This is a genomic window from Pseudomonas sp. MWU15-20650, from assembly GCF_023242475.1.
GTDB lineage: Bacteria > Pseudomonadota > Gammaproteobacteria > Pseudomonadales > Pseudomonadaceae > Aquipseudomonas.
Genome location: NZ_JALJFG010000039.1, coordinates 1 through 56,959, shown reverse-complemented (window position 1 = coordinate 56,959; position 56,959 = coordinate 1). Strand labels below are relative to the sequence as shown.

Annotated in this window: 53 protein-coding genes and 1 pseudogene (1 of these 54 cut by a window edge); 19 read left to right on the top strand and 35 right to left on the bottom strand. The window is 59.5% G+C overall.

Features of this window, described 5'->3' with window-relative positions; all coding sequences use genetic code 11:
* The 5 genes and pseudogenes from M5B43_RS23400 to M5B43_RS23380 all read left to right on the top strand — a co-directional run.
* On the top strand, positions 1–317 hold the 3' end of the coding sequence (locus tag M5B43_RS23400) for an ABC transporter permease (protein ID WP_248752288.1). Its footprint begins 412 nt before the window's first position; 317 of the gene's 729 nt are visible here — the last part of the coding sequence; the start codon falls outside the window, past its left edge; the stop codon is at positions 315–317.
* A complete protein-coding gene (locus M5B43_RS23395) occupies positions 314–1,024 on the top strand; it encodes an ABC transporter permease (RefSeq protein ID WP_248752287.1) in 711 nt (236 codons plus the stop codon). The genes M5B43_RS23400 and M5B43_RS23395 overlap by 4 nt, the downstream gene beginning before the upstream one ends.
* Before the next feature lie 9 nt (positions 1,025–1,033).
* Positions 1,034–2,152 (top strand): succinylglutamate desuccinylase/aspartoacylase family protein, encoded by a 1,119-nt coding sequence (locus M5B43_RS23390; RefSeq protein WP_248752286.1) that lies wholly within the window; start codon positions 1,034–1,036, stop codon positions 2,150–2,152.
* Positions 2,153–2,165: 13 nt separating this feature from the next.
* Positions 2,166–2,930 (top strand): ATP-binding cassette domain-containing protein, encoded by a 765-nt coding sequence (locus tag M5B43_RS23385; RefSeq protein WP_060754065.1) that lies wholly within the window; start codon positions 2,166–2,168, stop codon positions 2,928–2,930.
* 217 nt (positions 2,931–3,147) lie between these two features.
* Positions 3,148–3,516 (top strand): annotated as a pseudogene (locus M5B43_RS23380) (DEAD/DEAH box helicase); the annotation flags it as partial.
* Positions 3,517–3,539: 23 nt separating this feature from the next.
* Here M5B43_RS23380 and M5B43_RS23375 read toward each other — a convergent pair.
* Positions 3,540–3,740 (bottom strand): hypothetical protein, encoded by a 201-nt coding sequence (locus M5B43_RS23375; RefSeq protein ID WP_248752285.1) that lies wholly within the window; start codon positions 3,738–3,740, stop codon positions 3,540–3,542.
* Between the two features lie 107 nt (positions 3,741–3,847).
* A complete protein-coding gene (gene dcd / locus M5B43_RS23370) occupies positions 3,848–4,414 on the bottom strand; it encodes a dCTP deaminase (protein WP_003189215.1) in 567 nt (188 codons plus the stop codon).
* A 390-nt stretch (positions 4,415–4,804) separates the two neighbouring features.
* Between dcd and M5B43_RS23365 the strand changes: the two genes are divergently transcribed.
* Positions 4,805–5,014, top strand: coding sequence for a cold-shock protein (locus tag M5B43_RS23365; protein WP_002554837.1), 210 nt, complete (start codon positions 4,805–4,807; stop codon positions 5,012–5,014).
* Positions 5,015–5,223: 209 nt separating this feature from the next.
* Here M5B43_RS23365 and rpoS read toward each other — a convergent pair whose 3' ends face one another.
* The 8 genes from rpoS to M5B43_RS23325 form a co-directional block, all read right to left on the bottom strand.
* Positions 5,224–6,234 carry an RNA polymerase sigma factor RpoS gene (gene rpoS / locus M5B43_RS23360; protein WP_016974430.1) on the bottom strand — a complete coding sequence of 337 codons (1,011 nt, stop codon included), beginning with the start codon at positions 6,232–6,234 and terminating at the stop codon, positions 5,224–5,226.
* Positions 6,235–6,339: 105 nt separating this feature from the next.
* Positions 6,340–7,176 (bottom strand): peptidoglycan DD-metalloendopeptidase family protein, encoded by an 837-nt coding sequence (locus M5B43_RS23355; protein WP_248752293.1) that lies wholly within the window; start codon positions 7,174–7,176, stop codon positions 6,340–6,342.
* 210 nt (positions 7,177–7,386) lie between these two features.
* Positions 7,387–8,022 carry a protein-L-isoaspartate(D-aspartate) O-methyltransferase gene (locus M5B43_RS23350; RefSeq protein ID WP_010176736.1) on the bottom strand — a complete coding sequence of 212 codons (636 nt, stop codon included), beginning with the start codon at positions 8,020–8,022 and terminating at the stop codon, positions 7,387–7,389.
* Between the two features lie 41 nt (positions 8,023–8,063).
* Positions 8,064–8,813, bottom strand: a complete 750-nt coding sequence (surE, locus tag M5B43_RS23345; RefSeq protein WP_248752284.1) for a 5'/3'-nucleotidase SurE — start codon at positions 8,811–8,813, stop codon at positions 8,064–8,066.
* Positions 8,801–9,859 carry a tRNA pseudouridine(13) synthase TruD gene (gene truD, locus M5B43_RS23340; RefSeq protein ID WP_248752283.1) on the bottom strand — a complete coding sequence of 353 codons (1,059 nt, stop codon included), beginning with the start codon at positions 9,857–9,859 and terminating at the stop codon, positions 8,801–8,803. Before truD ends, surE begins: the two co-directional genes overlap by 13 nt.
* A complete protein-coding gene (gene ispF, locus M5B43_RS23335) occupies positions 9,856–10,329 on the bottom strand; it encodes a 2-C-methyl-D-erythritol 2,4-cyclodiphosphate synthase (RefSeq protein WP_122719380.1) in 474 nt (157 codons plus the stop codon). Before ispF ends, truD begins: the two co-directional genes overlap by 4 nt.
* Positions 10,330–10,383: 54 nt before the next feature.
* Entirely contained in the window at positions 10,384–11,229 is an 846-nt protein-coding gene (fghA, locus tag M5B43_RS23330; protein WP_248752282.1) for an S-formylglutathione hydrolase, read from the bottom strand.
* 8 nt (positions 11,230–11,237) lie between these two features.
* A complete protein-coding gene (locus M5B43_RS23325; protein ID WP_078741110.1) occupies positions 11,238–12,350 on the bottom strand; it encodes an S-(hydroxymethyl)glutathione dehydrogenase/class III alcohol dehydrogenase in 1,113 nt (370 codons plus the stop codon).
* Between the two features lie 109 nt (positions 12,351–12,459).
* On the opposite strand from M5B43_RS23325, the gene M5B43_RS23320 reads away from it, so the two are divergent.
* On the top strand, positions 12,460–13,356 hold the full coding sequence (locus tag M5B43_RS23320; protein WP_248752281.1) for a LysR substrate-binding domain-containing protein: 897 nt from the start codon (positions 12,460–12,462) through the stop codon (positions 13,354–13,356).
* A gap of 17 nt (positions 13,357–13,373) precedes the next feature.
* Here M5B43_RS23320 and ispD read toward each other — a convergent pair whose 3' ends face one another.
* The 23 genes from ispD to rpsB all read right to left on the bottom strand — a co-directional run bounded on the left by ispD (position 13,374) and on the right by rpsB (position 39,551).
* Positions 13,374–14,081, bottom strand: a complete 708-nt coding sequence (ispD, locus tag M5B43_RS23315; protein ID WP_248752280.1) for a 2-C-methyl-D-erythritol 4-phosphate cytidylyltransferase — start codon at positions 14,079–14,081, stop codon at positions 13,374–13,376.
* A complete protein-coding gene (gene ftsB / locus M5B43_RS23310) occupies positions 14,078–14,356 on the bottom strand; it encodes a cell division protein FtsB (protein ID WP_057723188.1) in 279 nt (92 codons plus the stop codon). Before ftsB ends, ispD begins: the two co-directional genes overlap by 4 nt.
* Before the next feature lie 171 nt (positions 14,357–14,527).
* Complete coding sequence (gene eno / locus M5B43_RS23305) at positions 14,528–15,817, bottom strand: phosphopyruvate hydratase (protein ID WP_248752279.1); 1,290 nt, start codon at positions 15,815–15,817, stop codon at positions 14,528–14,530.
* 157 nt (positions 15,818–15,974) lie between these two features.
* Positions 15,975–16,820: a 3-deoxy-8-phosphooctulonate synthase gene (gene kdsA / locus M5B43_RS23300; protein ID WP_003189190.1), complete on the bottom strand. Its 846-nt coding sequence runs from the start codon at positions 16,818–16,820 to the stop codon at positions 15,975–15,977.
* Positions 16,821–16,825: 5 nt separating this feature from the next.
* Positions 16,826–18,457 carry a CTP synthase gene (locus M5B43_RS23295; RefSeq protein WP_057723190.1) on the bottom strand — a complete coding sequence of 544 codons (1,632 nt, stop codon included), beginning with the start codon at positions 18,455–18,457 and terminating at the stop codon, positions 16,826–16,828.
* A 270-nt stretch (positions 18,458–18,727) separates the two neighbouring features.
* Positions 18,728–20,050, bottom strand: coding sequence for a tRNA lysidine(34) synthetase TilS (gene tilS, locus M5B43_RS23290; RefSeq protein WP_248752278.1), 1,323 nt, complete (start codon positions 20,048–20,050; stop codon positions 18,728–18,730).
* A 163-nt stretch (positions 20,051–20,213) separates the two neighbouring features.
* Positions 20,214–21,161 (bottom strand): acetyl-CoA carboxylase carboxyltransferase subunit alpha, encoded by a 948-nt coding sequence (locus tag M5B43_RS23285; protein ID WP_099312707.1) that lies wholly within the window; start codon positions 21,159–21,161, stop codon positions 20,214–20,216.
* Positions 21,162–21,313: 152 nt separating this feature from the next.
* Positions 21,314–24,835 (bottom strand): DNA polymerase III subunit alpha, encoded by a 3,522-nt coding sequence (dnaE, locus tag M5B43_RS23280; RefSeq protein ID WP_248752277.1) that lies wholly within the window; start codon positions 24,833–24,835, stop codon positions 21,314–21,316.
* Between the two features lie 76 nt (positions 24,836–24,911).
* Positions 24,912–25,544, bottom strand: a complete 633-nt coding sequence (gene rnhB, locus M5B43_RS23275) for a ribonuclease HII (RefSeq protein WP_248752276.1) — start codon at positions 25,542–25,544, stop codon at positions 24,912–24,914.
* Positions 25,541–26,680, bottom strand: coding sequence for a lipid-A-disaccharide synthase (lpxB, locus tag M5B43_RS23270; RefSeq protein ID WP_248752275.1), 1,140 nt, complete (start codon positions 26,678–26,680; stop codon positions 25,541–25,543). Before lpxB ends, rnhB begins: the two co-directional genes overlap by 4 nt.
* 2 nt (positions 26,681–26,682) lie before the next feature.
* Positions 26,683–27,459, bottom strand: coding sequence for an acyl-ACP--UDP-N-acetylglucosamine O-acyltransferase (lpxA, locus tag M5B43_RS23265; protein ID WP_248752274.1), 777 nt, complete (start codon positions 27,457–27,459; stop codon positions 26,683–26,685).
* Complete coding sequence (gene fabZ / locus M5B43_RS23260; RefSeq protein ID WP_016976866.1) at positions 27,456–27,896, bottom strand: 3-hydroxyacyl-ACP dehydratase FabZ; 441 nt, start codon at positions 27,894–27,896, stop codon at positions 27,456–27,458. Before fabZ ends, lpxA begins: the two co-directional genes overlap by 4 nt.
* A 111-nt stretch (positions 27,897–28,007) precedes the next feature.
* Positions 28,008–29,063, bottom strand: coding sequence for a UDP-3-O-(3-hydroxymyristoyl)glucosamine N-acyltransferase (lpxD, locus tag M5B43_RS23255; protein ID WP_248752273.1), 1,056 nt, complete (start codon positions 29,061–29,063; stop codon positions 28,008–28,010).
* Positions 29,064–29,066: 3 nt separating this feature from the next.
* Complete coding sequence (locus M5B43_RS23250) at positions 29,067–29,570, bottom strand: OmpH family outer membrane protein (protein ID WP_003172279.1); 504 nt, start codon at positions 29,568–29,570, stop codon at positions 29,067–29,069.
* 45 nt (positions 29,571–29,615) lie between these two features.
* Positions 29,616–32,003, bottom strand: coding sequence for an outer membrane protein assembly factor BamA (gene bamA / locus M5B43_RS23245; RefSeq protein WP_248752272.1), 2,388 nt, complete (start codon positions 32,001–32,003; stop codon positions 29,616–29,618).
* Positions 32,004–32,077: 74 nt separating this feature from the next.
* Positions 32,078–33,430, bottom strand: coding sequence for a sigma E protease regulator RseP (gene rseP, locus M5B43_RS23240; protein ID WP_248752271.1), 1,353 nt, complete (start codon positions 33,428–33,430; stop codon positions 32,078–32,080).
* Positions 33,431–33,482: 52 nt separating this feature from the next.
* Positions 33,483–34,673 carry a 1-deoxy-D-xylulose-5-phosphate reductoisomerase gene (gene ispC / locus M5B43_RS23235; protein WP_248752270.1) on the bottom strand — a complete coding sequence of 397 codons (1,191 nt, stop codon included), beginning with the start codon at positions 34,671–34,673 and terminating at the stop codon, positions 33,483–33,485.
* The gene (locus tag M5B43_RS23230; RefSeq protein WP_248752269.1) at positions 34,670–35,476 is read right to left on the bottom strand and encodes a phosphatidate cytidylyltransferase; all 807 of its coding nucleotides are present in this window, start codon (positions 35,474–35,476) and stop codon (positions 34,670–34,672) included. The genes ispC and M5B43_RS23230 overlap by 4 nt, the downstream gene beginning before the upstream one ends.
* Positions 35,477–36,232: a polyprenyl diphosphate synthase gene (uppS, locus tag M5B43_RS23225; RefSeq protein WP_248752268.1), complete on the bottom strand. Its 756-nt coding sequence runs from the start codon at positions 36,230–36,232 to the stop codon at positions 35,477–35,479. It abuts the gene before it with no gap.
* A 17-nt stretch (positions 36,233–36,249) separates the two neighbouring features.
* Positions 36,250–36,807 carry a ribosome recycling factor gene (gene frr / locus M5B43_RS23220; RefSeq protein ID WP_248752267.1) on the bottom strand — a complete coding sequence of 186 codons (558 nt, stop codon included), beginning with the start codon at positions 36,805–36,807 and terminating at the stop codon, positions 36,250–36,252.
* Complete coding sequence (gene pyrH / locus M5B43_RS23215) at positions 36,804–37,547, bottom strand: UMP kinase (RefSeq protein ID WP_248752266.1); 744 nt, start codon at positions 37,545–37,547, stop codon at positions 36,804–36,806. The genes frr and pyrH overlap by 4 nt, the downstream gene beginning before the upstream one ends.
* Positions 37,548–37,758: 211 nt before the next feature.
* A complete protein-coding gene (tsf, locus tag M5B43_RS23210; protein ID WP_058412423.1) occupies positions 37,759–38,622 on the bottom strand; it encodes a translation elongation factor Ts in 864 nt (287 codons plus the stop codon).
* Positions 38,623–38,813: 191 nt separating this feature from the next.
* Entirely contained in the window at positions 38,814–39,551 is a 738-nt protein-coding gene (gene rpsB, locus M5B43_RS23205; RefSeq protein ID WP_003189158.1) for a 30S ribosomal protein S2, read from the bottom strand.
* Between the two features lie 387 nt (positions 39,552–39,938).
* On the opposite strand from rpsB, the gene map reads away from it, so the two are divergent.
* The 4 genes from map to M5B43_RS23185 all read left to right on the top strand — a co-directional run bounded on the left by map (position 39,939) and on the right by M5B43_RS23185 (position 45,700).
* Positions 39,939–40,721: a type I methionyl aminopeptidase gene (map, locus tag M5B43_RS23200; protein ID WP_073522657.1), complete on the top strand. Its 783-nt coding sequence runs from the start codon at positions 39,939–39,941 to the stop codon at positions 40,719–40,721.
* 64 nt (positions 40,722–40,785) lie between these two features.
* On the top strand, positions 40,786–43,488 hold the full coding sequence (locus M5B43_RS23195) for a [protein-PII] uridylyltransferase (protein ID WP_248752265.1): 2,703 nt from the start codon (positions 40,786–40,788) through the stop codon (positions 43,486–43,488).
* A gap of 154 nt (positions 43,489–43,642) precedes the next feature.
* Positions 43,643–44,842 carry a succinyldiaminopimelate transaminase gene (gene dapC / locus M5B43_RS23190; RefSeq protein ID WP_248752264.1) on the top strand — a complete coding sequence of 400 codons (1,200 nt, stop codon included), beginning with the start codon at positions 43,643–43,645 and terminating at the stop codon, positions 44,840–44,842.
* A gap of 123 nt (positions 44,843–44,965) precedes the next feature.
* On the top strand, positions 44,966–45,700 hold the full coding sequence (locus M5B43_RS23185; protein WP_248752263.1) for a M12 family metallopeptidase: 735 nt from the start codon (positions 44,966–44,968) through the stop codon (positions 45,698–45,700).
* A gap of 1 nt (position 45,701) precedes the next feature.
* Here M5B43_RS23185 and M5B43_RS23180 read toward each other — a convergent pair whose 3' ends face one another.
* Positions 45,702–47,345 (bottom strand): Na+/H+ antiporter, encoded by a 1,644-nt coding sequence (locus M5B43_RS23180; protein ID WP_248752262.1) that lies wholly within the window; start codon positions 47,343–47,345, stop codon positions 45,702–45,704.
* A gap of 213 nt (positions 47,346–47,558) precedes the next feature.
* On the opposite strand from M5B43_RS23180, the gene M5B43_RS23175 reads away from it, so the two are divergent.
* From M5B43_RS23175 to M5B43_RS23160, 4 genes are all read left to right on the top strand, one after another.
* A complete protein-coding gene (locus M5B43_RS23175) occupies positions 47,559–47,921 on the top strand; it encodes an ArsC family reductase (RefSeq protein ID WP_283099591.1) in 363 nt (120 codons plus the stop codon).
* 32 nt (positions 47,922–47,953) lie between these two features.
* Positions 47,954–48,988 carry a 2,3,4,5-tetrahydropyridine-2,6-dicarboxylate N-succinyltransferase gene (dapD, locus tag M5B43_RS23170; RefSeq protein WP_248752261.1) on the top strand — a complete coding sequence of 345 codons (1,035 nt, stop codon included), beginning with the start codon at positions 47,954–47,956 and terminating at the stop codon, positions 48,986–48,988.
* Between the two features lie 69 nt (positions 48,989–49,057).
* A complete protein-coding gene (locus M5B43_RS23165) occupies positions 49,058–50,263 on the top strand; it encodes a cysteine desulfurase (RefSeq protein WP_248752260.1) in 1,206 nt (401 codons plus the stop codon).
* Complete coding sequence (locus M5B43_RS23160) at positions 50,260–50,685, top strand: SufE family protein (protein ID WP_248752259.1); 426 nt, start codon at positions 50,260–50,262, stop codon at positions 50,683–50,685. The genes M5B43_RS23165 and M5B43_RS23160 overlap by 4 nt, the downstream gene beginning before the upstream one ends.
* Positions 50,686–50,768: 83 nt before the next feature.
* Here M5B43_RS23160 and tcdA read toward each other — a convergent pair whose 3' ends face one another.
* Positions 50,769–51,584, bottom strand: a complete 816-nt coding sequence (tcdA, locus tag M5B43_RS23155; RefSeq protein WP_248752258.1) for a tRNA cyclic N6-threonylcarbamoyladenosine(37) synthase TcdA — start codon at positions 51,582–51,584, stop codon at positions 50,769–50,771.
* Between the two features lie 211 nt (positions 51,585–51,795).
* Between tcdA and M5B43_RS23150 the strand changes: the two genes are divergently transcribed.
* The 4 genes from M5B43_RS23150 to M5B43_RS23135 all read left to right on the top strand — a co-directional run bounded on the left by M5B43_RS23150 (position 51,796) and on the right by M5B43_RS23135 (position 56,908).
* Positions 51,796–54,387, top strand: coding sequence for a glycosyltransferase (locus M5B43_RS23150; RefSeq protein WP_248752257.1), 2,592 nt, complete (start codon positions 51,796–51,798; stop codon positions 54,385–54,387).
* Between the two features lie 111 nt (positions 54,388–54,498).
* Positions 54,499–55,650, top strand: coding sequence for a succinyl-diaminopimelate desuccinylase (gene dapE / locus M5B43_RS23145; RefSeq protein WP_248752256.1), 1,152 nt, complete (start codon positions 54,499–54,501; stop codon positions 55,648–55,650).
* Positions 55,650–56,459 (top strand): putative RNA methyltransferase, encoded by an 810-nt coding sequence (locus tag M5B43_RS23140; protein ID WP_248752255.1) that lies wholly within the window; start codon positions 55,650–55,652, stop codon positions 56,457–56,459. Before dapE ends, M5B43_RS23140 begins: the two co-directional genes overlap by 1 nt.
* A gap of 71 nt (positions 56,460–56,530) precedes the next feature.
* Positions 56,531–56,908, top strand: coding sequence for a hypothetical protein (locus M5B43_RS23135; RefSeq protein WP_248752254.1), 378 nt, complete (start codon positions 56,531–56,533; stop codon positions 56,906–56,908).
* The last annotated feature ends 51 nt before the right edge of the window (positions 56,909–56,959 follow it).

Genomic DNA, 56,959 nt, shown 5'->3' with positions numbered 1-56,959 from the left:
TGGAAGCTGCAACCGCCTACGGGCTCAAGCGCGGGCAGCGGTTTCGCTACGTGACCTTCCCGCAGATGATGCGCTTTGCCCTGCCGGGCATTAACAACAACTGGTGCGTGATGCTCAAAGCCACGGCGCTGGTGTCGATCATCGGCCTGGCCGACTTGGTGAAGGCCGCCCAGGATGCGGGCAAGAGCACCTATCAACTGTTCTACTTCCTGGTGCTGGCCGCGTTGATCTACTTGCTGATAACCAGCGCATCCAATGTCGTCCTGCGCTGGCTTGAGCGCCGCTACTCCGCTGGGTCTAGGGAGGCCGTGCGATGATCGAACTTCTGCAGCAATACTGGCGGCCCTTCCTGTACAGCGACGGCCAGCACATCACCGGGCTGGCCATGACCATGTGGCTGCTCAGCGCGGCACTGGTCATCGGCTTTGTGGTGTCGATCCCCCTGTCTATCGCCCGCGTCTCGCGCAAGCGTTGGGTACGCTGGCCGGTGCAGTTCTACACCTACCTGTTTCGTGGCACGCCGCTCTATATCCAGCTGCTGATCTGCTACACCGGGATCTACAGTATCGCGGCCGTGCGTGCGCAGCCGGTGCTGGATGCGTTCTTTCGCGATGCGATGAACTGCACCATCCTCGCTTTCGCCCTCAACACCTGCGCCTACACCACGGAGATCTTCGCCGGGGCGATCCGCAGCATGGCCCATGGCGAAGTCGAAGCGGCCAAAGCCTACGGTTTGAGCGGCTGGAAGCTGTATGCCTATGTGATCATGCCATCGGCGCTACGCCGCTCGTTGCCGTATTACAGCAATGAAGTGATCCTGATGCTGCACTCGACCACCGTGGCCTTCACCGCGACGGTTCCGGACATTCTCAAGGTGGCCCGGGACGCGAACTCAGCCACTTACATGACCTTTCAATCATTCGGCATCGCTGCGTTGATCTACCTGACCGTGACCTTTGCCCTGGTCGGTCTGTTTCGCCTGGCGGAGCGCCGCTGGCTGGCCTTCCTCGGGCCGAGCCATTAAGGAGCCTTCATGCGTCATCAGCGACATGACCTGATCGCGCCCGTGCCAGGCACCGCGCGGCAGATCCACAGCTTCCACTTCGGCCTCGAGCAGGCCGAAGGCAAAATCTACATCCAGTCATCGCTGCATGCCGACGAACTGCCCGGCATGCTGGTGGCCTGGCACCTCAAGGTGCGCCTGGCTGAGCTGGAGGCGGCCGGGCATTTGCGCAGCGAGATCGTATTGGTACCCGTCGCCAACCCAGTGGGCCTGGAGCAGGTGTTGATGGACATTCCGCTGGGCCGCTATGAGCTGGAAAGCGGGCAGAACTTCAATCGCCTGTTTGTCGACCTCGGCGACGAAGTGGGCAATCAGGTCGAAGAACTGCTGGGTGATGATCCACAGCACAACGTCGAACTGATTCGCGACGCCCTGAGCCTGGCCCTTGCGGCGCAAACACCTGCGACTCAGCTGCAATCCCAACGCCTGGTGCTGCAACGCCTGGCGTGCGACGCCGACATGGTGCTGGACCTGCATTGCGACTTTGAAGCCGTGGCCCACCTGTACACCACGCCCGAAGCCTGGCCGCAGGTGGAACCGTTGGCGCGCTACATCGGCTCGGAAGCCAACTTGCTGGCCACCGACTCCGGCGGGCAATCCTTCGATGAGTGTTTCACCCTGGTGTGGTGGCAGTTGCAACAACGCTTCGGCGAGCGCTTCCCGATTCCCATGGGCAGCTTTTCGGTAACCGTCGAGCTGCGCGGCCAGGGCGACGTCAACCATGGCCTGGCCGCCCTCGACTGCCAGGCAATCATCGACTATCTGATTCACTTTGGTGCGATTGCCGGTGACGTGGCGACACTGCCCGACCTGCCCTACCCAGCCACCCCGCTGGCGGGCGTCGAACCTGTGACCACGCCGGTGGGCGGCTTATTGGTATTCAGCGCCTTGCCGGGCGAATACCTGGAGGCCGGCCAATTGATCGCCGAAATCATCGACCCTATTACTGACCGCGTAACGCCCGTGCATTGCCAAAGCGCCGGCCTGCTTTACGCCCGTTCGCTACGGCGCATGGCCACTGCCGGGATGGTGATCAGCCATGTCGCCGGTACTGAAGCCTACCGTAGCGGTTACCTACTTTCGCCTTGAGGATGCACGCCCCATGTACAAACTGACCGTTGAAGGCTTGCACAAAAGCTATGGCGACAATGAGGTGCTTAAAGGTGTTTCCCTCAAGGCCAAGACCGGTGACGTGATCAGCCTGATCGGCGCCAGCGGCTCGGGCAAAAGCACCTTTCTACGCTGCATCAACTTTCTGGAAACCCCCAACGACGGCGCCATGACCCTCGACGGCCAACAGATCCGCATGGTCAGCGACCGCCACGGCATGCGCGTGGCCGACGACGCCGAGCTGCAACGCCTGCGTACACGGCTGGCGATGGTGTTCCAGCACTTCAACCTGTGGAGCCACATGAGCGTGCTGGAAAACATCACCATGGCCCCGCGCCGCGTGCTGGGTTGCAGCAAGAAGGACGCCGAAGACCGTGCCCGTCGCTACCTGGACAAGGTCGGGTTACCCGCGCGTGTAGCCGATCAGTACCCCGCCTTCCTGTCCGGAGGCCAGCAACAACGAGTCGCCATCGCCCGTGCCCTGGCCATGGAGCCCGAGGTGATGCTGTTCGATGAGCCGACCTCGGCGCTGGACCCTGAACTGGTCGGCGAAGTCTTGAAGGTGATCCAGGGCCTGGCGGAGGAAGGCCGCACCATGATTATGGTGACCCACGAGATGAGCTTTGCGCGCAAGGTGTCGAGCCAGGTGCTATTCCTGCACAAAGGCCTGGTAGAAGAGCAAGGCGCCCCGGAGGATGTGCTGGGCAACCCGAAGAGTGAGCGCTTGCAGCAATTTCTGAGCGGCAATTTGAAGTAAACCTTTGCGACGCCTGGAGGGTCTTTGACATAGAGCCTCCAGCCGAACCGCCGACCGTGTTGTGGATCGCGCCCATGCGCGCGTTGGCCGCCGAAGTGGATGCCTGCAAGCGGAGATTTGGTACCAGGGGTTGCTGGAGGCGCGCCCTGATTGGGCAGGGTTGATCACCCTGCACCACGGCGCGCTGTCCCGGGAGACGGGCCTGGACCTGAGAGTCGACTTCCTGCATGGCCCCGGCTCACACGCCAGTGGCCCCCTGAGTGCCTTGAGGGCCAGGCGTGAGCGTAACCTTGATCTGAGCATGGTCTTGATTCGCGGCAAGCACGACAAACGCGCGGGCGATCCACCTGTCGACTTGAATATCGAGGTAGTACCCGACTGTGCTGATGGGGCCGTTTGCCCTGCTGCATGAACCCGACCCGCATGCCAGCCATCATGGGCTGGCGGGGCATGTGCACCCGGTGTATCACTTGCGGGGACGGGGTTGCCGGCGTTCGGTGCCTTTACCGGGGGTTACGCAGTACAGCCAGCGGCTGATCAGCGACTTTTTGTCATCGGAGATCAAGAGGTCTGGGCTATCCGCTGAAACGCCGACGGACTTGCCAGCGGTCAGGCGACAGGTGCGGGAGGTGGCTCATCGGGGACCGTAGGCGAACCCGGCTCCTCAATGGGTTGTGGAGAGTCTGGATCAGGTTGGCCAGGGATGCCGCCGGCATAGGCAGGATCGGCCATCAGGGACCAGGCCAGAACACCAATCTGGTTGGGTTCAAGCCGGGCAAGTTCGGCGCTGATTCGCGGGTCGATCTTCATAAAGTACTCCTCAAGCGTGGCTCGGTGCGTTTTGCACGCACCGAGGCAGTACACCCAATAGAGTCACTTCCCGCAGACTAATTCCCTTTACGTGTAAGACGGTTCGATCAAGCGCGTGGGAGAGTGACGCCCCGCTGGCCCTGGTATTTGCCCGCACGGTCTTTGTAGGAGACTTCACAAGCCTCGTCGGACTGCAGGAACAGCATTTGTGCTACGCCTTCGTTGGCATAGATTTTCGCCGGCAAGGTCGTGGTGTTGGAGAACTCCAGGGTCACGTGCCCTTCCCACTCAGGCTCCAGCGGGGTCACGTTGACGATAATGCCGCAGCGCGCGTAGGTGCTTTTACCCAGGCAGATGGTCAGCACATCACGGGGAATACGGAAGAATTCCACGGTGCGCGCCAGCGCAAAGGAGTTTGGCGGGATGATGCACACGTCGCTCTTGACGTCGACGAAGCTCTTTTCGTCGAAGTTCTTCGGATCGACGATCGCCGAATTGATGTTGGTGAACACCTTGAATTCATCGGCGCAGCGCACGTCGTAACCGTAGCTGGAAACCCCGTACGAAATCACGCGCTCGTCGCCTTCGCCACGAATCTGGCGCTCGACAAACGGTTCGATCATGCCGTGCTCTTGCGCCATGCGGCGAATCCACTTGTCCGATTTGATGCTCATGGCGGGTGTCCTGAAATTGCGAGGTGGAAAAATTCTGTGGGCCATCTTACCGGGGCCGGCCTTGGGGTTCAAAGGCCACGGGGCTTTTCTTGATGAATGCACTACCGGCTATATGCGCTAGCCAGTGGGGACGGGACCCGTGCTGGCTACCTTAGAGACTGTAAATACCACCGCCAGTCACGAAAATAGAGAAACCTTCGGAAATACCATTGGCACGTTCCGGAAAAAGGGTTAAGGTGGCGCCACTGTGCTGCTTGTGTCACTGAGAATCTCTACACGATATGTTGAATTTCGATCCAACCATCTCCAAGAATTTTTCCTGCTCTTTGCACTCAGTCTCGGCCAGGGCTTTTCCTGAGTCGCAGTTAACTTTGTCCAAGGAGATACACCATGTCTAATCGCCAAACTGGTACCGTTAAGTGGTTCAACGATGAAAAAGGCTTCGGCTTCATCACTCCACAATCCGGTGACGACCTGTTCGTTCACTTCAAAGCTATCCAATCCGACGGCTTCAAAAGCCTGAAAGAAGGCCAACAGGTTTCTTTCATCGCTACCCGCGGTCAGAAAGGCATGCAAGCTGAAGAAGTTCAAGTTATCTAACTTGTACTGACTTAGTCGAAAGAACCCCGCCCTTAAAAGCGGGGTTTTTTTATGTCTGGATTCGGGAAAAACCTGAACAAAAGCCAGGCATAAAAATGTGGGAAGGGGCTTGCCCCCGATTGCAGTGGTTCAGTCGATACATCTGGCGACTGTCACACCGCTATCGGGGGCACCCCCCCTCCCACACTCAAGCATTCATACTGCGTCTGTTACTGAAACAACGACTCACTCGACAAGCCATTCTTCTCCAGGATCTCACGCAAGCGCTTGAGGCCCTCTACCTGGATCTGCCGCACCCGCTCACGGGTCAGGCCGATCTCCAGGCCTACGTCCTCCAGGGTGCTGCTCTCATGGCCGCGCAGGCCAAAGCGGCGGATCACCACTTCACGCTGCTTGTCCGTAAGCTCTGACAGCCACTGGTCAATGCTTTGGGAAAGATCATCGTCCTGCAACAGTTCGCAAGGATCAGTCGGACGATCATCCGTCAGGGTGTCCAGCAGGGTTTTATCCGAATCCGGACCCAGCGAGACATCGACCGAAGAGACGCGCTCGTTCAGGCCAAGCATGCGCTTGACCTCCCCTACCGGTTTTTCCAGCAGGTTGGCGATCTCTTCAGGCGAGGGTTCATGATCGAGTTTTTGTGTCAGCTCGCGCGCTGCCCGCAGGTAGACGTTGAGCTCCTTGACCACATGGATTGGCAACCGGATCGTACGGGTTTGATTCATGATCGCCCGTTCGATGGTCTGGCGAATCCACCAGGTGGCATACGTCGAAAAGCGGAAGCCCCGCTCAGGATCAAACTTCTCCACAGCCCGGATCAAGCCCAGGTTGCCCTCCTCGATCAGGTCCAGCAGTGAAAGCCCACGATTGACGTAGCGTCGGGCGATCTTCACCACCAGGCGCAGGTTGCTTTCAATCATGCGCTTACGCCCAGCCGGATCGCCTTTTTGCGACAGGCGCGCAAAATGGACTTCTTCTTCGGGAGTCAGCAGAGGGGAAAAGCCGATTTCATTGAGATACAACTGCGTGGCGTCGAGCGCCCGCGTGTAATCAATGTACTTGTGTTGCTTTAACGCAGTGGAGTTCTTGGATTTGGTGCGAACTGAAGGTGTAGCAGACCCTTCATCATTCGACATCGATTCCTTTTCGGTGAGAATCTCCATTTCAAGGAGAACCTCATCGTCGATGTCAAACTCCGGCGCTTCTTTACTGAGAGCCATTGTTATAGTCCTTTGGTGAGTTCGACCTCAAGCTCAAGCGACGCCTTTATCCTTGGCAACGCTGGAGCCTGTTCCTTCTACGTGAGGAACAGGCTGTGCAACACATCAACGACGGGGCAGGAATTGCAGCGGATCTACAGGTTTCCCTTGGCGGCGAATCTCAAAGTGCAGTTTCACCCGGTCTGTACCAGTTGACCCCATTTCGGCAATTGTCTGTCCGACTTTGACCTGCTGCCCCTCCCGAACCAACAGCCTACGGTTGTGACCGTAAGCACTGACGTAGGTATCGCTGTGTTTGATGATGACCAGTTCGCCGTAGCCCCGTAAACCACTCCCGGCGTAAACCACTGTCCCATCAGACGCAGCTAAAACAGGCTGTCCCAAATCCCCGGCGATATCAATGCCTTTATTCAAACTACCGTTTGAAGAGAATTTTCCAATCAAAACACCGTTTGACGGCCATCCCCAACCCGTCGGAGCGGGCCCGGCAGGAGGCAACGGCGCGGGTGCCGGTTTGTTCGCAACCGTAGGCGCGGCGCTGCCTGCAGGCCGAGTGATGATCGTGGTTTTGCTCGAAGACGACGGCGTAGATCCGGAATATTTCACGACTGTCGTAGGCGCAGAACCGGTGCGACCATCGAAACGAATGGTTTGCCCCGGATGTATCGTATATGGCACAGGAATGTTGTTCCGGGCGGCCAGCGCCTTGTAATCCCAGCCATAACGGAAGGCAATCGAGAACAGTGTGTCGCCCTTGCGCACCACGTATTGACCGGTGGTCACCGTCGGCTTTTGCGGCACGGCATTATTGCGGTCAACCACCCGCGCACCGCCGGATGGCGTGCTCGAGCAAGCTGCCAATAAGGAACTCAAGACAAGGCCAAGCACCAGTCGCTGAAAGCTTGTTTTACTCATTCGCTGCGCAGGACCTGTGAGACTCACCCGCCGCTCCCTTTGTGGTGGCTGAACGTTAACGCCTGTATCAGGCTTGAAATATGACGCAAGTATAACTGGGCATTGGGTTTTTACCGGCACACGCCTGAAACGAAAAAATTTCTCGTGTTTAAAACCGGTTCCCAATTATGTTGACTCTATAGACCCCGCTGTAAGACACATCCTCGCCAACAGAATTCACTGTGTGCGAACAAATGATCAGGCCAGCGGACCATTAAGCAGTGGCACAAACCGCACGGCCCCCAGCACATGCCGGGAAAAGCCCTCTTCCTCACGGATAATGAGCATCAATTGTTGCACCTCTCCGGAGCCCACCGGGATGACCAAGCGCCCTCCAGGGGCCAATTGATCCAACAACGCTTGCGGTACATCGGTGGCTACGGCAGTGACGATGATCCCGTTATAAGGCGCCAATGCCGGCCAGCCCTCCCAGCCATCGCCCCAGCGGAACACGACGTTGCGCAGGTTGAGCTCTACCAGGCGTTCCTTGGCACGATCCTGCAGCACCTTGATGCGCTCCACGGAGAATACCCGCTCCACCAGCTGCGACAGCACGGCCGTCTGGTAGCCGGAGCCGGTACCGATCTCCAGCACCTTATCCAACGGCCCCGCCGCCAGCAGCAGTTCGCTCATGCGCGCGACCATATAAGGCTGGGAGATAGTCTGGTTGTGGCCGATCGGCAGCGCCGTATCTTCATACGCACGGTGCGCAAGGGCCTCATCGACAAACAGGTGCCGTGGTGTACGCCGGATCACTTCCAGCACCTGGGCGTTGGACAACCCCTCTTCATAAAGGCGCTGGATCAAACGCTCGCGGGTCCGTTGGGAGGTCATCCCGATGCCACGGCGCAACAGGTCGTCTTGTTCACGCGCCATTAACGCAGCCCCTCCAGCCAGCCATCGAGGCTACCGAAGGCATCACTGAAGGTGCGATCAAGTTGCAACGGGGTAATCGAAACATAACCTTGCATCACCGCATGAAAATCTGTCCCAGGGCCACCGTCTTCGGCATCGCCCGCAGCGGCAATCCAATAGCCTTCCTTGCCACGCGGGTCGACCACCTTCAAGGGCGCCGCCGCGCGGGCACGATGGCCCAGACGCGTCAGCTGGATACCGCGAATGTGGTCGAGGGGCAGGTTAGGCACATTGACGTTGAGGACGGTGCGCGGGGGTAATTCCAGCGAACCATGGGCCTGCACCAGCTTGCGCGCGAAATACGCCGCAGTCGCCAGGTTATCCAGTTGCCGGGAAGCGAAGGAAAAGGCAAACGAGGTTCGGCCGAGGAAGCGCCCTTCAAGGGCGGCCGCTACAGTGCCGGAATACAGCACATCATCTCCCAGGTTGGCGCCGAGGTTGATACCCGAGACCACCAGGTCCGGCTCATGCTCCAACAAGCTGTTGATTGCCAAGTGCACGCAGTCAGTGGGAGTGCCATTCACGCTGATAAAGCCATTGGCCAGGACTTGCGGGTGCAGCGGACGGTCGAGCGTCAGCGAACTGCTGGCGCCGCTCTTGTCCTGGTCGGGGGCGACCACCACGCACTCGGCGTAATCTTCCAGCGCAGCATAGAGCGCGGCAAGACCGGGTGCGGTGGCACCGTCATCGTTTGATATCAGAATACGCATGGGCTGTCCGTCTGCCCCACCGGCACCAGATCAACAAGCTCGCGCACCAAGACAGTGGCGAAGCATCCGGCCGGCAGGACGAATTCCAATTGCAGAATGTCAGGCCCGGGATAATGCCACGTCAACCCGCCAATGGGCAGTCGAAGAATGCGACGTTCCTGGCTCATGCCCGCATTCACCAGCCAATCACGCAGGTCGGCTTCGCCGGCGGCGACGGCTTGTTCCAGTTCATGGGTTGCGCCTGCAGCCGGCGAATCACCCTCACCCCACTGCGGACCGGTCGGGTGCAGGTCGAGAATTGCCAGGCGCGGATCGCTGCATTCAGCCTCCCCGGCCGGGAAAAAACTACGGCTGTCGGTAAAGGCCAGCAGGTCCCCCACTTGGGCGCGCTGCCAGGAACCGTCGGCCACACGTGCCGCCAGCACCTTGTTGAACAGGAAACTGCGGGCCGTGGACAGCAACCGCGAACGCACATTGCGCTGCTCCGGCAGGGCCTTGCGTGCAGCCCATTCACGGGCATCCACGACGTTGCCACCGTTGTGGCCAAAACGCTGGGCACCGAAATAATTCGGAATGCCGTGCTGGGCAATCAATTGCAAACGCGCGTCGATGGCCGCGGTATCACCGGCCAGTTGGGTCAGGCGCAAGGTGAAACCGTTGGCCGAATGCGCGCCACGCTGCAACTTGCGCTTATGACGGGCGGTTTTAAGGATCTTGAGCGTGTCGTTTTCCGCGCCGCTCATGTCCGGGTCGGCCTTGCCCGGCAGTTGCACGCTGAACCACTGGCGGGTCAACGCCTGGCGATCCTTGAGGCCCGCATAGCTGACGGTACGCAACGGCACACCGGCAGCCTTGGCGATCCGCCGCGCGGCTTCTTCGGTGTTCAGGCCGCGCTTTTCCACCCACAACCACAGGTGCTCACCCTCGCCGGTCAGCGGGATGTCCAGCACTTCGTCGACCTGGAAATCTTCAGCCGTGGCCTTCAGTACCGCGCTGCCCAGCGCCTCGCCATAGGCCCGCGGGCCCAACAGTTGCAGGTCGTTCATGCGCGCAGCAACAAGGCGACGGAGTGCACCGCAATGCCCTCTTCACGACCGGTAAACCCGAGCTTTTCGGTGGTGGTGGCTTTCACGTTGACTTGATCCAATTCAATTTGCAGGTCCGCGGCAATCAGCGCGCGCATCGTTTCGATATGCGGGGCCATTTTCGGCGCCTGGGCCACGATGGTGTTATCGACGTTGCCGACCTTCCAGCCCTTGGCATGGATCAAGCCGACGACATGGCGCAGCAAGACACGGCTGTCCGCCCCCTTGAAGGTGGGATCGGTATCCGGAAAGTGCTTGCCGATATCGCCCAACGCCGCTGCGCCAAGCAAAGCATCGCTCAAGGCATGCAATACAACGTCGCCGTCGGAATGAGCCAGCAACCCATGGTGGTGCGCAATCCGCACGCCACCCAGGGTGATGAAATCGCCTTCAGCGAAACGGTGCACATCGTAGCCGTGGCCAATACGCATAAAAAAACGCCCCGATTTAATTCAGGGCGTGATTCTACCTACTTTTGCCTCACATTAACCGAGCAAAGCACGACCGTGATGCCGCAAGTGGTCTTCGATGAAGCTGGCGATAAAGAAGTAGCTGTGGTCGTAGCCAGGCTGCAGGCGTAGTTCGAGCGGATGATTGGCCGCTTTCGCCGCTTGCTGCAAGGCTTCGGGCTTGAGCTGTACCGCGAGAAAGTCGTCGCGGTCGCCCTGGTCCACCAGCAATGGCAGTTTTTCCGAGGCTTCGCTGATCAGTACGCACGCATCCCATTCGCGCCACTTGGCGCGTTCGTCGCCAAGGTAGCGAGAAAAGGCTTTCTGGCCCCATGGGCAGTCCATCGGATTGTTGATCGGCGAAAATGCCGATACCGATTGGTAACGCCCGGGATTGCGCAGCGCGCACACCAGCGCACCGTGACCGCCCATGGAGTGCCCGCTGATGCCGCGTTTATCCGATGCCGGAAAATGCGCTTCAACCAACGCCGGCAATTCCCGCACGACGTAGTCATGCATCCGATAGTGCTTGGCCCACGGTTCCTGGGTGGCATTCAGGTAGAAGCCTGCGCCCAGGCCGAAGTCCCAGGCGTTGTCCGGGTCGCCCGGCACGCCGGGGCCACGAGGGCTGGTGTCCGGCGCGACGATGATCAACCCCAACTCGGCGGCCATGCGCTGGGCGCCGGCTTTGTGCATGAAGTTTTCGTCGGTGCAGGTCAAGCCGGACAGCCAGTACAGCACTGGCAACTTGCCGCCTTGCTCTGCCTGAGGCGGCAGGTAGACGGCGAAGGTCATGTCGCAACCGAGCACATCGGAATGATGTTTGTAGCGTTTATGCCAGCCGCCGAAGCTCTTCTGGCACGACAGGTTTTCCAGGCTCATGGTCGACCTCAGAAGTGGATGACAGTACGAATACTCTTACCTTCATGCATCAGGTCAAACGCTTTGTTGATGTCTTCCAGGCCCATAGTGTGGGTGATGAAGGTGTCCAGCGGGATTTCGCCGGTCTGGGCCATTTCCACGTAGCTTGGCAATTCCGTGCGGCCACGCACGCCGCCGAACGCCGAACCGCGCCAGACGCGACCAGTCACCAGCTGGAATGGGCGGGTAGCGATTTCCTGGCCGGCACCGGCCACGCCGATGATCACCGACTCGCCCCAACCTTTGTGACAGCACTCAAGGGCTGCGCGCATCAGCTGCACATTACCGATGCACTCAAAGGAGAAGTCGACGCCGCCGTCGGTCAAGTCGACGATCACGTCCTGGATTGGGCGGTCGTAGTCTTTCGGGTTGATGCAATCGGTAGCACCCAGTTGCTTGGCGATTTCGAACTTGGCCGGGTTGATATCGATAGCAATGATACGACCGGCCTTGGCCTTCACCGCACCAATCACCGCCGACAGGCCAATACCGCCGAGGCCGAAGATCGCCACGGTGTCGCCCGGCTTGACCTTGGCCGTGTTGATCACGGCACCGATGCCGGTGGTGACGCCGCACCCGAGCAGGCAGACTTTTTCCAGCGGCGCGTCTTTAGGAATCTTGGCCACGGAAATTTCCGGTAGCACGGTGTACTCGGAGAATGTGGAGGTGCCCATGTAGTGGAAAATCGGCTGGCCTTTGTAGGAGAAACGCGTGGTGCCATCCGGCATCAAGCCTTTGCCCTGGGTGGAGCGAATGGCCTGGCACAAGTTGGTCTTGCCCGACAGGCAGAATTTGCACTTGCCGCATTCCGGGGTGTACAGCGGGATCACATGGTCGCCGACGGCCACCGAGGTCACGCCCTCGCCGATCGCTTCAACCACTGCACCGCCTTCATGGCCGAGGATCGACGGGAAAATACCTTCCGGGTCGGCGCCCGACAGGGTGTAGGCGTCGGTGTGGCATACGCCGGACGCCACCACCCGCAACAGCACTTCGCCGGCCTTGGGCATGGCGACATCCACTTCAACGATCTCCAGAGGCTTCTTGGCTTCGAAGGCTACGGCAGCGCGGGACTTGATCATCCGGGTTTCTCCAACGGGTTAAAAACTGAGGCGGTGAGTGTAAAACATGGCTCATTGATTAATAATCCGGACAAAAGCAAAACTTTATTGCTGTACAGGGATAATCGACATGCTGGAAAACCGCTGGGAAGGCATCGATGAGTTTGTCGCAGTGGCCGAATGCAGCCAATTCACCGCAGCGGCCGAGCGGTTGGGCGTCTCGTCGTCGCACATCAGCCGGCAGGTGGCGCGCCTGGAAGAACGCCTGCAAACGCGGTTGCTGTATCGCAGTACGCGCAAGGTGACACTCACCGAAGCGGGCCAGACATTTTTGCAACATTGCCAACGCCTGCAGGACGGACGCGAGGAGGCCTTGCGTGCCGTGGGCGACCTCACCAGCGAACCCAAGGGCATGTTGCGCATGACCTGCGCAGTGGCGTACGGAGAACGCTTCATCGTGCCATTGGTCACGCGGTTCATGGGGCTCTATCCACAATTGCGCGTGGATATCGAGCTGAGCAATCGCCAGTTGGACCTGGTGCACGAAGGTCTCGACCTGGCGATCCGGCTAGGTCGCCTGCAAGACTCACGCATGGTCGCCAGCCGCCTGGCCCCTCGGCGCATGTACTTGTGTGCGTCGCCGTCCTACCTGGCGCGGTATGGTCGGCCACATAGCTTGTCGGAGTTGAGCCGGCATAACTGCCTGATTGGCAGTTCGGATATCTGGCAACTGGCCCAGGATGGACGGGAATTTTCCCAGCGGGTGCAAGGAAACTGGCGCTGCAACAGTGGGCAGGCAGTTTTAGATGCTGCCTTGCAAGGCGTGGGGTTGTGCCAACTGCCGGATTACTACGTGCTGGAGCATTTACACACTGGTGCACTGGTGTCATTGCTGGAGGCGCATCAGCCGCCCAATACGGCGGTGTGGGCACTGTATCCACAGCAACGGCATTTATCGCCGAAGGTCAGGAAGCTGGTGGATTTTTTGAAGGTTGGGCTGGCTGAACGGCCGGAGTACAGCAGTTGATTACACAGTAGTTAGATCTACCGCCGGTTCGCCCACCGCAACCTGAGCCATTCCAGGTCTTCCGGCCGGGTCACCTTGATGTTGTCCGAACGCCCTTCGATCAGCCGCGGCGCCTGGCCGGACCATTCCATGGCCGAGGCTTCGTCGGTAATCACGGCATCAGCCACCAGGCTGTCGGCCAACGCGCGGTGCAACGCGCCCAGGCGGAACATCTGTGGCGTGTAAGCCTGCCAGATCAGGCTGCGGTCAACGGTTTCAACAACGCGACCGTGCTTGTCGACGCGCTTGAGGGTGTCGCGCGCCGGCACAGCCAGCAAGCCGCCGACCGGATCATCGGCCAATTCAGCCAAGAGTTTGTCGAGATCATCACGGCTCAGGTTAGGCCGCGCTGCATCGTGCACCAACACCCAGTCGTCATCACTGGCGCCCAGGGCGTTCAGCTGTAGCAGCGCATTGAGCACCGAGCCCGAACGCTCCGAACCACCGTCTGCGCGGTGGATACGCGAGTCGACGGCACACGCCAGGGTGGGCCAATACGGATCATCTTCAGCCAGACTGACCACCAGGCCTTTAAGCGATGGATGGTCGAGAAAACAGCCGAGGCTGTGTTCGAGAATAGTGCGACCGCCCAGTTGCAGATACTGCTTGGGACGGTCCGCAGCCATACGGGCACCAACGCCCGCGGCAGGAATCACGGCCCAGAAGGCCGGTAGAAAATGGCTCATTGGGCCAACTGGTAGAGGGTTTCGCCCTCCTTGACCATGCCCAATTCATGACGTGCCCGTTCTTCAACGGTCTCCGTACCTTTTTTCAACTCAAGCACTTCAGCGTCAAGCACGCGGTTGCGCTCCAGCAGGCGTTCGTTTTCGGCGTGCTGGTCGGCAATTTGCTGGGTCAGCTCTTCCACCTGCGCAAAGCTGCCATTACCCACCCATAGGCGGTACTGCAGGCCAGCCAGCAACAAGAGCAAGACGAGGAACAACCAATTGGGACTGCGCATCGAAATCCGGGTATCCAGTGAAAAAAGACAGCCAAGCAAACCTTTTGCAGCAGCTGATAGCACGAAGCCTGGAAGACCCAGGCTTGCACTTGATAGCCACCAGATTAGCGTCGAAATTCACACTGCTGTGGTTTTTCCGACGCAATCCGGCGACTTTTTACCATTTACTGATCAGCCGCGAAACTCGTCACGACCGTTGTACTTGGCTTTACCTGCCAACTGCTCTTCGATACGCAGCAGTTGGTTGTACTTGGAAACGCGATCGGAACGGCACAGGGAGCCGGTCTTGATCTGGCCCGCCGAAGTACCCACGGCCAGGTCGGCAATGGTGGAATCTTCGGTTTCACCGGAGCGGTGGGAGATCACGGCCGTGTAGCCCGCAGCCTTGGCCATCTGGATGGCTTCCAGGGTTTCGGTCAGGGTGCCGATCTGGTTGAACTTGATCAGGATCGAATTGGCGATCTTCTTGTCGATGCCTTCTTTCAGGATCTTGGTGTTGGTCACGAACAGGTCGTCACCCACCAGCTGGATTTTCTCGCCGATCTTGTCGGTGAGGACTTTCCAACCCGCCCAGTCGGACTCGTCCAGGCCGTCTTCGATCGAGATGATCGGGTAGCGCTCGGTCAAGCCTTTGAGGTAGTCAGCAAAACCTTCAGAGGTGAACACATGGCCTTCGCCGGACAGGTTGTACTTACCGTCCTCGTAGAACTCGCTGGCGGCGCAGTCCAGGGCCAGGGTCACATCGGTGCCCAGCTTGTAGCCGGCGTTGGCCACCGCTTCGGAGATCACTTTCAATGCATCTTCGTTGGACGCCAGGTTCGGTGCGAAACCACCTTCGTCACCGACGGCAGTGCTCAGGCCACGGGCCTTCAGTACAGCCTTGAGGTGATGGAAAATCTCGGTGCCCATGCGCAGACCTTCGGAGAAGGTCTTGGCGCCAACCGGCTGCACCATGAACTCCTGGATGTCGACGTTGTTATCGGCGTGCTCGCCACCGTTGATGATGTTCATCATCGGCACCGGCATCGAGTAAACGCCTGGGGTGCCATTCAGGTTGGCAATGTGCGCGTACAACGGCAGGTCCTGGTCCTGTGCAGCGGCCTTGGCGGCAGCCAGGGACACGGCGAGGATGGCGTTGGCGCCCAGGCTGCCTTTGTTTTCGGTGCCGTCGAGCTTGATCATCGCGTGGTCCAGGGCTTTCTGGTCCAGCGGGTCCTTGCCCAACAGCAGGTCACGAATCGGACCATTGATGTTGGCTACAGCCTTGAGTACACCCTTGCCCAGGTAACGGCTCTTGTCGCCATCACGCAGCTCCAGCGCTTCGCGCGAACCTGTGGAAGCACCGGATGGCGCGCAGGCGCTGCCGATGATGCCGTTATCGAGAAGCACGTCGGCTTCAACGGTGGGGTTGCCACGGGAGTCGAGAACTTCACGACCTTTGATGTCGACGATTTTTGCCATTGTTGTAAACACTCCAAAGTTGACGAAAACGACGCAGCTGAAGGAAATCTTTTGACCGACCGCAAGGGTGGAACAACGGGGCAGGCTTGCAGGCGACAAGGCTCAGGCCCTGGGACCTGAGCGTAAAGCGTGGGAAATTCTACCGGAGAAACGGCAGTTACGCGGTTTCTACTGTCGGAAAACTCTTGACCAGTTCGTCCAACTGCTTGAGCTGGGCCAGGAATGGCTCCAACTTGTCCAGGCGCAGGGCACAAGGGCCGTCGCACTTGGCGTTGTCCGGGTCCGGGTGGGCTTCCAGGAACAGGCCAGCCAGGGACTGGCTCATGCCTGCCTTGGCCAGGTCAGTCACCTGGGCACGGCGCCCACCGGCAGAGTCCGAGCGACCACCGGGCATTTGCAGCGCATGGGTCACGTCGAAGAACACCGGGTATTCGAACTGTTTCATGATGCCGAAACCGAGCATGTCCACCACGAGGTTGTTGTAGCCGAAGCTCGAACCCCGCTCGCAGAGGATCAACTGGTCGTTACCCGCTTCCACGCACTTGCTCAGGATGTGTTTCATTTCCTGGGGCGCGAGGAACTGGGCTTTCTTGATATTGATCACCGCGCCGGTCTTGGCCATGGCAACCACAAGGTCGGTCTGGCGCGACAGGAAGGCCGGCAACTGGATGATGTCGCACACCTCGGCGACCACGGCAGCCTGTTCAGGCTCGTGGACGTCGGTGATGATCGGCACGCCAAAGGCTTGCTTGATGTCCTGGAAGATCCGCATGCCTTCTTCAAGGCCCGGGCCGCGGTAGGATGTCACGGACGAACGGTTGGCCTTGTCGAAGCTGGCCTTGAACACATAAGGAATACCCAGTTTCTGGGTAACCCTTACGTACTCTTCACAGACCTGCATCGCCATGTCGCGGCTTTCCAGCACGTTCATGCCACCAAACAGCACCATGGGCTTGTCGTTGGCAATCTCGATGTCGCCTACGCGAATGATCTTCTGGGCCATCAGGTTTACGCCTTCTTCTGATGTTGCGTCAGTGCTGCTTTGACAAAACCGCTGAACAACGGATGACCGTCGCGCGGCGTCGAGGTGAACTCCGGGTGGAACTGGCAAGCCACGAACCACGGGTGATCCGGCGCCTCGACCACTTCCACCAGCTTGCCATCACCGGAACGACCGGAGATCTTCAGGCCGGCTTCCTTGATCTGCGGCAGCAGGTTGTTGTTCACTTCGTAGCGATGACGGTGACGCTCGACGATCACGTCCTTGCCGTAGCAATCGTGAACCAGCGAACCGGCCTCCAGCAGGCAATCCTGCGCGCCAAGGCGCATGGTGCCGCCCAGGTCGGAGCTTTCGGTACGGGTTTCAACGGCGCCGGTGGCGTCTTCCCACTCGGTGATCAGGCCCACGACCGGATGGCCGCTGGTGTGATCGAACTCGGTGGAGTTGGCGTCTTTCCAGCCCAGCACGTTACGGGCGAACTCGATAACGGCCACTTGCATGCCCAGGCAGATGCCCAGGTACGGCACTTTGTTTTCACGAGCGTACTGCACGGCAGTGATCTTGCCTTCCACGCCACGCAGGCCGAAACCGCCGGGCACGAGGATCGCGTCGACACCTTCGAGCAGCGCAGTGCCCTGGTTCTCGATGTCTTCGGAGTCGATGTAGCGCAGGTTGACCTTGGTACGGTTGCTGATACCGGCGTGGCTCATCGCTTCGATCAGCGACTTGTACGCGTCCAGCAGCTCCATGTACTTGCCGACCATGGCGATGGTGACTTCATGCTCAGGGTTGAGCTTGGCGTCTACCACGGCTTCCCACTCGGACAGGTCGGCACCGTTGCACTGCAGGCCGAAGCGCTCGACCACAAAATCATCCAGCCCCTGCGAGTGCAGGATGCCCGGGATCTTGTAGATGGTGTCGGCGTCTTCCAGGGCAATCACCGCACGTTCTTCAACGTTGGTGAATTGCGCGATCTTGCGGCGCGAGGAAATGTCGATCGGGTGATCGGAGCGGCACACCAGCACGTCCGGCTGCAGGCCGATGGAACGCAGTTCCTTGACCGAGTGCTGGGTAGGCTTGGTTTTGGTTTCGCCGGCGGTGGCGATGTACGGCACCAGCGTCAGGTGCATCAGCATCGCGCGCTTGGCGCCGACTTCGAAACGCAGCTGGCGGATGGCTTCCAGGAACGGCTGGGACTCGATGTCACCGACGGTGCCACCGATCTCGACCATCGCTACGTCGGCATCGCCTGCACCCTTGATGATGCGGCGCTTGATTTCGTCGGTGATGTGCGGGATCACCTGGATGGTTGCACCCAGGTAGTCACCACGGCGTTCCTTGCGCAGTACGTGCTCATAGACACGGCCGGTGGTGAAGTTGTTGTTCTGGGTCATGGTCGTGCGGATGAACCGCTCGTAGTGGCCCAGGTCCAGGTCGGTCTCGGCGCCGTCGTGGGTGACGAACACTTCACCGTGCTGGAACGGGCTCATGGTGCCCGGGTCAACGTTGATGTACGGGTCCAGCTTGAGCATGGTGACCTTAAGTCCCCGCGCCTCCAGGATGGCCGCCAATGAAGCGGAGGCAATGCCTTTCCCCAATGAAGAAACAACACCGCCCGTGACGAATATGTAGCGCGTCATGAAAAACCCTAGAAGTCTGCGTTAAAGCGGTCCGAGCCGCCGGGGAAAGCGAAGGAAGGCCGAAGCCCCCGATCACCTGCATTAATCACAGTGCACCTTTCAAAAAAACCGCCGCGTTGTGACAGACCAGCAATGAAACACCGGTACGTTGATCGCTACACATTTTTTGGAATCGCCCAGCAAAGACTGCTTGGTAATCGGCAACTGCTGCGATTCAGTTGAATCCACAGAAGTTGTATCAAGAAGGGAGCGTAGTCTACCGGAAAGGCTCTACCAGCTCAAACCTTGATCGCAGGTCTGTGGCAACCAATGTAATTGCCCTTCTTCCGGCGAGCTGGCCCATAGCCCCGCAAGGGTTGGGACAGCCAGCAATTGCTCGCCCCGATACAGCAGCGGCAATCTGCCACGGACGAACCCCGGCAATCCACTTTCGTTTAGCAGACGCTTAAGGTCACGCCGGCCTCGCCCGGGCACCTCGACGATTTCGCCACCCTGTCGATAGCGAATCACCAAGGGGCCGTCGGGCGCTTTGCCGATAAACTTCAGTTGGCCATTAGTGGGTAACTCTAGTGGGTTTTGCGGATGCGGCCAGCTCACCGAGGCGTCGGAAAATTCAGACCACATGGAAGGCAGCCACCATATACGCTCGCCGCACCGGTGAAGCTGACCATCGGCCAGACGCCACTCTGGCTGCGCGTCCCCCTTGGCGTCACGCAGGGAATACCAACTGGCCCAGTGGTCGCTGTCGGGTAAGCGCGTCAGGGGCCTCAGCCAATGACGCAGGGCATTGCGCTGACGAGCGTCGGAAAGCTCTCGCAATGAAGTAAGGGCCAACGATGGCAAGGGTAACCAGGGAAATGGCGAAGGCTGTTCGGCCGCCTGCAAGTCCATCACCGCCAGTTCGTCGAGCAGGCCCTGGGCTTCGCTCAAGTGCTCAGCAGTGCGCGCCAGGTTTGCGACAGCCTGAGGCCAACGCTCCGTCAGCCGCGGGAATACACGATGGCGCAAGTAATTGCGGGAAAACCGGGAGTCGGCATTGGAAGGGTCTTCGATCCACTGCAACTGATGCTCATGAGCATAGGCCTGCAGCTCTATGCGCGAGACATCCAGCAACGGCCGCACCAGGTGCCCGCCCGCCAATGGGCGATGCCCGGGCATTGCTGCCAACCCTCGCACCCCCGCCCCACGCAGCAGGCGAAACAGCAGGGTCTCGGCCTGATCGTCGCGATGCTGGCCGGTAACCATCACCTCCCCCGCCCCGACCACCTCGGTAAACGCCTGATAACGCGCATCACGCGCCGCCCGCTCAAGGCTGGCGCCCGGCCGTACCTGCACGCGCATGACCCGCAAGGGCACGCCCAGGCTGTCACATACTGCTTGGCAATGACTGGGCCAGGCATCGGCGGCAGCTTGCAGGCCATGGTGGATATGGATGGCGCTGAGAGGCGGCAGGGTTTCGGTGTTTGCCAGGGAGGCCAGTAAGTGCAGCAGGACAGTGGAATCAAGCCCACCGGAGAATGCGATATGCCAGGCCGGGGCGTTGCGCCACGGGCCCAGGGTTTTCAGGAGTCTGGCGGGTAGAGCCGGTTTCATCAGATGTCACCGCCGCAAATCTGGAAGACATAGGCCGAGCATATATAAAGCAAATGTGGGAGGGGGCTTGCTCCCGATTGCTGAGTGTCAGTCACTGCATCTGGTGACTGATCCACCGCTATCGGGAGCAAGCCCCCTCCCACATTGAGTGACGGCGTCGACTTTAGAGACCGTAGCTCATCAGGCGCTCATAACGACGGGCCAGCAGTGCCTCGTTATCGAGCTTCTTGAGCATCGCCAGTTGCGAGCCCAGCTCGGCGCGGATGGTCGCCGCAGCGGCAGCCGGGTCACGGTGTGCACCGCCCAATGGCTCGGCGATGACTTTGTCCACGATACCCAGGCCCTTGAGGCGATCAGCGGTAATACCCATGGCTTCGGCAGCGTCCGGCGCCTTTTCGGCGGTTTTCCACAGGATCGAAGCGCAACCTTCCGGTGAAATCACCGCATAGGTCGAGTATTGCAACATGTTCAGTTGGTCGCAGACACCAATGGCCAATGCGCCGCCGGAGCCACCCTCACCGATCACGGTGGCGATGATCGGGGTTTTCAGGCGAGCCATCACCCGCAGGTTCCAGGCGATCGCTTCGCTCTGGTTACGCTCTTCAGCGTCGATACCCGGGTAAGCACCCGGGGTGTCGATGAAGGTCAGGATCGGCATCTTGAAGCGCTCGGCCATTTCCATCAGGCGGCACGCCTTGCGATAGCCCTCTGGACGCGGCATGCCGAAGTTACGGCGAACTTTCTCGCGTACTTCGCGGCCCTTCTGGTGACCGATCACCATCACCGGCTGGTCGTCCAGGCGAGCGATACCGCCCACGATGGCCGCGTCGTCAGAGAAGTGGCGATCGCCGTGCAGCTCGTCGAACTCGGTGAAGATGTGCTGAATGTAGTCCAGGGTGTACGGACGGCGCGGGTGGCGAGCCAGACGCGCGATCTGCCAGCTGGTCAGCTTGCCGAAGATGTCTTCGGTGAGCGCGCTGCTCTTGTCTTGCAGGCGAGCGATCTCATCGCCGATATTCAGCGAATTGTCATTGCCGACCAGGCGTAGTTCTTCAATCTTGGCTTGCAGGTCAGCGATCGGCTGTTCGAAATCAAGAAAATTCGGGTTCATAAGCGTCCGTCTTGGGTCGACGGCCAAGGAGTGCCTGGCCAGCCGGTTGTCTATTCGCGCCCTACCTTAAGGGAGGCACGCGTTTAGGTCGAGATTAAATGTTTGGTCGAGATCAGGCGAATACTCTTCATGGAAAAGAAAGCGCCTGGCCATCAACGGTATTGGAGGAAGACGTTGTCTCGCCCGAACTGGTCACGCAAAGCTTGAATCAAGCCATCAGCAGGATCAATTCGCCACGTCTCACCAAACTGCAACATCGCCTTGGCGTCGCTGCCGGTGTACTCCATGGTCACCGGGCATGCGCCACGGTGGCGCTTGAGCAAGTCACCCAACCAGCGTAGCTGATCGCCTTTAAGTGCCTCAGTCTTGACCTTCAAACGCAGGCTTTCCGCCAGGTTGGTGCGCGCATCTTCCATGCTCATCACCCGTTTGATCCGCAGGCGCAGGCCGCCGGAGAAGTCGTCGTTGCTGACCTCCCCTTCCACCACCACCATGGCGTCGGTCTGCAGCAGCGACTGGGCGGAGTGGAAAGCATCGGCAAACAGCGACGCCTCGATCCGGCCCGAGCGGTCATCGAGGGTGATAAAGCCCATCTTGTCGCCCTTCTTATTTTTCATCACCCGCAGGGCGATGATCATGCCGGCGACGGTCTGGGTGTCTCGCGCCGGCTTCAGGTCAATAATGCGCTGACGGGCGAAACGGCGGATTTCCCCCTCGTACTCGTCAATCGGGTGACCGGTGAGGTACAGGCCCAAGGTGTCTTTTTCGCCCTTGAGTCGCTCTTTGAGGGTCAGTTCCTTGGCCTTGCGGTGGTTGGCATACACATCCGCGTCTTCTTCGACGAACAGCCCACCAAACAGGTCGGCGTGACCACTGTCATGGGTGCGGGCGGTCTGTTCGGCGGCCTTGATCGCTTCTTCCATGGCGGTGAGCAATACCGCGCGATTACGGTCGATATTGGCCTGGTAAGCCTTCGGCTCATCATGGAAATACGGGCCGAGACGGTCCAGTGCGCCGCTGCGGATCAAGCCATCGAGGGTACGTTTGTTGATGCGTTTGAGGTCAACCCGCGCGCAAAAATCGAACAGGTCCTTGAACGGCCCGTCCGCGCGCGCCTCGGTAATGGCTTCCACCGGGCCTTCGCCCACGCCCTTGATCGCGCCCAGGCCATAAATGATGCGGCCTTCGTCGTTCACCGTGAACTTGAACTCCGAGGCGTTCACGTCCGGCGCGTCGAGGCGCAGTTTCATGGTGCGCACTTCCTCGATCAAGGTCACGACCTTGTCGGTGTTGTGCATATCCGCCGAGAGCACCGCCGCCATGAACGGCGCCGGGTAGTGGGCTTTCAGCCAGGCGGTCTGGTACGACACCAGGCCGTAGGCGGCGGAGTGGGATTTGTTGAAGCCGTAACCGGCGAACTTTTCTACCAGGTCGAAGATGTTACCGGCCAGGTCCGCATCGATATTGTTAGTGGCGCAGCCTTCAATGAAACCGCCGCGCTGCTTGGCCATCTCTTCGGGCTTTTTCTTACCCATGGCCCGGCGCAGCATGTCTGCACCACCGAGGGTATAACCGGCCATCACCTGGGCGATCTGCATCACCTGTTCCTGGTACAGGATGATGCCGTAGGTCGGTGCCAATACGGGCTTGAGGCCCTCGTACTGGTAGTCGGAGTGCGGGTAAGCGAGTTCTGCGCGGCCGTGCTTACGGTTGATGAAGTCATCCACCATGCCCGATTGCAGTGGGCCCGGACGGAACAGGGCCACCAGTGCGATCAAGTCTTCCAGGCAGTCGGGCTTGAGCTTTTTGATCAGCTCCTTCATGCCGCGGGACTCAAGCTGGAACACCGCCGTGGTCTCGGCTTTTTGCAGCAGGCTGTAGGTGGGTTTGTCGTCCAGCGGGATAAACGCGATATCCAGCGGCTCTTCGTTGACCTTGGCGCGCTCGCGGTTGATGGTCTTGAGCGCCCAGTCGATGATCGTCAGGGTCCGCAGCCCCAGGAAGTCGAACTTCACCAGGCCGGCCGCTTCAACGTCATCTTTGTCGAACTGGGTAACCAGGCCGTCGCCCTCTTCGTCGCAATAGATCGGCGAAAAGTCGGTCAGCTTGGTCGGGGCGATGACCACGCCACCGGCGTGTTTACCGACGTTACGCACCACGCCTTCAAGCTTGCGGGCCATGTCCCAGATTTCGGCGGCTTCTTCGTCGACCTTGATAAAGTCGCGCAGGATTTCTTCCTGCTCGTAGGCTTTTTCCAGGGTCATGCCGACTTCAAACGGAATCATCTTGGACAGGCGATCCGCCAGGCCATAAGACTTGCCCTGCACCCGGGCCACGTCGCGAATTACCGCCTTTGCCGCCATGGAACCGAAGGTAATGATCTGGCTTACGGCGTTACGGCCGTATTTCTCCGCCACGTATTCGATGACACGGTCACGACCGTCCATGCAGAAGTCGACGTCGAAGTCGGGCATGGAAACCCGTTCCGGGTTCAGGAAACGTTCGAACAGCAGGTCATATTCCAGCGGGTCGAGGTCGGTAATCTTCTGCACATAGGCAACCAGCGAACCAGCACCTGACCCACGGCCCGGACCTACCGGCACGCCATTGTTTTTGGCCCACTGGATAAAGTCCATTACGATCAGGAAGTAACCGGGGAATCCCATCTGGATGATGATATCCAGCTCGAAATTCAACCGATCGACATAGACCTGACGCTTGGCCTCGTAGTCTTCAGTGGTGTCCCTGGGCAGCAGAACGCTGAGACGCTCCTCCAGCCCGTCGAACGAAACCTTGCGGAAGTATTCATCGATGGTCATGCCATCGGGAATCGGGAAGTTGGGCAGGAAGTGCTTGCCCAGCTTCACTTCGATGTTGCAGCGCTTGGCGATCTCGACGGAGTTTTCCAGGGCCTCGGGCAGGTCACTGAACAGTTCCGCCATTTCATCGGCGCTTTTGAGGTACTGCTCTTCGCTGTAGTTTTTCGAGCGGCGTGGGTCATCGAGGGCACGGCCTTCGCCGATGCACACGCGGGTTTCGTGGGCTTCGAAATCTTCTTTCTTGATAAAGCGCACATCATTGGTTGCCACCAGCGGCGCGCCCAGCTTGTCGGCCAGGGCCACAGCGGCGTGCAGATGCTCTTCATCGTTGGGGCGGTTGGTGCGCTGCACTTCCAGGTAAAAGCGGTCCGGGAACACCTGCATCCATTCGCGGGCCAACACTTCGGCTTCCTGCGGATTACCGCCGAGCAGCGCGATACCGATCTCGCCCTCTTTGGCGGCCGAGAGCATGATCAGCCCTTCGCTGGCTTCGGCGACCCACTCTCGCTCGATGATGATCGAGCCATTGCGTTGGCCATCGATAAAGCCACGGGAAATCAGCTCGGTGAGGTTGCGATAACCCACGCCGTTCATCGCCAGGAGGCTGATACGGCTCAGGGGGTTATCCGGGTCCTTGTTGGACAGCCACAGGTCGGCACCACAGATCGGCTTGATGCCCGCCCCCATGGCGTTCTTGTAGAACTTGACCAGGGAACACATGTTGTTCTGATCGGTAACCGCGACCGCAGGCATGTTCATGCCCACCAGGGTTTTGACCAGCGGTTTGATCCGTACCAGGCCGTCGACCAGGGAGTATTCAGTGTGCAGGCGTAGATGAACGAATGAAGCCGGCATAAAGATCCTGTCTTGATACATGGAAACAACAAGGCCCGGATTGTACCGGGCCTTGGCAAAAACATCAGCCTCGCGACTAAACCTCGCTGAGGTTCTCGCGCAGCTCATAAGCCTGGCGCACCGGCGCAAACGAACGACGGTGGATCGGCGTAGGACCCAGGCGGGCCAAGGCTTCCAGATGAACGGGCGTCGGGTAGCCCTTATGGCCTGCGATACCGTAGCCGGGGTAGATCAATTCGAAAGCAGCCATTTCACGATCCCGGCTGACTTTGGCCAGGATAGAAGCAGCAGCAATCGCCGGAACCTTGCTGTCGCCCTTGACCACGGCTTCAGCCGGCATCGCCAGTTTCGGGCAGCGGTTGCCGTCGATCATCGCCAGTTTTGGCGTAATGTGCAGACCTTCAACGGCACGCCGCATGGCCAGCATGGTGGCGTGAAGGATGTTCAGCTCGTCGATTTCTTCGACTTCAGCCCGAGCGATATGCCAGCTCAGGGCCTTCTCACAAATCTCGTCGAAGAGTTTTTCGCGACGCGCTTCGGTGAGTTTTTTCGAGTCATTAAGGCCCAGGATCGGACGGTTCGGATCAAGGATCACGGCCGCCGTGACGACTGCACCGCAGAGCGGGCCGCGCCCAACCTCATCCACACCTGCCACCAGTTCGTGGGCTTGGGCGACCAGGCTGAAGTCCAGGCCCATTTGCGTACTCATAAGGCTTCCTGTTTATGGCCAATCAAGGTCAGCACGGCATCCGCCGCCTGGTTGGATGCATCACGGCGCAGGGTGCGGTGGATGGCATCAAAACCACGGGTTTGCTCTTCGCCGCCATCGATCAAGGGGAGCAGGGTTTGCGCGAGTGCTTCAGGCGTTGCATCGTCCTGCAACAACTCCGGCACCAACAGGCGCTGGGCCAGCAGGTTGGGCAAGGAAATATAGGGGCTCTTGACCATGCGCTTGAGAATCCAGAAGGTCAGCGGCGCCAGCCGGTAGGCCACGACCATGGGCCGCTTGTACAGCAAAGCCTCCAGGGTGGCGGTACCGGAAGCGATCAACACGGCATCGCAGGCTGCCAGGGCCAGGTGAGACTGACCGTCGAGCAGGGTCAACGGCAGGTTGCGACCTTCCAGCAGTGTTTCGATTTGTGCGCGACGTTGCGGGCTGGCGCACGGCAACACAAAGCGAATACCCGGCTTTAACACCAGCAGACGCTCGGCGGCATCAAAAAACAGCGCCCCCAGGCGTCCGACTTCACCGCCACGACTGCCCGGCATGAGCGCGACCAGCGGGCCATCAGGCAAGCCCAGCTCAGCGCGCGCCGCAGCCCGGTCGGCCTGCAAGGGAATGGCATCCGCCAGCGTATGGCCGACAAATCGCACCGGAACGCCTTTTTCCTCGTAGAACCGAGCTTCGAACGGCAACAAAGTGAGCATCAAGTCGCAGCCTTCGCGGATCTTCAGCACCCGCTTCTGCCGCCACGCCCACACGGATGGGCTGACGTAGTGCACAGTCTTGAGCCCGGCCTGACGTAACTTGAGTTCAATAGTGAGGGTGAAGTCCGGTGCATCGATACCGATAAAAACGTCGGGCTTCTCTTCGATCAAGGTCTTGATCAGGAGCTTACGGCGAGCGAGCAGCTCACGCAGACGCCCCAATACCTCCACCAACCCCATGACCGACAGACGCTCCATGGGGAAGTAGGAAGTGAGGCCCTCGGCCTGCATCAACGGACCACCCACACCGATAAATTCCACTGCCGGATGCTGGGCCTTGAGGGCCCGCATCAAGCCCGCCCCCAGAATATCGCCGGAAGCTTCTCCGGCCACCAATGCGATACGCAAATTGGCCATGATCAGCGGGTGATACCGCGCGTCGACGCCTGGATCGAGTCACGGAAGACCGCAACCTCCGGGAACGACGCGGCCGGCTCGGCCAGTTCAGTCAGGGCTTGCTCAACCGTCAGTCCCTGGCGGTAAACCGTCTTGTAGGCACGGCGCAGGGCATGGATGGCATCTTCGCTGAAACCACGCCGGCGCATGCCTTCGAAGTTCATGCTACGGGCTTCGGCTGGGTTGCCGAACACCGTGACATAGGCCGGGACATCCTTGCCGATGGCGGTGCCCATTCCGGAAAAGCTGTGGGCACCGATATGGCAGTACTGATGGACCAGCGTGAAACCGGAGAGAATCGCCCAGTCGTCAACGTGCACATGGCCTGCCAACGCGGTGTTATTGACCAGGATGCAATGGTTGCCGATCACGCTGTCGTGGCCGATGTGCGCATAGGCCATGATCAGGTTGTGATCACCCAAGGTGGTCTCGGCACGATCCTGCACGGTGCCGCGGTGAATGGTGACGCCTTCACGGATGATGTTGTGGTCACCGATTACCAGGCGTGTTTCTTCACCCTTGTACTTCATGTCCGGCGTATCTTCGCCTACCGAGGAAAACTGGTAGATACGATTGTGTTTGCCAATGCGGGTCGGCCCTTTAAGGATCACGTGCGGCCCGATGACAGTCCCCTCGCCGATTTCAACACCTGCGCCGACGATCGACCAAGGGCCGACCTCAACGTCGGCGGCCAGTACGGCCGACGGATCGATGATTGCGCGAGGGTCAATCAAACTCATAGTTTGCGTTCCGCACAGATGATCTCGGCAGAGCACACCGGCTTGCCATCCACCGATGCCTGGCATTCGAACTTCCAGATCTGGCGCTTGCAACTGATGAACTTGGCTTCCAGGATCAACTGGTCACCCGGTGTGACCGGGTTGCGAAAACGCAGCTTGTCCGAACCTACGAAGTAGTAAAGCGTGCCATCGGCAGGCTTGAGGTCGAGCATTTTAAAACCAAGGATACCGGCAGCCTGGGCCATTGCTTCAATGATCAGCACACCCGGCATGATTGGATGCGCGGGAAAGTGACCATTGAAGAACGGTTCGTTGATGCTGACATTCTTGTAGGCACGAATGCGCTTTTCCTCGATATTGAGGTCCACTACGCGGTCCACCAGCAGGAACGGGTAACGGTGAGGCAGGTATTCGCGAATCTCGTTGATGTCCATCATTTCGGGGGGAAGCCTGTAATAAAGATTGGGGGCGGGCGGACTAACCACACGCCCCGCTAGCAAATCAAGGAGGCAGTCTAGCGGCTGTGCACACTTGATATGGAAATGGTATCAGCCTTCTGATGAAGCATTACCGCCAGGGGTCACGTCCCCAACACGCTTTTCCAACTGCTTGAGGCGCCGCGCCATGTCGTCGAGTTGCCTCAAGCGCGCTGCACTCTTACGCCATTCAGCCGCTGGCTGCATGGCGGTACCGGAGGAATAGGCGCCAGGCTCGGTAATCGAGTGGGTTACCATGGTCATGCCGGTGATGAAGACGTTGTCGCAAATGTCGATATGCCCCACCAGCCCTACGCCACCAGCAAGCATGCAATGCTTGCCGATCTTGGTGCTGCCGGAAATCCCCACACAAGCCGCCATGGCGGTGTGATCGCCAATCTGTACGTTGTGGGCGATCTGGATCTGGTTGTCGAGCTTCACGCCGTTACCGATCACGGTATCGGCCAGGGCCCCGCGATCAACAGCAGTGTTGACGCCGATTTCCACGTCGTCGCCGATCAATACACCGCCAACCTGGGCAATCTTGTGCCAAACACCTTTGGAGTTGGCGAAACCGAACCCTTCTCCACCGATCACGGCACCCGATTGAATGACAACCCGCTCACCGATACGCACGTCGTGGTACAGGGTGACACGAGGAGCCAGCCAGCCATCGGCACCGATTTCGCAGCGCGCACCGACAAAGCAGTGAGCGCCGACGGTGACACCAGCAGCAATACGTGCGCCGCTCTCGATCACGGCAAAGGCACCAATGCTGGCCGCCGGATCAACCTGGGCATCCTCGGCGATCACAGCCGACGGGTGAATACCGCCAGCCGCCTTCGGCTTGGGATCAAACAGGTGCGACGCCTTCGCGTACGACAGGTACGGGTCGGCCACCACCAGCGCATCCCCGATGAACCCTTCGGCGTCGGCGGCCTTCAGCAACACGGCTGCGGCCTGGCAGTCGACCAGGTATTTACGGTATTGAGGATTTGCGAGGAAGCTCAACTGAGCTGGGCCAGCCTCCTGCAAGGTGGCTAGCCCAGTGATTTCTTTCTCCGGGGAGCCACGCAAGGTGGCCCCCAGGAACTCGGCCAACTCGCCGAGCTTGATAGTCGCAGTCATGGTTTACTTCAGCTGGTTCATGCGCTCGATCACCTGACGGGTGATGTCGTATTGAGGCTTGACGTCGATCACGGCGCCACGCTCGAACACCAGGTCAAAGGCACCTTTCTTGATGACTTCTTCCACAGCGCTGTCGAGCTTAGGCTTGAGCTGCTTGAGCATTTCACGGTCAGCAACTGCTTTGGCTTCGTTCAGCTCCTTGGACTGGAACTGATAGTCACGGGCCTTTTGCTTGAATTCAAGCTCCAGACGCTCGCGCTCGCCTTGCTGCATTTTGTCGCCACCCGCTACAAGGCGGTCCTGAATGCCCTTGGCACTGCTTTCCAGGGTCTTGAGCTTGGTCAGTTGCGGACCGAATTTCTTCTCGGCATCCACGGCGTATTTCTTGGCCGCGTCGGATTCCAACAAGGCCATCTGATAGTTCAGGACGGCAATTTTCATTTCGGCGAAGGCCGGGGTGGTTACCAGCACAGTTGCCAGCAGAACCAATTGAGTCAACTTACGCACGATGCACTCCTACAGAATCCGTTGTCGTTATCTTAGGTCAGACGCTTAGAACGTCTGGCCGAGGGAGAATTGGAAAATCTGGGTTTCAGCGTTATCCGGTTTCTTGATCGGCATGGCCAGAGCAAAGCTCAATGGGCCCAGCGCAGTCACCCATGTCACGCCAACACCGACCGAGCTCGCCATGTTACTGAAGCTCACGTCGTTACACTGGGTGCTGGACTTCGAGCCGTTAGGGTTGGTGACCTGTTCGCACTTGGAGTCGAACACGTTACCCACATCCCAGAAAACCGAAGTACGCAGGGAGCGCTGGTCCTTGACGAACGGCAGCGGGAACAGAATCTCCGCACCACCCTGGATCAACACGTTACCACCAAATGGCAGTGCGCTACTGTCCGGGTCGGCGATAGTGCCCTGGTTACCAGTGATAGTCTCACCACGGCTCGGGGTACCACGTGGGCCCAGGGTGCTGTCCTTGAAACCACGAACCGAGTTGAAACCACCGGCGTAGTAGTTCTCGTAGAACGGCAGGCCATTGGTCGAACCATAACCGTCGCCATAACCCAACTCGGTGTGCAGGCGCATGGTGTAGTTATCGCTCAACGGCTGGAACAACTGGCCACGGTAGTCGAGCTTGAAGAACGACAGGTCGCTGCCCGGCGTGGTGGCTTCCAGGGTCAAGCTCTGGGAGTGACCACGGGTTGCCAGCACCCCTTTGTTCAAGGTCGATTCCGACCAGCCAGCCGACGCCTTGAAGTTCAGGAACTGGTCGCCCTCGTTACGCACGAAGTTGAAGATTTCGTCCACGGTGTATACACCGGTCTTGATCTTGTCCTGTTGCGCGGTAAGGCCGAAGGTCAGGCGCGACGTCTCGCTGATCGGGTAGCCGATGTTGGCACCCACACCAAAACTGTCGATCGCATAGCTGGCTACGTTTACATCGAGATCTTTGTAGTCGGTGGTGCGGTAGAAGGCGTTGTAGCCCAGGCTCACACCGTCAGCGGTCCAGTAGGGGTCGACATAACCGAAGTTATAGCGGCTCTGGTATTCGCTTCGGGTCAGGCCGATGGAGACCTTGTTACCGGTACCGAGGAAGTTGTTCTGGGTAATCGAACCACCGAGGATCAGACCAGCACTCTGTGCGAAGCCGACACTGGCAGTGATCGAGCCCGAGGCTTGCTCTTCAACGGCATAGTTCACGTCAACCTGGTCGTCCACGCCCGGTACGGCCGGGGTTTCGACGTTGACTTCCTTGAAGAAGCCCAGACGCTCCAGACGAGTCTTGGATTGGTCGATCAGGTAAGTCGACGCCCAACCACCTTCCATCTGACGCATTTCACGGCGCAGCACTTCGTCCGCAGACTTGGTGTTGCCACGGAAGTTGATGCGGTTTACGTAGGCACGCTTGCCTGGGTCGACGACGAAGGTGATGTCCACGGTGTGGTCATCATCATGCGGGGTCGGCACGCCGTTGACGTTGGCGAAGGTATAGCCTTCGTTACCCAGGCGACGGGTGATCAGTTCGGACGTGGTGGTCATCAGCTTGCGCGAGAACACCTGGTCCTTCTGCACGAGCAACAGGGACTTGACCTGGTCTTCAGGGACTTTCAAGTCGCCGCTGAGCTTGACGTCACGAACCTTGTACTTCTCGCCTTCGTTGACGTTGACCGTGATGTAGACGTGCTTCTTGTCCGGGGTGATGGACACCTGGGTCGAAGCGATGTCCATGTTGATGTAGCCACGGTCCAGGTAGTAGGAGCGCAGACGCTCCAGGTCACCGGACAGTTTTTCACGGGCGTACTTGTCATCGTTCTTGAAGAACGACAACCAGTTGGTGGTCTTGAGTTCGAACAGGTCGATCAGGTCGTCATCAGCAAACTTGGTGTTGCCCACCACGTTGATGTGCTGAATAGCCGCCACGGTGCCTTCATTGATGTTGACCTTCAGGCCGACACGGTTACGAGGCTGCGGGATCACTTCCGTTTCCACGGTCGCGGAGTAGCGGCCCTGGGCAACGTACTGGCGTTGCAGCTCGTTACGCACACCTTCAAGGGTAGCGCGCTGGAAGATTTCGCCCTCGGCCAGGCCGGATTGCTTGAGGCCCTTCATCAGGTCTTCAGTGGAGATCGCCTTGTTACCTTCGATCGCGATACTGGCGACGGAAGGTCGCTCGACGACCGTGATGACCAGGACGTTACCTTCGCGACCCAGTTGGATATCTTGAAAGAACCCGGTTTTGAACAGCGCACGAGTGGATTCCACCAGGCGACGATCATCAGCCTGTTCCCCGACGTTCAACGGCAAGGCACCAAAGACGCTACCGGCGGAAACCCGCTGGAGGCCGTTGACGCGAATATCGGAGATAGTGAAGGACTCGGCGTGAACTTCGGCGATCATCAATACGGTGAGAACCGCAGTTAGCAGCAGACGTTTCATGAAGTCCTTTCTTATTCCAACTGGCAATAAACAAACTGCCGCAAAATGCGGCAGATTCGCAATTCAGCGAAGCGTTACAGTCGTCCCAGATCGTTGACCAGAGCTAACAACATCACCCCGACCACCAAACTGATACCGATCTGTATCCCCCAACCCTGCACCCGATCCGACAAGGGGCGACCACGCACCCACTCGACCAGATAAAACAACAGATGCCCCCCATCCAATACCGGGATGGGCAGCAAATTCAGAACCCCAAGGCTAATACTCAGATAAGCCAGGAAATTCAGGAAATCCGCGACACCCGACTGGGCAGAAGCGCCCGCCACTTTAGCAATGGTTATCGGCCCACTCAAGTTTTTTACCGAGAGCTCGCCGAACAACATCTTCTTGAGGGATTCGAGGGTCAGCACGCTCATGGTCCAGGTGCGTTTCGCGCCTTCGCCAATGGCCGCCAATGGCCCGAAACTGACCTCTCGCACCATCGATGGTGGCCACTCAACACCTTTGACCCCGGCCCCCAGATACCCCCCGGCAGCCTTGGCCTCCCCACGCGTCGACAAGGTCACAGGGACGTCGATTTGAGCACCATCACGCTCAACTTTCAGCACAATCTTGGTATCAGGGCGTACACGCACCAGATCGACCACTTGCTGCCAGTCATTCAGCGCCTGGCCATCAAGGGCCAACAATCGATCACCCGTTTTCAGACCAGCAGCCTGGGCGGGACCTTTCGAATCAAGCTCGGCAAGTACCGGCGGCAACGCCGGACGCCAGGGGCGTATGCCCAAAGACTTGATCGGATCAGGCTCATCCGCGCCCTTGAGCCAGTGATCCAGGGCCAACTCACGCGCAGTCTCGGCACTGGAGTCCTGCTCACGCACCACGACACGGATAGTGCCGCTTTCACCCATGCGGCGCACCAACTGCAGATTGACCGCCCCCCAACCCGTGGTCGGCTCGTCATCAATGGAAACAATTTCCTGCCCAGCGACCAATCCTGCCTTCGCCGCCATGCTGTCCGCTTCAACCGCGCCAATCACCGGACGCACCTGCTGGCTGCCCATCATGGCCAGGACCCAGAAGAACACCATCGCCAACAGGAAATTGGCGATGGGGCCAGCTGCGACAATGGCAATACGCTGACGAACGGTCTTGCGATTGAAGGATTGGTCCAGCTGATCTGCTGGCACCTCGCCTTCTCGCTCGTCGAGCATCTTGACGTAGCCACCCAACGGAATGGCTGCAATCACGAACTCGGTGCCCCGACGATCATGCCAGCGCAGCAACGGCATGCCGAAGCCGACGGAAAAACGCAATACCTTGACGCCGCAACGACGCGCCACCCAAAAGTGGCCGAATTCGTGGAAGGTAACCAACACACCCAGAGCAACCAGGGTGCCGACAATCATGTAGAGCGCACTCATCTAATCTCTCCGCATTTAATTCAGTGCCTGAAGGCTCATACCCGCCTACAGGCTAACGCGCGTTGCGGTTCAACCACTGCTCGGCTAGAACTCGGGCCTTTGTATCGGCCTCGAACACTGCCCCGAGGTCATTCACAGCCACCACCGGCTCAAGATTCAGGACGTCCTCGATAATACTCGCGATCTGCGGAAAGCGGATGCGCCGTTCGAGAAACGCGGCCACAGCCACTTCGTTGGCCGCATTCAGCATCGCGGGCGCACTGTTACCCACTTCAGCGGCCTGCCGCGCCAGGCGCAGGCACGGAAAACGCTGTTCGTCCGGTGCCTGGAAGTCCAGGCGAGCAATTGCGAACAGGTCCAACGGTGCCACGCCGGAATCAATCCGCTCCGGCCAAGCCAGGGCGTTGGCGATCGGCGTACGCATATCCGGGTTGCCCAACTGCGCCAGTACCGAACCGTCCACATAATCGACCAGGGAATGAATCACACTTTGCGGGTGAATCACCACCTCGACCTGATCAGGCCGCGCATCGAACAACCAGCACGCCTCGATCAGCTCCAGGCCCTTGTTCATCATGCTCGCCGAGTCCACGGAGATTTTGCGCCCCATGGACCAGTTAGGATGGGCGCACGCCTGATCGGGAGACACATGCTCCAACTCGGCCAAGGGCGTCTGTCGGAAGGGGCCGCCGGATGCCGTCAGCAGAATCCGGCGAACACCGACCTGACTCAACCCGCGAGCGAAGTCACCCGGCATGCACTGAAAGATTGCATTGTGCTCACTATCGAGCGGCAGCAGCACCGCCCCACTCTTACGCACCGCTTGCATAAACAGCGCGCCGGACATGACCAGGGCTTCTTTATTGGCCAGCAGAATCTTTTTGCCGGCGTCGACAGCTGCCAGGGTCGGACGCAATCCCGCCGCGCCAACGATCGCCGCCACAACGGTATCCACTTGCTCGTCAGCCGAGACCTGGCATAAGCCCGCCTCCCCCACCAACACCCGAGTGGCAAGCCCGGCAGCCCGCAGATCATCCTGCAAGCCACGCGCGTCGGCGGTCTCAGGCACGACAGCAAAGCGCGGCGAATGGCGCACACACAAGGCCAGCAGTTCACGCAAACGCGTGAAGCCGGTCAGCGCGAACACCTGATAGCGATCAGGGTGACGGGCGATCACATCCAGGGTACTCAGCCCGACCGAGCCAGTTGAACCCAGCACGGTTACCTGCTGCAGGCGGCTCACGAAGCCGTCATCCACAACAGCACGGCAAAGATCGGAAGGGCAGCCGTGAGGCTGTCGATACGATCCAGCACGCCGCCATGACCCGGCAGCAGGTTACTGCTGTCCTTGATCCCGGCCTGGCGCTTGAACATGCTTTCGGTGAGGTCACCCACGACCGAGATAAACACAACGATGGCGGTGCCCAACAAGGCCAGGAAGATCTCCTTTATCGACCAGTCGCGCATCACACCGACCACGAGCGTGATCACCAGGGTCAATGCCAGGCCACCGTAGACGCCTTCCCAGCTTTTACCTGGGCTGACTGCCGGCGCCAGCTTGCGCTTGCCAAAGGCTCGGCCGGAGAAGTAGGCGCCGATATCCGCCCCCCAAACCAGTACCATCACGGCCAGGATCAATTCATTCCCGATCGGGAAACGTTTGATTTCCACCAGCCCTTGCCAGGCCGGCAGCAGGATCAACAAGCCAATGACCAACTTGCAGGCAACGCTGGACCACTGGCCACTGGTGCGTGGATAGGTCAGCACCAGGAACGTCGCCAAGGCCCACCACAGCACCGCTGCACCCAAGACCCAGGGCGCGATGTCCGGCAGGATGTACATCAGGAACAACAACAGCGCGACCACGGCGGCGTAGACCACACGCGGCAACTGGCCGCTGAACCCCGCCAGGCGCGCCCACTCCCACGCCCCAAGGGTCACGACCAGGCCGATAAACAGCGCAAAGCCAGAACCGTCGAGCAGGAAAAACCCGCACAAGGCAATCGGCAGCAGGATCAGTGCCGTGATGATTCGTTGTTTAAGCATTTAAACCCGGGCTCCAGCTTCGATCTGCTCGCTCGTTTTACCAAAGCGACGCTGACGGGAAGCGAAATCGGCCAGCGCGTTACGCATGGCATCGTGTTTGAAGTCCGGCCAGAACAGGTCGGAGAAGTACAGCTCGGTATAGGCCAACTGCCACAGCAGGAAGTTGCTGATGCGATGTTCGCCACCGGTACGAATGCACAAGTCCGGCAACGGCAGGTCACCGGTCACCAGGCAGGTTTGTAACAGTTCGGGCGTGATGTCATCCGGCCGCAGATGACCGGCCTGCACTTCGCGGGCCAGCCGCTGCGCAGCCTGGGCAATATCCCACTGGCCACCGTAGTTGGCTGCAATCTGCAGCACAAAACGGTTGGCACCCGCAGTCATTGCCTCGGCTTCGCGCATGGCTGCCTGCAGTTCCGGATGGAACCGCGAGCGATCACCAATGATGCGCAGACTGATGTTGTTTTCATTGAGGCGCTTGGCCTCACGACGCAACGCCTTGAAGAACAAGTCCATCAATGCGCTGACTTCATCGGCGGGCCGCTGCCAGTTCTCACTGGAGAAGGCGAACAAGGTCAACACTTCGACCTTGGCCTCGGCACACACTTCAATCACTGCCCTGACTGCGTCAACACCCGCTTTATGCCCGGCGACACCCGGCATAAAGCGTTTTTTCGCCCAGCGATTATTCCCATCCATGATGATCGCGACATGGCGCGGCACCACGGAGGGCACAGTCTGCTTGGTCTTTTCCATAAAGGCGTCCTGACCCCTTATACGGCCATCAGGTCCTTTTCTTTATCTTCCGTAGCCTTGGTAATCTGGGCCTCGGCATCTTTGGTCAACTTATCGATATCAGCGACGGCACGACGCTCTTCGTCTTCGCTGATTTCCTTGTCCTTGACCAGTTTCTTCAGGTCGCCCAACGCATCACGACGAATGTTACGCACGGCAACGCGTGCGTCTTCAGCCGCGCTGCGCGCCTGCTTGGTGAAGCCCTTGCGGGTTTCTTCGGTCAGGGCAGGCATGGAGATCAGCAACAACTCGCCAAGGTTGGTCGGGTTGAGGTTCAGGCCGGCACTCTGGATCGCCTTGTCGACCGCGGCGAGCATATTGCGCTCGAACGCCACGACTTGCAGGGTACGCGAGTCCTTCACGGTAACGTTGGCCACGCCGCTCAGCGGGGTGTCAGCGCCATAGTAAGGCACCATCACGCTGCCCAGGATGCTCGGGTGCGCCTTGCCGGTACGAATCTGGCCAAACGCATGGCTCAGGGATTCCAGGGACTTCTGCATACGCGCCTGGGCGTCTTTCTTGATTTCATTGATCATTGTTGGCCTTCCTCGATCAGAGTCCCTTCCGCGCCGCCGTGTACGATATTCAGCAGGGCGCCGGACTTGTTCATGTTAAATACGCGCAATGGCATCTTGTGGTCGCGGCACAGGCAGATAGCCGTCAGGTCCATTACACCCAGCTTGCGATCCAGCACTTCATCGTAGGTCAGATGATCGAACTTCTCGGCATGCGGGTCTTTGAATGGGTCAGCAGTGTAGACACCATCCACCTTGGTGGCCTTGAGCACCACGTCGGCATCGATTTCGATGGCACGCAGGCAGGCAGCCGAGTCCGTGGTGAAGAACGGGTTGCCGGTACCGGCAGCAAAGATCACGACTTCCTTGGCGTTCAGGTGGCGCATGGCTTTGCGGCGATCATAGTGATCGGTCACGCCCACCATGGAAATAGCCGACATCACGATGGCCGAGATATTGGCGCGCTCCAGGGCGTCGCGCATGGCCAGGGCGTTCATCACAGTGGCCAGCATGCCCATGTGGTCGCCGGTCACCCGATCCATACCCGCCGCACTCAGTGCCGCGCCACGGAACAGGTTACCGCCGCCAATCACCAGGCCGACTTGTACGCCGATGCCGACCAGTTGGCCAACTTCGAGCGCCATGCGGTCGAGTACCTTGGGATCGATCCCGAACTCTTCCGAGCCCATCAGGGCCTCGCCGCTGAGCTTGAGTAGAATGCGTTTATAGCGAGCCTGATAACCACTGCCCTGCTGAGCCATTGCGAATCTCTCCTGCGGCGTATTTTTTAAAAAATTCTTGGCGAGCCGTTTACGGCTTGCGTTCACTCTAGCTGGACGCTATCACAGCGCCATCGGAACACGGCTTTGTAAGCCAGTTCCGAAAGGAAACCAAATAAAATTGGCCTTCCCATTTGAAAAGAGGCTGCGCGCGTGAGCGGGCAGCCTCTTTCGGCGACAGTTGAAAACTGTCTTATTGCTTGGCGGCAGCCAGCTGGGCAGCAACTTCTTCAGCGAAGTTGTCGACCGGCTTCTCGATGCCGTCGCCTACTTTGTAGTAGGTGAAGGAAACGATTTCAGCACCGGCTTTCTTGGCCAGTTCGCCAACCTTGATTTCAGGGTTCTTGACGAACGCCTGCTCAACCAGGCTCGCTTCAGCCAGGAACTTGCTGATACGGCCTTTGATCATGTTTTCAACGATGTTTTCCGGCTTGCCGGCGATCTTGTCAGCGTTGAGGCTCAGGAACACGGCTTTTTCGCGTTCGATTGCGTCAGCGGAGACTTCCGATGGCAGCAGGAATTCAGGGTTGCTGGCCGCTACGTGCATAGCGATGTCTTTTGCCAGCTCAACGTCGCCGCCTTTCAGGGCAACCACAACGCCGATTTTGTTACCGTGCAGGTAACCACCAACCACATCACCTTCGATGCGAGCCAGGCGACGGATGTTGACGTTTTCGCCAACCTTGCCGACCAGTACCAGGCGATCAGCTTCTTGAGCTTCGATCAACGGCTCAACAGTAGTCAGCTTGTCGTCGAATGCTTTCTTGACGCTGGCAGCAACGAATGCTTTGAAGTCGTCTTGCAGAGCCAGGAAGTCGGTCTGGGAGTTCACTTCCAGCAGAACGGCAGCCTTGCCGTCTTCAACCAGAGCGATAGCACCTTCAGCAGCGACGTTGCCTGCTTTCTTGGCAGCCTTGATGGCGCCGGAAGCACGCATGTCATCAATGGCTTTTTCGATGTCGCCGCCGGCCTTGGTCAAGGCCTTTTTGCAATCCATCATGCCTTCGCCGGTACGCTCACGCAGTTCTTTAACCAACGCTGCAGTAATCTCTGCCATTTCAAATTCCTCTTGGATAGGTTTTCAACCATTCCACCCGATCAAACGGGCGATCAATTCTTCCCGAATATCCGTTGTAGGCCGCTGCACGTTACAAATGATGTAGCTGCGCTGCCGACAAATGGTTTTCGAGGTGGCAAAAAGGGGGCCAAGCCCCCTTTTTGCTTACTGAGTCAACGCCAGGGCGTCAATTACTCAGCGGCAGCTACCGGAGCTTCTTCAACGAACTGCTCGGTACCACCAGCAACGTGGTTGCGACCACGGATTACAGCGTCAGCCATCGAACCCATGTACAGCTGGATAGCGCGGATAGCGTCATCGTTGCCTGGGATGATGTAGTCAACGCCTTCCGGGCTGCTGTTGGTATCGACTACGCCGATAACCGGGATGCCCAGCTTGTTGGCTTCGGTGATCGCGATGCGCTCGTGATCAACGTCGATAACGAACAGTGCGTCAGGCAGACCGCCCATGTCCTTGATACCACCCAGGGAACGATCGAGCTTTTCCAGGTCACGGGAGCGCATCAGCGCTTCTTTCTTGGTCAGCTTGGCGAAAGTACCGTCTTCGGCTTGCACTTCAAGGTCACGCAGACGCTTGATGGAAGCACGGATGGTTTTGAAGTTGGTCAGCATGCCGCCCAACCAGCGGTGATCGACGTACGGCGAACCGCAACGTGCTGCTTCTTCAGCAACGATCTTGCCAGCGGAACGCTTGGTGCCGACGAACAGGATCTTGTTTTTGCCCTGGGCCAGGCGCTCTACGAAAGTCAGAGCTTCGTTGAACATTGGCAGGGTTTTTTCAAGGTTGATAATGTGGATCTTGTTACGCGCGCCGAAAATGTATTTACCCATTTTCGGGTTCCAGTAACGGGTCTGGTGACCGAAGTGCACACCGGCCTTCAGCATATCGCGCATGTTGACTTGGGACATGATAGTTCCTTAATAAGTCGGGTTTGGCCTCCACGTATCCCAATGACCAACCAGCGGCATCAAGGCCTCCGGCACCCAGGTCATCGTGTCGACACGTGTGTGGATTTAAGCTTTGCGGGGTATCCCCGGAAAGCGGCGCATTTTATACCACAGCAACGAAAAAAACGAAACCCGCAATCGCATTCGCCACCCGTCACCTTTGCGCAACCCCTTGAATAGAGCCAACATAGTCCTACCTTGTAGAGAGAAGCGATCATCAGACGCTCATGATTTGACGCCATCGTCTGTTAGAATCGCGTTTTTTGGGGCCTGCGCGAACACCGTTACCTTTTGTCGCGCCCCCGCGAACCGTATTGATTTCAGCGCGTCGCGCTAGAGAGAGCCTGTATGACCGTTACCTTGAAAACCGCCGAAGACATTGCAGGCATGCGCGTTGCCGGCAAACTGGCAGCCGACGTACTGGAAATGATCGCCGAACACGTCAAGCCCGGCGTGACCACCGAAGCGCTGGACCGCATTTGCCACGACTATATAGTTGACGTGCAAAAGGCCATCCCCGCCCCGCTGAACTACAAAGGCTTTCCCAAGTCGATCTGCACCTCGATCAACCACGTGGTCTGCCACGGGATTCCAGGTGACAAGCCGCTGAAAGACGGCGACACCCTGAACATCGACGTCACCGTGATCAAGGACGGCTACCACGGCGACACCAGCCGTATGTTCCACGTCGGCACCGTGCCAGTCTGGGCCGAGCGCCTGTCCCAGGTCACCCAGGAATGCATGTACAAGGCGATCGAGATCGTAAAACCTGGCTGCCGCCTGGGCGATATCGGCGAAGTGATCCAGAAGCACGCCGAAAAGAACGGTTTCTCGGTCGTGCGCGAATTCTGCGGCCACGGCATTGGTAAAGTGTTCCACGAAGAACCGCAGATCCTGCACTACGGCCGCGCCGGCACCGGCATGGAGCTGAAAGCGGGCATGACCTTTACCATCGAGCCGATGATCAACCAGGGCAAGGCCGACACCAAGGTACTGGGCGACGGCTGGACCGCCATCACCAAGGACCGCAAGCTCTCGGCCCAGTGGGAACACACCCTGCTGGTCACCGAAACCGGCTACGAGATCTTCACCCTGCGCGCAGACGATACGATCCCGCGCGTCTCGGCATAAAGGTTGCGTTGGTTTTCCAAAACGATGTTGTGACCGACTGATAGATAGAAAGGAAAACCGATTGATGCCCCAGGTGGATCCCGAACTCTTCGACCGTGGCCAGTTTCAGGCCGAGCTGGCATTGAAGGCGAGCCCCATCGCTGCTTTCAAAAAGGCTATCCGCCAGGCGCGCGAGGTGCTCGATGAGCGCTTTCTCAGCGGCCGGGATATTCGTCGGCTGATCGAGGACCGCGCCTGGTTCGTCGACAATATCCTGCAAAAGGCATGGGAACAGTTCAGTTGGAGCGAAGACGCCGATATCGCCCTGGTGGCGGTCGGCGGCTACGGTCGCGGCGAACTGCACCCCTACTCCGACATCGACCTGCTGATCCTGCTGGACAGCGCCGACCACGAGATCTTTCGCGATTCCATCGAGCGCTTTCTGACATTGCTGTGGGATATCGGCCTGGAAGTCGGCCAAAGCGTACGCTCGGTGGACGAATGCGCCGAAGAGGCCCGCGCCGACCTGACCGTCATCACCAACCTGATGGAAAGCCGCACCATCGCCGGCCCCGAACGCCTGCGCCAGCGTATGCTCGAGGTCACCAGCACCGCCCATATGTGGCCGAGCAAGGACTTCTTCCTGGCCAAGCGTGCCGAGCAGAAAGCCCGGCACCACAAGTACAACGACACCGAATACAACCTGGAACCCAACGTCAAAGGGTCGCCCGGCGGGCTGCGGGACATCCAGACGATTTTGTGGGTCGCCCGCCGCCAGTACGGCACCCTGAACCTGCGCGCCCTGGCCGGCGAAGGCTTCCTGGTAGAGAGCGAAAACGCCCTGCTGGCCTCTTCCCAGGAATTCCTGTGGAAAGTGCGTTATGCCCTGCACATGCTCGCCGGTCGCGCCGAAGACCGCTTGCTGTTCGACCATCAGCGCTCCATCGCCACATTGCTGGGCTTTGAAGGCGAAGACGCGAAGACCAGCATCGAAAGCTTCATGCAGCAGTACTACCGGGTGGTCATGAGCATTGCCCAACTCAGCGACCTGATCATCCAGCACTTCGAAGAAGTGATTCTGGCCCCCGAAGACGAAGCTCCACCGCAGCCAATCAACGCACGCTTCCAACTGCACGACGGCTATATCGAAGCGCGCAACGACAATGTGTTCCGCCGCACCCCGTTCGCCATGCTGGAGATCTTCGTATTGATGGCCCAGCAGCCGGAAATCAAAGGCGTGCGGGCCGACACCATCCGTTTGCTGCGGGAAAACCGTCACCTGATCGACGAAGAGTTTCGCAACGATATCCGCAACACCAGCCTGTTCATCGAACTGTTCAAGTGCCGGATCGGCATCCATCGCAACCTGCGGCGGATGAACCGTTACGGCATCCTCGGACGCTACTTGCCGGAGTTCGGCTTTATCGTCGGGCAGATGCAGCACGACCTGTTCCACATCTACACCGTGGACGCTCACACCCTGAACCTGATCAAACACCTGCGTAAGTTGCAGTACACCCAGGTGTCAGAGAAATTCCCGCTGGCCAGCAAGCTGATGGCCAAGCTGCCCAAGCCAGAGTTGATCTACCTGGCGGGCCTGTATCACGACATCGGCAAAGGTCGACATGGCGATCACTCGGAAATCGGCGCCGTCGATGCCGAGGCTTTCTGCCAGCGCCACCAACTGCCACTGTGGGACAGCCGCCTGATTGTCTGGTTGGTACAAAACCACCTGGTGATGTCGACCACCGCCCAGCGCAAGGATCTGTCCGACCCGCAGGTGATCCATGATTTCGCCGGGATCGTGGGCGATGAAACCCGTCTGGACTACCTGTATGTGCTGACCGTGTCCGACATCAACGCCACCAACCCGACACTCTGGAACTCGTGGCGTGCAAGCCTGTTGCGCCAGTTGTACACCGAGACCAAGCGTGCCCTGCGGCGCGGCCTGGAGAACCCGGTGGACCGCGAAGAGCAGATCCGCCGCACCCAAAGCGCAGCCCTGGATATCCTGGTGCGCGGCGGCAATGACCCGGACGACGTCGAGCAACTGTGGTCGCAACTGGGTGACGATTACTTCCTGCGCCACACCGCCGGCGATGTCGCCTGGCACAGTGACGCGATCCTGCAGCAGCCGGCAGATGGCGGCCCGCTGGTACTGATCAAGGAGACCACCCAGCGTGAATTCGAGGGTGGCACACAAATCTTCATCTACGCGCCGGACCAGCACGACTTCTTCGCCGTGACCGTGGCGGCCATGGACCAGCTCAACCTGAACATCCACGACGCCCGGGTGATCACTTCCAGCAGCCAGTTCACCCTCGACACCTATATCGTGCTCGACACCGACGGCGATTCGATTGGCGACAACCCGGCACGCGTGAAAAAGATCCGCGAGGGCCTGACCGAAGCCCTGCGCAATCCAGATGACTACCCGACCATCATCCAGCGCCGGGTGCCGCGCCAGCTCAAACACTTTGCGTTCGCTCCCCAGGTGACCATTTCCAACGACGCCCAGCGCCCGGTGACCGTGCTGGAACTGAGCGCGCCGGACCGTCCGGGGCTGCTGGCACGCATCGGCGGGATTTTCCTGGAATTCGACCTGTCGTTGCAGAACGCCAAGATTGCGACCCTCGGCGAGCGGGTAGAAGACGTGTTCTTCATTACCGACGCCGACAACCAGCCGTTGTCCGACCCTGAACTGTGCCGACGCTTGCAGGATGCCATCGTGCAGCAATTGAGCGTGACCCAGGAGCCCGGGGTCGAGCTGACGCGCCTGACTATTTGAGCGGGGCTTATGTGGGAAGGGGCTTGCCCCCGATAGCAGTGGGTCAGATACCCATTAACTGACTGACACCCACCAATCGGGAGCACGCCCCCTCCCACATTTGGATCTGCCAAGCATGGCAGACCGCATGACCAATGATTTGAACGAGATGCCTATGAACAACGCCCTGAACCAGTTGCAGCCCTACCCGTTCGAAAAGTTGCGTGCCCTGCTCGGCAGCGTCACGCCACACCCGGACAAACGCCCGATCGCCTTGTCCATCGGCGAGCCGAAGCACACATCTCCGGCCTTCGTGGCCAAGGCACTGGCTGACAACCTCGACCAGATGGCGGTGTATCCGACTACCCTGGGCATCCCGGCCCTGCGCGAGTCCATCGGTGCCTGGTGTGAACGCCGTTTCAACGTGCCCAAAGGCTGGCTGGACCCGGCGCGCAATATCCTCCCGGTCAACGGCACCCGTGAAGCCCTGTTCGCCTTCACCCAGACGGTGGTCAATCGCGGCGACGATGCACTGGTGGTGAGCCCGAACCCGTTCTACCAGATCTACGAGGGCGCCGCGTTCCTGGCCGGGGCCAAGCCGCATTACCTGCCATGCCTGGATGCCAATGGCTTCAACCCGGATTTCGACGCGGTATCACCCGATATCTGGAAACGCTGCCAGATCTTGTTCCTGTGCTCTCCAGGCAACCCGACCGGTGCGCTGATCCCGGTCGACACCCTGAAAAAGCTGATCGCATTGGCCGACGAGTATGACTTCGTCATCGCCGCCGACGAGTGTTACAGCGAGCTGTACTTCGACGAGCAGGCTCCACCTCCGGGCCTGCTCAGTGCCTGTGTCGAACTGGGCCGTCAGGACTTCAAGCGTTGCGTGGTATTCCACAGCCTGTCCAAACGCTCCAACCTGCCGGGCCTGCGTTCCGGGTTTGTCGCCGGTGACGCCGACATCCTCAAGGCCTTCCTGCTGTATCGCACCTACCATGGCTGTGCGATGCCAGTACAAACCCAATTGGCCAGCATTGCCGCCTGGCAGGACGAAGCCCACGTACAAGCCAACCGCGACTTGTACCGGGAGAAGTTCGACGCCGTGCTGGCCATCCTCAAGCCGGTGCTGGATGTGCAAAACCCGGACGGTGGTTTCTATCTGTGGCCGAATGTGAATGGCGACGATGCCGCCTTCTGCCGCGACTTGTTCGTGGAAGAACACGTGACCGTGGTGCCGGGGTCCTACCTGTCGCGGGAAGTGGACGGTTTTAACCCCGGCGCTGGCCGTGTGCGCCTGGCGTTGGTTGCGCCATTAGCGGAGTGCGTGGAAGCGGCTGAGCGGATTCGGGACTTTATCCAACGTCGCGCTTGAGGTTCATGCCGCTCCCACGCAGTGGGGGCGGCCCTGACGTATCTTGCAACCCATAGACTGGAACAAAGGCTCGTCAACACTCCACCTAAGCTCATCTGGTACAAACGCTCAGGTGAAGCCCCCATGACACTCAATATCCCGCCCGCTGCCGCGCCAGCTCATTACGCCTACACCCCACTCAGCAGACATAAACGCGGCGTAGCGACTCCCAACAAGATATGGCCTCAGCATTCAGTGCTGACTATCTCCATGTTGAACATGACCCAAGAACAAAAGCATCTGGTAAAACACAACATCAACAAATGGGCCCCGCATACCAATCTCTACTTCAAGTTTACTGACAGCCCCAATGGCGATATACGGATCGCAGCGGATAACAACGCCAGCGCGGGGTGGTCAACGGTTGGCACCGATGCCAGAGACGTCAAGCCGCCTAAGCCCACCATGAGTATTGGTTTCAACAGTTCACCCACCCGTATTGCCGCCACTGTCCAGCATGAATTCGGCCACGCCCTAGGCTTGAAACATGAGCACCAGCACCCCGACCGGACGTTGGACTTAAACAGACAGAACATCTATGACGAATATGAATCGCGCGGAAAATTCAGCTATGAAGCCGATAACGACATCATCCGCAAATTCTCACGCACACAAGTACAGGCCACCCCCGACTATGATGACAAATCCATCATGCACTACGGGTTTCCCGCTTCAAGACTAAACAGTGGCGCGCCCATCCCTCGTAACGTCGAAATGTCCGAAGACGATAAGAAATTCATGCAGTCGCTTTATCCAGAAGATAAATCCCCAGCCGGAAAACTGCTCAACTCAGTCATCCGGGCAATGACCAATAGTTGAATTATTTAAGTTCCCCCAAATTCGCTTCACTCATATCCAGGTCCGCCAACACTTCGCGCAATACATCATCGCCAATCTGATGCTGGCGACTCAAACGATACAATTCCAGCCGCTGCGCACGCAGGGCCTTGAGGCGTAGTTTGCGTTCAAGCAAGTCCATCTGTTGCGCCAGCGCCTGGGCCTCGGCCGAGTCGTTGAACACGTCCAACTGATGACGATACTCCGCCATCAACCGAGCCTTGAGCTCCGTCGCCAACGCAGCCTGGGCGGCGTCAGGGGTTTCGGTGTCTGCCGGCTCTTGCGCTTCGAGGGCATGGATTGCAGCCACTGCGGTTTTTTTCCACGCCTCGCGCACCTCTTTATGGTGTTTTTCATCCGGGCTCTGCTCGATGCCACGCAACAACAACGGCAAGGCGATACAAGCAGCGACCAGTGACAGCAAGATCACCCCGGCAGCAATGAAGATCAGCAGGTCACGCTCGGGAAAATCCTGCCCCGGCGCCAGCAGCAGGGGCACCGACATGACGCCCGCCAACGTCACCGCCCCACGTACGCCACCGACGGTCAACAGCCAGCAGGAACGGGCCGTAGGCACCAGGGTCAGCGCGCTTTTCCCACGTAACCTGCGAAGCAGCCCCGACAGCCGCCAGATACTTTGCACCCAGATAAAGCGCAACACCACGAGCACCAGGAAGATCGCGCCCACATCCAGGCAGCGGTACATCAACGTGGGCCAGAGCGTGGGCTCATGGCTCACCACGGCCTTGATGATGTCCGGCAGCTGCAGGCCCAGCAGCAGGAAGATCAGGCCGTTGAACGCAAACTCCAACAACGACCACACACTGCGGTTGAGCAAGCGCGTACTGGTCTGGCGCGGCAACAGGTCGAGCCAGCTTTGCATCATGCCCGCCGCCACCGCAGAAAGAATGCCCGACGCCCCCAGGCGTTCAGCCAGCACATACGCTGCAAAGGGCAGCAGCAACATGAACACCACATGGGTCGCAGGATCATCCCAGCCCCGCGCGATCATCCACGCGCGCAGGCGGCCGACCAGCCAGCTCAACGCCACCCCGACCGCCAGGCCGCCCACGGCGACCAATACAAACGTCAGGCCGGCGTCAGCCAGGGAAAACACGCCGGTCAACGCTGCGGCCAGGGCAAACTTGAAGGTCACCAGACCCGAAGCATCATTCATCAATGCCTCGCCCTGGAGCATATGCATCAGGGGTTTGGGTAAACGGTTCTGAGCAATAGCCGACACTGCTACGGCATCCGTCGGCGACAACACCGCCGCCAGGGCGAAGGCCACCGGCAACGGAATCGTGGGCAATAGCCAATGAATGAAGTAGCCGGCCCCGACAACCGTGAACAATACGAGCCCCACCGCCAGGGTCAGGATCGGCCCACGCAGGCGCCACAACTCACGCTTGGGCATGCGCCAGCCATCGGAAAACAGCAGCGGCGGCAGGAACAAAAACAGGAACAGCTCTGGGTCCAATGCCACATGCAGCCCCAGCGTGGGCCAGGCCAGCAAGGCACCAGCGGCAATCTGCACCAAGGGCAGTGGTAAAGGAATAACACGTCCGACAAGACGCGAAACGCTGACCAGCATCAGCAGGATAAGAACGGTGTAAGCGGTTTGCATAACGCGAGTTTCCCGGACAATCGACTTGCTACGACACACATCAGGCAACAACTGGCCGTTGAAGTGCCATATTACCCGGCTATGTTACCTGCCTATGCTGCGCGCTGGCTTTTGCACAAACGTCGCACGATGCTGACGAGCGGCACCCAAACCCGCTGGTCGTGGCATAATCCGTGGCCTTGCACTTTCATACGTCCAAAGGGGGGCAATTCCTTGACCGCTTCAAGCAAAACCTTGCACCTTTTCGGCATCAAAGCCTGCGACACCATGAAAAAGGCACGCACCTGGCTCGATGAGCACGCTGTGAGCTATGACTTCCATGACTACAAAACGGCCGGTATCGACCGCGAACACTTGACCCAATGGTGCAATGAGCACGGTTGGCAGGTGGTTTTGAACCGTGCGGGCACCACCTTTCGCAAACTCGAAGACGAACGCAAAGCCGATCTCGATCAGTCGAAAGCCATTGAATTGATGCTCGCACAACCCTCGATGATCAAGCGCCCGGTGCTCGATCTCGGTGACAGAACCCTGATTGGCTTCAAGCCAGATACTTATTCGGCGGCCCTCAAGTAGGCCAGCCCTTCCATTTTTGTAGAGGTAACAGCATGTCCCATTCCCTGTTCAGCCTGGGCTTCGGCGTCGGCACTCAGAACCGCCAAGGCGCTTGGCTGGAAGTGTTTTACGCGCAACCGCTGCTCAACCCATCGGCCGAAATCATTGCCGCCATCGCCCCAATCCTGGGTTACACCGAAGGCAACCAGGCCATCACCTTTACCGTAGCCCAGGCTTCGCAACTGGCTGACGCGCTCAAAGGCGTCGACGCCACCCAGGCGGCCCTGCTGACCCGCCTGGCCGAAAGCCACAAGCCGTTGGTCGCCACGCTGTTGGCCGAAGACGCGGCACTGACCTCCACGCCTGAGGCTTACCTCAAGCTGCACCTGCTCTCCCATCGCCTGGTCAAGCCGCACGGCTTGAGCCTGGCCGGTGTGTTCCCGCAGTTGCCGAACGTAGCCTGGACCAGCCAGGGCGCGATCGATATCAGCGAACTGGCCGAACGCCAACTGGAAGCACGCCTGCGTGGCGAGCTGCTGGAAGTGTTCTCGGTGGACAAGTTCCCGAAAATGACCGACTACGTAGTGCCGGCCGGCGTGCGTATCGCTGACGCCGCGCGTATCCGCCTGGGCGCCTACGTAGGCGAAGGCACCACCGTGATGCACGAAGGCTTCGTCAACTTCAACGCCGGCACCGAAGGCCCGGGCATGATCGAAGGCCGTGTATCGGCAGGTGTATTCGTCGGCAAGGGTTCGGACCTGGGCGGCGGTTGCTCCACCATGGGTACCCTGTCGGGCGGCGGCAACATCGTGATCAAGGTGGGCGAAGGCTGCCTGATCGGCGCCAACGCGGGTATCGGTATCCCGTTGGGCGACCGCAATACCGTGGAATCGGGCCTGTACGTCACCGCCGGGACCAAGGTTGCCCTGCTGGATGAGCAGAACCAACTGGTCAAAGTGGTCAAGGCACGCGAGCTGGCCGGCCAACCGGACTTGCTGTTCCGCCGTAACTCCGAGACCGGTGCCGTGGAGTGCAAAACCCACAAATCGGCCATCGAATTGAACGCAGCGCTGCACGCTCACAACTAAGCAGCCACTCGATGCCACTAGCGGGCCGCCCCCCTCGGGTGCGGCTCGCTTATACGAGTCTTGAACACCATGCTTGTGCCCTCCCCTTGGCGCGCCGACTTTCCGGCCATCGCCACCCTGCAACGGCAAGACCAGACCTACCTGGACAACGCCGCCACCACGCAAAAACCCCAGGCGCTGTTGGATGCCATCAGCCATTACTACGCCAATGGCGCAGCCAATGTGCACCGTGCCCAGCATCTGCCGGGTGCCCATGCGACCCAGGCGTTTGAAGACAGTCGCAGCAAGGTCGCGCAGTGGTTGAACGCAGGTGACAGCGGGCAAATCGTATTCACTCACGGCGCAACCTCTGCGCTGAACCTCCTGGCTTATGGCCTGGAGCACTTATTCAAGGCGGGCGATGAGATAGTCATCAGCGCCCTGGAGCACCACGCCAACCTGTTGCCTTGGCAACAACTGGCCAAACGTCGTGCGCTCACGCTGGTGGTACTGCCGCTGGGCGAAGATGGCGTGATTGACCTTCAAGCTGCCGCGGCGTTGGTCGGCCCGCGCACGCGCTTGCTGGCGGTGAGCCAGCTCTCTAACGTGCTGGGCGCCTGGCAACCCTTGGAAGCCTTGCTGGCAATGGCTAAGGCACACGACGCCCTGACCGTGGTCGATGGCGCCCAGGGCATCGTCCATGGTCGCCACGATGTGCAGGCCCTAGGCTGCGACTTCTATGTATTTTCCAGCCACAAACTGTACGGGCCGGATGGCGTCGGCGTGCTGTATGGCCGCAACGAAGCCCTGCATCACCTGCGCCACTGGCAGTTTGGTGGCGAGATGGTGCAACAGGCCGACTACCAAAGCGCCAGCTTCCGCCCCGCCCCATTGGGCTTTGAAGCCGGTACGCCGCCGATTGCCGGCGTGATCGGCCTGGGCGCTGCCCTGGACTACCTCAGTTCCCTAGACCAACAGGCCGTGGTCGCCCATGAAGCGGCACTGCATGACTACCTGTTGCGCGGGCTGAAAGCACGCAATGGCGTGCGCGTATTGGGCGCGCCGCGCGTTGCGCTGGTCAGCTTCGTGGTGGACGGCGTGCATAACGCCGACCTGGCTCACCTGCTGACCGAGCAAGGCATCGCCGTACGGGCCGGGCACCATTGCGCCATGCCTTTGCTCAAGGCTCTGCACTTGTCCGGGGCGATCCGTGTGTCCCTGGCGCTGTACAACGACTCCGATGATCTGGAGCGCTTCTTTGAAGCGCTGGACCAGGCGCTGGACATGTTGCGATGAGCCTGCCGGTAGATGCGGCTGCCGCGCTGGAGGCCTTTGAGGCCGTCGGCAGTTGGGAACAACGCGCCCGGATGCTGATGCAGTGGGGTGAACGTCTGCCCGTATTGGCAGATGAGGAGAAGGTCGATGCCAACCTGGTGCAGGGCTGCGAGAGCCTGGTGTGGTTGGTGGGGCGCTTGGAGCACGGTCATTGGCAATTTGCCGCGAGCAGCGATGCGAGGATGATTCGTGGTTTGGTGGCATTGCTGCTGGCGCGGGTCAACGGACTCTCGGCGGCCGAGTTGCAGGCGCTCGACTTGCCCGACTGGTTCAATCAACTCGGACTTTCCCGGCAGTTGTCACCGTCGCGCAGCAACGGCTTGAATGCAGTCCTGCAGCGCATGCGCGACCTTTGTGGGAAGGAGCTTGCTCCCGATTGCTGAGTGTCAACCACGAGGTCATCGACTGATCCACCGCTATCGGGAGCAAGCCCCTCCACATGCTGAGCTGTGCACGGCCGCTGGACTCAGGTGGGCTTGACCCGCTCCGAAGGTCTACGCACTCCAGCCACAATCTTGTCCACCGCCTTGGTCGCCGCCACCATCCCGAAGGTAGCCGTCACCATCATCACCGCGCCAAACCCACCGGCGCAGTCCAGCTTGACGCCATCCCCCACAAAGCTTTTCTGCAAACAGATGCTGCCGTCTGGCTTGGGATAGCGCAGTTGCTCGGTAGAAAACACACACGGCACGCTGTAGTGGCGAGTCACCGTGCGTGAGAAGCCATAGTCACGGCGCAGGGTGGAGCGCACTTTCGAAGCCAGCGGGTCGTTGAAGGTGCGGTTCAAGTCGCAGACCTGGATCAGGGTCGGGTCGATCTGCCCACCCGCGCCGCCGGTGGTGATGATCTGGATCTTGCGGCGTTTGCACCAGGCGATCAGCGCCGCCTTGGCGTTGACGGCGTCGATGCAATCGATGACGCAATCGATCGTTGGGGTGATGTACTCGGCCATGGTGTCGCGGGTGACGAAGTCCGCCACCGCATGCACGACGCAATCCGGGTTGATGCCGCGCAGGCGCTCGGCCATCACCTCGACCTTGGGCTTGCCCACGGTGCTGTCCAGGGCGTGCAACTGGCGGTTGCTGTTGCTGACGCAGACATCGTCCAGGTCAAACAGCGAAATCTCGCCCACCCCGCAACGGGCCACGGCTTCCGCCGCCCAGGAGCCGACACCGCCGACGCCGACGATCGCCACATGGGCCGCTTTCAAGCGTTCCAGGCCCTCAATGCCGTACAAGCGGGCAACGCCTGCAAACCGCGGATCTTCTGTACTCATCATCATTACCCCAAAAACCGGCGCGCATTATGGACTACAGAGCGACAAGTTCGAAGCGACAAGCTACAAGTAAAGAACTTAGGTGAACATTCGCGGACTAACGTCCGGCTTTTCTCTGTCTGCTATACGTTCAGGGAGACGCCGGTGTAGGATGCGCGCCGTTCGGCGCAAGCCGACACCTCTTTTCGTTCCACACCCTTTGGAACCCGAAATCGCCATGTCATCGCGTAAATTTGGACTCAACCTGGTGGTGGTGCTGGCAATTGCCGCGCTGTTCACCGGCTTCTGGGCGCTGATCAACCGCCCGGTCACTACCCCCAACTGGCCTGAACAGATCTCCGGTTTTTCTTACTCGCCGTTCCAGCAAGGCCAGTTCCCACAGAAAGACCAATACCCCACCGACGACCAGATGCGTCAGGATCTTGCGATCATGAGCAAGCTGACCGACAACATCCGTACCTACTCGGTCGACGGCACCCTGGGGGATATCCCCAAGCTGGCGGAAGAGTTCGGCCTGCGGGTGACCCTGGGGATCTGGATCAGCCCGGATCTTGAGCGTAACGAACGCGAGATCCAACGCGCTATCGAATTAGCCAACAGCTCGCGCAGCGTCGTGCGTGTGGTAGTCGGCAACGAAGCGTTGTTCCGTGAAGAAATCACGCCTGAGGCGCTGATCGCGTTGCTGGACCGGGTGCGCGCCGCCGTGAAAGTGCCGGTGACGACGTCCGAGCAATGGCACATCTGGGAAAAGAACCCGCAACTGGCCAAGCACGTCGACCTGATCGCCGCGCACATCTTGCCGTTCTGGGAGTTTATTCCCATGGACAAGGCCGGCCAGTACGTACTCGACCGCGCCCGCGATCTGAAGAAGCTGTTCCCGAAAAAGCCACTGCTGCTGTCGGAGGTTGGCTGGCCGAGCAACGGACGTATGCGCGGAGGCAATGAAACGTCCCCGGCAGACCAGGCGATTTACCTGCGCACACTGGTCAACAAGCTGAACCGCCAGGGCTACAACTACTTCGTGATCGAGGCCTTCGACCAGCCGTGGAAAGTCAGTGACGAAGGCTCTGCTGGCGCCTATTGGGGTGTTTACAACGCCGCACGCCAGCAGAAATTCAACTTTGAAGGCCCGGTCGTCGCGATCCCGCAATGGCGCGTGCTGGCCATCGGCTCGGTGGTGCTGGCGCTGCTATCGCTGACGTTGCTGATGATCGACGGCTCGGCCCTGCGCCAGCGTGGCCGCACCTTCCTGACGTTTATCGCCTTCCTGTGCGGGTCAGTGCTGGTGTGGATCGGCTACGACTACAGCCAGCAATACAGCACCTGGTTCAGCGTGACCGTCGGTATCTTGCTGGCCCTCGGCGCACTGGGCGTGTTTATCGTGTTGCTGACCGAAGCCCACGAGCTGGCGGAAGCCGTGTGGACCCACAAGCGCCGACGTGAATTCCTGCCCGTGGAGGGCGATTCGGACTACCGCCCGAAAGTGTCGATCCATGTGCCGTGCTACAACGAGCCGCCGGAGATGGTCAAACAGACCCTCGACGCCCTGGCCGCCCTCGATTACCCGGACTACGAAGTCCTGATCATCGACAACAACACCAAGGACCCGGCGGTTTGGGAGCCGGTGCGCGACTACTGCGAAACCCTCGGCCCGCGCTTCAAGTTCTTCCACGTCTCGCCCCTGGCCGGTTTCAAGGGCGGCGCGCTGAACTACCTGATCCCGCACACCGCCAAGGATGCCGAAGTGATCGCGGTGATCGACTCGGACTACTGCGTGTCGCCAAACTGGCTCAAGCACATGGTGCCGCACTTTGCCGACCCGAAAATCGCCGTGGTGCAATCGCCGCAAGATTATCGCGACCAGAACGAAAGCACCTTCAAGAAGCTCTGCTACGCGGAATACAAAGGCTTCTTCCATATCGGCATGGTCACCCGTAACGACCGTGACGCGATCATCCAGCACGGCACCATGACCATGACCCGGCGCTCGGTCCTGGAGGAGTTGGGCTGGGCCGACTGGTGCATCTGTGAAGATGCCGAGCTGGGCCTGCGCGTATTCGAGAAAGGTCTGTCAGCGGCGTATTACCACGACAGCTACGGCAAGGGCCTGATGCCCGACACCTTTATCGACTTCAAGAAACAGCGTTTCCGCTGGGCCTATGGCGCCATCCAGATCATCAAGCGTCACACCGCGAGCCTGTTGCGCGGCAAGGACACCGAGCTGACCCGTGGCCAGCGCTACCACTTCCTCGCGGGCTGGTTGCCGTGGGTGGCGGACGGCATGAACATCTTCTTCACCGTGGGTGCGCTGTTGTGGTCGGCGGCGATGATTATCGTGCCGACGCGGGTCGACCCGCCGCTGCTGATCTTCGCAATCCCGCCGCTGGCACTGTTCGTGTTCAAGGTGGGCAAGATCATCTTCCTGTACCGCCGTGCAGTCGGTGTGAACCTCAAGGACGCGTTCTGCGCGGCGCTGGCCGGGTTGGCGTTGTCTCACACCATCGCCAAGGCGGTGCTGTATGGTTTCTTCACCACCAGCATTCCGTTCTTCCGCACGCCGAAAAACGCGGATAACCATGGTTTCTGGGTAGCGATTTCCGAAGCCCGCGAAGAAATGTTCATCATGCTGCTGTTGTGGGGCGCAGCACTGGGGATCTACCTGGTGCAGGGCCTGCCCAGCAACGACATACGCTTCTGGGTGGTGATGCTGCTGGTGCAATCGCTGCCGTATGTGGCGGCGTTGATCATGGCGTTCCTCTCGTCGCTGCCAAAACCGGTGGCGAAGCTCGAGCCGGTGACGGCTGAGTAAAAACTTGCGCAATGCACTAAACGGCGGCCTCTGGCCGCCGTTTTGCTATAAGATAACGGCCCTTTTGTGTGCCCGCCCTGCTCTTCCAAATACGCTTCCCGGAGTTTTCCCATGACGGCCCATGCCGACCTATCGCCGACCCTTCAACTTGCCATCGACCTGATCCGTCGCCCGTCGGTCACGCCGATCGACGCCGATTGCCAGAAGCTGATGATGCAGCGCCTGGGCGACGCCGGTTTTGCGCTGGAGCCGATGCGTATCGAAGATGTGGACAACTTCTGGGCTACCCATGGCAAGCATGACGGCCCGGTACTGTGCTTTGCCGGCCACACCGACGTGGTGCCGACCGGCCCGGTACAAGCCTGGCAGAACGACCCCTTCGATGCGTTGATCGATGAAAACGGCATGCTCTGCGGCCGTGGCGCGGCCGACATGAAGGGCAGCCTGGCGGCGATGCTGGTGGCTTCGGAGCGTTTTGTCAGGGACTACCCTGACCACAAGGGCTCGGTGGCCTTCCTGATCACCAGCGATGAAGAAGGCCCGGCCCACCACGGCACCAAAGCTGTGATCGAGCGCCTGGCCGCCCGCAAGGAGCGCCTGGACTGGTGCATCGTCGGCGAACCGTCGAGCACCACCCTGGTCGGCGACGTGGTCAAGAACGGTCGTCGCGGCTCTCTCGGCGCCACGTTGACCGTACGCGGTGTACAGGGCCACGTGGCTTACCCGCACCTGGCGAAGAACCCGATTCACCTGGCCGCTCCCGCCCTGGCGGAACTGGCAGCCGAACATTGGGATAACGGCAACACCTTCTTCCCGCCGACCAGCTTCCAGATTTCCAACCTCAACTCGGGCACGGGCGCGACCAACGTGATCCCCGGTGACCTGACGGCGGTATTCAACTTCCGCTTCTCCACCGAATCCACCGTTGAAGGTTTGCAACAACGGGTCGCGGCGATTCTGGACAAACATGGCCTGGACTGGCATGTGGAGTGGGCGCTGTCGGGCCTGCCGTTCCTGACCGAACCGGGGGCTCTGCTGGATGCAGTATCGGCCAGCATCAAGGCGATTACCGGTCGTGAGACCAAGGCCTCTACCAGCGGCGGCACCTCCGATGGGCGTTTCATTGCGACCCTCGGCACCCAGGTGGTCGAGCTTGGCCCGGTGAATGCGACGATCCACCAGGTCAATGAGCGCATCCTGGCCAGCGACCTCGATGTGCTGACCGAAATCTACTACCAGACCCTGATCAAGTTGCTCGCCTGATGCTTGCCTGCCCCATTTGCAACGCCCCGCTCAATGCGGTGGATAACGGCGTGGCGTGCCCGGCCGGGCACCGCTTCGACCGCGCGCGCCAGGGTTACCTGAACCTGTTGCCGGTGCAGCACAAGAACAGCCGCGACCCGGGCGATAACCTGGCGATGGTCCAAGCGCGCCGCGACTTTCTCAACGCCGGGCATTACGCCCCAGTGGCCAAGCGCCTGGCCGAGCTCGCCGCAGAGCGTGCACCGCAGCGCTGGGTGGACATCGGTTGTGGCGAGGGTTACTACACCGCGCAAATCGCCGAGGCCCTGCCCCACGCCGACGGCTATGCGCTGGATATCTCCAAAGAGGCCGTCAAACGCGCATGCAAACGCAACCCGGCGCTGACCTGGTTGATCGCCAGCATGGCCCGCGTGCCGTTGGCCGACGCCAGTTGCCAGTTCCTCGCCAGCGTATTCAGCCCATTGGACTGGCAAGAAGCCAAGCGCCTGCTCAGCCCGGGTGGCGGCTTGATGAAGGTAGGCCCGACTGCCGGTCACCTGATGGAACTGCGTGAACGCTTGTACGATGAAGTGCGTGAATACACTGACGACAAGCACTTGGCCCTGGTGCCGGAAGGTATGAGCCTGGCACACAGCGAAACCCTGGCGTTCAGGTTGAGCCTGGTCGACCCCAAGGACCGCGCCAACCTGCTGGCGATGACACCCCACGGCTGGCGCGCGAGTGCCGAGCGCCGTGCTGAAGTCATCGAGGCCACTGAGCCGCTGCTGGTCACCGTTTCGATGCGCTACGATTATTTCGTGCTTCAATAACCGACTTTTCGGGCACTGCGCCCACCTGACATCCGCGAATGGATTTTCGAATCCCGCAACGAGGAACATCCATGCGCCAACCTGATATCGAGATTTACCTGAAGGACGCCGACGTCGATCACAAGGCCATCGCCGCCTGGCTGGGCACCGCACTGGGCTCTTGCTCCGACTGGGTCCAGAAAGGCCAGACCTACAAATGCAAAGCTGGCAGTGTGCCCGTTACCTGGCTGCCCAAAGCCGTCGGCAAGTGGAACAGCCTGTTCCTGGACAGCGACCAGACCCCATGGGAAGACGACATCGCCTGCGCCCGCGCTGCGTTTGCTGCGCTGAACGTGGAAGTGCGCTGCGCGCCAGGGACTTGGGTTGAGGAAGAAGGCGAGGAAAGTGCCGATCGCTGGATACGCATCAGCGCCGATGGTGAAGAAGAGATCACCTGGAAAACTGCCTGAGCCTGGCGTGTGAACTCAATCAAATGTGAGAGGGGGCAAGCCCTAATGCCT

Excerpts from the sequence above, each read along its gene's own strand:
- M5B43_RS23395 (WP_248752287.1), top strand. The coding sequence starts at position 314 with ATGATCGAACTTCTGCAGCAATACTGGCGGCCCTTCCTGTACAGCGAC.
- M5B43_RS23390 (WP_248752286.1), top strand. The coding sequence starts at position 1,034 with ATGCGTCATCAGCGACATGACCTGATCGCGCCCGTGCCAGGCACCGCG.
- M5B43_RS23385 (WP_060754065.1), top strand. The coding sequence starts at position 2,166 with ATGTACAAACTGACCGTTGAAGGCTTGCACAAAAGCTATGGCGACAAT.
- M5B43_RS23375 (WP_248752285.1), bottom strand. The coding sequence starts at position 3,740 with ATGAAGATCGACCCGCGAATCAGCGCCGAACTTGCCCGGCTTGAACCC.
- dcd (WP_003189215.1), bottom strand. The coding sequence starts at position 4,414 with ATGAGCATCAAATCGGACAAGTGGATTCGCCGCATGGCGCAAGAGCAC.
- M5B43_RS23365 (WP_002554837.1), top strand. The coding sequence starts at position 4,805 with ATGTCTAATCGCCAAACTGGTACCGTTAAGTGGTTCAACGATGAAAAA.
- rpoS (WP_016974430.1), bottom strand. The coding sequence starts at position 6,234 with ATGGCTCTCAGTAAAGAAGCGCCGGAGTTTGACATCGACGATGAGGTT.
- M5B43_RS23350 (WP_010176736.1), bottom strand. The coding sequence starts at position 8,022 with ATGACCTCCCAACGGACCCGCGAGCGTTTGATCCAGCGCCTTTATGAA.
- surE (WP_248752284.1), bottom strand. The coding sequence starts at position 8,813 with ATGCGTATTCTGATATCAAACGATGACGGTGCCACCGCACCCGGTCTT.
- truD (WP_248752283.1), bottom strand. The coding sequence starts at position 9,859 with ATGAACGACCTGCAACTGTTGGGCCCGCGGGCCTATGGCGAGGCGCTG.
- ispF (WP_122719380.1), bottom strand. The coding sequence starts at position 10,329 with ATGCGTATTGGCCACGGCTACGATGTGCACCGTTTCGCTGAAGGCGAT.
- fghA (WP_248752282.1), bottom strand. The coding sequence starts at position 11,229 with ATGAGCCTGGAAAACCTGTCGTGCCAGAAGAGCTTCGGCGGCTGGCAT.
- M5B43_RS23325 (WP_078741110.1), bottom strand. The coding sequence starts at position 12,350 with ATGATCAAGTCCCGCGCTGCCGTAGCCTTCGAAGCCAAGAAGCCTCTG.
- M5B43_RS23320 (WP_248752281.1), top strand. The coding sequence starts at position 12,460 with ATGCTGGAAAACCGCTGGGAAGGCATCGATGAGTTTGTCGCAGTGGCC.
- ispD (WP_248752280.1), bottom strand. The coding sequence starts at position 14,081 with ATGAGCCATTTTCTACCGGCCTTCTGGGCCGTGATTCCTGCCGCGGGC.
- ftsB (WP_057723188.1), bottom strand. The coding sequence starts at position 14,356 with ATGCGCAGTCCCAATTGGTTGTTCCTCGTCTTGCTCTTGTTGCTGGCT.
- eno (WP_248752279.1), bottom strand. The coding sequence starts at position 15,817 with ATGGCAAAAATCGTCGACATCAAAGGTCGTGAAGTTCTCGACTCCCGT.
- kdsA (WP_003189190.1), bottom strand. The coding sequence starts at position 16,820 with ATGGCCCAGAAGATCATTCGCGTAGGCGACATCGAGATTGCCAACGAC.
- M5B43_RS23295 (WP_057723190.1), bottom strand. The coding sequence starts at position 18,457 with ATGACGCGCTACATATTCGTCACGGGCGGTGTTGTTTCTTCATTGGGG.
- tilS (WP_248752278.1), bottom strand. The coding sequence starts at position 20,050 with ATGAAACCGGCTCTACCCGCCAGACTCCTGAAAACCCTGGGCCCGTGG.
- M5B43_RS23285 (WP_099312707.1), bottom strand. The coding sequence starts at position 21,161 with ATGAACCCGAATTTTCTTGATTTCGAACAGCCGATCGCTGACCTGCAA.
- dnaE (WP_248752277.1), bottom strand. The coding sequence starts at position 24,835 with ATGCCGGCTTCATTCGTTCATCTACGCCTGCACACTGAATACTCCCTG.
- rnhB (WP_248752276.1), bottom strand. The coding sequence starts at position 25,544 with ATGAGTACGCAAATGGGCCTGGACTTCAGCCTGGTCGCCCAAGCCCAC.
- lpxB (WP_248752275.1), bottom strand. The coding sequence starts at position 26,680 with ATGGCCAATTTGCGTATCGCATTGGTGGCCGGAGAAGCTTCCGGCGAT.
- lpxA (WP_248752274.1), bottom strand. The coding sequence starts at position 27,459 with ATGAGTTTGATTGACCCTCGCGCAATCATCGATCCGTCGGCCGTACTG.
- fabZ (WP_016976866.1), bottom strand. The coding sequence starts at position 27,896 with ATGATGGACATCAACGAGATTCGCGAATACCTGCCTCACCGTTACCCG.
- lpxD (WP_248752273.1), bottom strand. The coding sequence starts at position 29,063 with ATGACTGCGACTATCAAGCTCGGCGAGTTGGCCGAGTTCCTGGGGGCC.
- bamA (WP_248752272.1), bottom strand. The coding sequence starts at position 32,003 with ATGAAACGTCTGCTGCTAACTGCGGTTCTCACCGTATTGATGATCGCC.
- rseP (WP_248752271.1), bottom strand. The coding sequence starts at position 33,430 with ATGAGTGCGCTCTACATGATTGTCGGCACCCTGGTTGCTCTGGGTGTG.
- M5B43_RS23230 (WP_248752269.1), bottom strand. The coding sequence starts at position 35,476 with ATGCTTAAACAACGAATCATCACGGCACTGATCCTGCTGCCGATTGCC.
- uppS (WP_248752268.1), bottom strand. The coding sequence starts at position 36,232 with ATGGAAAAGACCAAGCAGACTGTGCCCTCCGTGGTGCCGCGCCATGTC.
- frr (WP_248752267.1), bottom strand. The coding sequence starts at position 36,807 with ATGATCAATGAAATCAAGAAAGACGCCCAGGCGCGTATGCAGAAGTCC.
- pyrH (WP_248752266.1), bottom strand. The coding sequence starts at position 37,547 with ATGGCTCAGCAGGGCAGTGGTTATCAGGCTCGCTATAAACGCATTCTA.
- tsf (WP_058412423.1), bottom strand. The coding sequence starts at position 38,622 with ATGGCAGAGATTACTGCAGCGTTGGTTAAAGAACTGCGTGAGCGTACC.
- rpsB (WP_003189158.1), bottom strand. The coding sequence starts at position 39,551 with ATGTCCCAAGTCAACATGCGCGATATGCTGAAGGCCGGTGTGCACTTC.
- map (WP_073522657.1), top strand. The coding sequence starts at position 39,939 with ATGACCGTTACCTTGAAAACCGCCGAAGACATTGCAGGCATGCGCGTT.
- M5B43_RS23195 (WP_248752265.1), top strand. The coding sequence starts at position 40,786 with ATGCCCCAGGTGGATCCCGAACTCTTCGACCGTGGCCAGTTTCAGGCC.
- dapC (WP_248752264.1), top strand. The coding sequence starts at position 43,643 with ATGAACAACGCCCTGAACCAGTTGCAGCCCTACCCGTTCGAAAAGTTG.
- M5B43_RS23185 (WP_248752263.1), top strand. The coding sequence starts at position 44,966 with ATGACACTCAATATCCCGCCCGCTGCCGCGCCAGCTCATTACGCCTAC.
- M5B43_RS23180 (WP_248752262.1), bottom strand. The coding sequence starts at position 47,345 with ATGCAAACCGCTTACACCGTTCTTATCCTGCTGATGCTGGTCAGCGTT.
- dapD (WP_248752261.1), top strand. The coding sequence starts at position 47,954 with ATGTCCCATTCCCTGTTCAGCCTGGGCTTCGGCGTCGGCACTCAGAAC.
- M5B43_RS23165 (WP_248752260.1), top strand. The coding sequence starts at position 49,058 with ATGCTTGTGCCCTCCCCTTGGCGCGCCGACTTTCCGGCCATCGCCACC.
- M5B43_RS23160 (WP_248752259.1), top strand. The coding sequence starts at position 50,260 with ATGAGCCTGCCGGTAGATGCGGCTGCCGCGCTGGAGGCCTTTGAGGCC.
- tcdA (WP_248752258.1), bottom strand. The coding sequence starts at position 51,584 with ATGATGATGAGTACAGAAGATCCGCGGTTTGCAGGCGTTGCCCGCTTG.
- M5B43_RS23150 (WP_248752257.1), top strand. The coding sequence starts at position 51,796 with ATGTCATCGCGTAAATTTGGACTCAACCTGGTGGTGGTGCTGGCAATT.
- dapE (WP_248752256.1), top strand. The coding sequence starts at position 54,499 with ATGACGGCCCATGCCGACCTATCGCCGACCCTTCAACTTGCCATCGAC.
- M5B43_RS23140 (WP_248752255.1), top strand. The coding sequence starts at position 55,650 with ATGCTTGCCTGCCCCATTTGCAACGCCCCGCTCAATGCGGTGGATAAC.
- M5B43_RS23135 (WP_248752254.1), top strand. The coding sequence starts at position 56,531 with ATGCGCCAACCTGATATCGAGATTTACCTGAAGGACGCCGACGTCGAT.